General features: G+C 55.9%; 51 protein-coding genes and 2 pseudogenes (1 of these 53 running past the window's edge). 26 read left to right on the top strand and 27 right to left on the bottom strand.

Going from position 1 to position 57,047, the window contains the following annotated elements:
- Positions 1–227: pseudogene (locus ACEWL3_RS14970) on the top strand (transposase); its annotated part reaches 286 nt to the left of the window's first position; the annotation flags it as partial.
- 1,120 nt (positions 228–1,347) lie between these two features.
- Positions 1,348–2,283 carry an autotransporter domain-containing protein gene (locus ACEWL3_RS14965; RefSeq protein WP_435001093.1) on the top strand — a complete coding sequence of 312 codons (936 nt, stop codon included), beginning with the start codon at positions 1,348–1,350 and terminating at the stop codon, positions 2,281–2,283.
- 636 nt (positions 2,284–2,919) lie between these two features.
- On the opposite strand, the gene ACEWL3_RS14960 is transcribed toward ACEWL3_RS14965, so the two are convergent.
- Entirely contained in the window at positions 2,920–4,071 is a 1,152-nt protein-coding gene (locus ACEWL3_RS14960) for a type IV secretory system conjugative DNA transfer family protein (protein ID WP_386184186.1), read from the bottom strand.
- Positions 4,072–4,279: 208 nt separating this feature from the next.
- Here ACEWL3_RS14960 and ACEWL3_RS14955 point away from each other — a divergent pair, with 208 nt between their 5' ends.
- Positions 4,280–4,813 carry a DUF3768 domain-containing protein gene (locus ACEWL3_RS14955; protein ID WP_386184185.1) on the top strand — a complete coding sequence of 178 codons (534 nt, stop codon included), beginning with the start codon at positions 4,280–4,282 and terminating at the stop codon, positions 4,811–4,813.
- 2 nt (positions 4,814–4,815) lie between these two features.
- Entirely contained in the window at positions 4,816–5,157 is a 342-nt protein-coding gene (locus ACEWL3_RS14950; RefSeq protein WP_386184183.1) for a hypothetical protein, read from the top strand.
- A gap of 214 nt (positions 5,158–5,371) precedes the next feature.
- Here ACEWL3_RS14950 and ACEWL3_RS14945 read toward each other — a convergent pair whose 3' ends face one another.
- Positions 5,372–6,943, bottom strand: coding sequence for a recombinase family protein (locus ACEWL3_RS14945; protein WP_386184181.1), 1,572 nt, complete (start codon positions 6,941–6,943; stop codon positions 5,372–5,374).
- Positions 6,944–6,955: 12 nt separating this feature from the next.
- Positions 6,956–7,099, bottom strand: coding sequence for a hypothetical protein (locus ACEWL3_RS14940; RefSeq protein WP_386184179.1), 144 nt, complete (start codon positions 7,097–7,099; stop codon positions 6,956–6,958).
- A gap of 461 nt (positions 7,100–7,560) precedes the next feature.
- Between ACEWL3_RS14940 and ACEWL3_RS14935 the strand changes: the two genes are divergently transcribed.
- The 8 genes from ACEWL3_RS14935 to ACEWL3_RS14900 all read left to right on the top strand — a co-directional run bounded on the left by ACEWL3_RS14935 (position 7,561) and on the right by ACEWL3_RS14900 (position 13,385).
- Positions 7,561–7,911 (top strand): helix-turn-helix transcriptional regulator, encoded by a 351-nt coding sequence (locus tag ACEWL3_RS14935; protein WP_386184177.1) that lies wholly within the window; start codon positions 7,561–7,563, stop codon positions 7,909–7,911.
- A 142-nt stretch (positions 7,912–8,053) separates the two neighbouring features.
- Entirely contained in the window at positions 8,054–8,362 is a 309-nt protein-coding gene (locus tag ACEWL3_RS14930) for a hypothetical protein (RefSeq protein ID WP_386184175.1), read from the top strand.
- 137 nt (positions 8,363–8,499) lie between these two features.
- A complete protein-coding gene (locus ACEWL3_RS14925) occupies positions 8,500–9,486 on the top strand; it encodes an ArdC family protein (RefSeq protein WP_435001092.1) in 987 nt (328 codons plus the stop codon).
- Positions 9,487–9,693: 207 nt separating this feature from the next.
- On the top strand, positions 9,694–10,602 hold the full coding sequence (locus ACEWL3_RS14920) for an endonuclease/exonuclease/phosphatase family protein (RefSeq protein WP_386184169.1): 909 nt from the start codon (positions 9,694–9,696) through the stop codon (positions 10,600–10,602).
- Between the two features lie 500 nt (positions 10,603–11,102).
- Positions 11,103–11,654, top strand: coding sequence for a hypothetical protein (locus ACEWL3_RS14915; RefSeq protein ID WP_386184167.1), 552 nt, complete (start codon positions 11,103–11,105; stop codon positions 11,652–11,654).
- A 184-nt stretch (positions 11,655–11,838) separates the two neighbouring features.
- Entirely contained in the window at positions 11,839–12,198 is a 360-nt protein-coding gene (locus ACEWL3_RS14910) for a hypothetical protein (protein ID WP_386184165.1), read from the top strand.
- Positions 12,198–12,461: a hypothetical protein gene (locus ACEWL3_RS14905; RefSeq protein ID WP_386184163.1), complete on the top strand. Its 264-nt coding sequence runs from the start codon at positions 12,198–12,200 to the stop codon at positions 12,459–12,461. Before ACEWL3_RS14910 ends, ACEWL3_RS14905 begins: the two co-directional genes overlap by 1 nt.
- 33 nt (positions 12,462–12,494) lie before the next feature.
- Complete coding sequence (locus tag ACEWL3_RS14900) at positions 12,495–13,385, top strand: hypothetical protein (RefSeq protein WP_386184161.1); 891 nt, start codon at positions 12,495–12,497, stop codon at positions 13,383–13,385.
- A gap of 22 nt (positions 13,386–13,407) precedes the next feature.
- On the opposite strand, the pseudogene ACEWL3_RS14895 reads toward ACEWL3_RS14900, so the two are convergent.
- From ACEWL3_RS14895 to rfbF, 6 genes and pseudogenes are all read right to left on the bottom strand, one after another.
- Positions 13,408–14,333 (bottom strand): annotated as a pseudogene (locus tag ACEWL3_RS14895) (IS630 family transposase).
- 128 nt (positions 14,334–14,461) lie between these two features.
- Positions 14,462–14,842, bottom strand: coding sequence for a GtrA family protein (locus tag ACEWL3_RS14890; protein WP_386184159.1), 381 nt, complete (start codon positions 14,840–14,842; stop codon positions 14,462–14,464).
- Complete coding sequence (locus ACEWL3_RS14885; RefSeq protein ID WP_386184157.1) at positions 14,839–15,744, bottom strand: NAD-dependent epimerase/dehydratase family protein; 906 nt, start codon at positions 15,742–15,744, stop codon at positions 14,839–14,841. Before ACEWL3_RS14885 ends, ACEWL3_RS14890 begins: the two co-directional genes overlap by 4 nt.
- Entirely contained in the window at positions 15,744–16,985 is a 1,242-nt protein-coding gene (locus tag ACEWL3_RS14880) for a methyltransferase domain-containing protein (protein WP_386184155.1), read from the bottom strand. Before ACEWL3_RS14880 ends, ACEWL3_RS14885 begins: the two co-directional genes overlap by 1 nt.
- Complete coding sequence (gene rfbG, locus ACEWL3_RS14875) at positions 16,982–18,061, bottom strand: CDP-glucose 4,6-dehydratase (protein WP_386184154.1); 1,080 nt, start codon at positions 18,059–18,061, stop codon at positions 16,982–16,984. The genes ACEWL3_RS14880 and rfbG overlap by 4 nt, the downstream gene beginning before the upstream one ends.
- Positions 18,058–18,831 carry a glucose-1-phosphate cytidylyltransferase gene (rfbF, locus tag ACEWL3_RS14870; protein ID WP_386184152.1) on the bottom strand — a complete coding sequence of 258 codons (774 nt, stop codon included), beginning with the start codon at positions 18,829–18,831 and terminating at the stop codon, positions 18,058–18,060. The genes rfbG and rfbF overlap by 4 nt, the downstream gene beginning before the upstream one ends.
- A 678-nt stretch (positions 18,832–19,509) precedes the next feature.
- Between rfbF and ACEWL3_RS14865 the strand changes: the two genes are divergently transcribed.
- Complete coding sequence (locus ACEWL3_RS14865) at positions 19,510–20,991, top strand: NAD(P)/FAD-dependent oxidoreductase (protein WP_386184150.1); 1,482 nt, start codon at positions 19,510–19,512, stop codon at positions 20,989–20,991.
- A gap of 43 nt (positions 20,992–21,034) precedes the next feature.
- Here ACEWL3_RS14865 and ACEWL3_RS14860 read toward each other — a convergent pair whose 3' ends face one another.
- From ACEWL3_RS14860 to ACEWL3_RS14845, 4 genes are read right to left on the bottom strand one after another with little or no spacing between them, the layout of a single operon-like run.
- Positions 21,035–21,937 (bottom strand): sulfotransferase family protein, encoded by a 903-nt coding sequence (locus ACEWL3_RS14860; protein WP_386184147.1) that lies wholly within the window; start codon positions 21,935–21,937, stop codon positions 21,035–21,037.
- Between the two features lie 33 nt (positions 21,938–21,970).
- Positions 21,971–22,996, bottom strand: a complete 1,026-nt coding sequence (locus ACEWL3_RS14855) for a glycosyltransferase family 2 protein (RefSeq protein ID WP_386184144.1) — start codon at positions 22,994–22,996, stop codon at positions 21,971–21,973.
- Positions 22,993–24,507: a hypothetical protein gene (locus ACEWL3_RS14850; RefSeq protein ID WP_386184142.1), complete on the bottom strand. Its 1,515-nt coding sequence runs from the start codon at positions 24,505–24,507 to the stop codon at positions 22,993–22,995. Before ACEWL3_RS14850 ends, ACEWL3_RS14855 begins: the two co-directional genes overlap by 4 nt.
- Entirely contained in the window at positions 24,504–25,526 is a 1,023-nt protein-coding gene (locus ACEWL3_RS14845) for a UDP-glucuronic acid decarboxylase family protein (protein ID WP_386184140.1), read from the bottom strand. The genes ACEWL3_RS14850 and ACEWL3_RS14845 overlap by 4 nt, the downstream gene beginning before the upstream one ends.
- Before the next feature lie 375 nt (positions 25,527–25,901).
- On the opposite strand from ACEWL3_RS14845, the gene ACEWL3_RS14840 reads away from it, so the two are divergent.
- Complete coding sequence (locus tag ACEWL3_RS14840) at positions 25,902–26,606, top strand: rhomboid family intramembrane serine protease (protein ID WP_386184137.1); 705 nt, start codon at positions 25,902–25,904, stop codon at positions 26,604–26,606.
- Between the two features lie 210 nt (positions 26,607–26,816).
- Entirely contained in the window at positions 26,817–27,350 is a 534-nt protein-coding gene (locus ACEWL3_RS14835; protein ID WP_386184135.1) for a VPLPA-CTERM sorting domain-containing protein, read from the top strand.
- Between the two features lie 156 nt (positions 27,351–27,506).
- On the opposite strand, the gene ACEWL3_RS14830 is transcribed toward ACEWL3_RS14835, so the two are convergent.
- The 4 genes from ACEWL3_RS14830 to ACEWL3_RS14815 form a co-directional block, all read right to left on the bottom strand.
- A complete protein-coding gene (locus ACEWL3_RS14830; protein WP_386184132.1) occupies positions 27,507–28,394 on the bottom strand; it encodes a glycosyltransferase family 2 protein in 888 nt (295 codons plus the stop codon).
- On the bottom strand, positions 28,375–29,196 hold the full coding sequence (locus ACEWL3_RS14825) for a CpsD/CapB family tyrosine-protein kinase (protein ID WP_386184130.1): 822 nt from the start codon (positions 29,194–29,196) through the stop codon (positions 28,375–28,377). Before ACEWL3_RS14825 ends, ACEWL3_RS14830 begins: the two co-directional genes overlap by 20 nt.
- 61 nt (positions 29,197–29,257) lie before the next feature.
- Entirely contained in the window at positions 29,258–30,799 is a 1,542-nt protein-coding gene (locus tag ACEWL3_RS14820) for a GumC family protein (protein ID WP_386184128.1), read from the bottom strand.
- Between the two features lies 1 nt (position 30,800).
- On the bottom strand, positions 30,801–31,679 hold the full coding sequence (locus ACEWL3_RS14815) for an ExeA family protein (RefSeq protein WP_386184125.1): 879 nt from the start codon (positions 31,677–31,679) through the stop codon (positions 30,801–30,803).
- A gap of 636 nt (positions 31,680–32,315) precedes the next feature.
- On the opposite strand from ACEWL3_RS14815, the gene ACEWL3_RS14810 reads away from it, so the two are divergent.
- From ACEWL3_RS14810 to xrtD, 5 genes are all read left to right on the top strand, one after another.
- Positions 32,316–32,948 carry a sugar transferase gene (locus ACEWL3_RS14810; protein WP_386184123.1) on the top strand — a complete coding sequence of 211 codons (633 nt, stop codon included), beginning with the start codon at positions 32,316–32,318 and terminating at the stop codon, positions 32,946–32,948.
- 67 nt (positions 32,949–33,015) lie between these two features.
- Complete coding sequence (locus tag ACEWL3_RS14805; protein ID WP_386184121.1) at positions 33,016–35,478, top strand: tetratricopeptide repeat protein; 2,463 nt, start codon at positions 33,016–33,018, stop codon at positions 35,476–35,478.
- Positions 35,479–35,603: 125 nt separating this feature from the next.
- Positions 35,604–36,221 carry a polysaccharide biosynthesis/export family protein gene (locus ACEWL3_RS14800; RefSeq protein ID WP_386184119.1) on the top strand — a complete coding sequence of 206 codons (618 nt, stop codon included), beginning with the start codon at positions 35,604–35,606 and terminating at the stop codon, positions 36,219–36,221.
- 10 nt (positions 36,222–36,231) lie between these two features.
- Entirely contained in the window at positions 36,232–37,659 is a 1,428-nt protein-coding gene (locus tag ACEWL3_RS14795) for a hypothetical protein (RefSeq protein ID WP_386184117.1), read from the top strand.
- Positions 37,660–37,829: 170 nt separating this feature from the next.
- Entirely contained in the window at positions 37,830–39,431 is a 1,602-nt protein-coding gene (gene xrtD, locus ACEWL3_RS14790; protein WP_386184115.1) for a VPLPA-CTERM-specific exosortase XrtD, read from the top strand.
- 131 nt (positions 39,432–39,562) lie between these two features.
- Here xrtD and ACEWL3_RS14785 read toward each other — a convergent pair whose 3' ends face one another.
- Positions 39,563–40,825, bottom strand: a complete 1,263-nt coding sequence (locus ACEWL3_RS14785; RefSeq protein WP_386184112.1) for a glycosyltransferase family 4 protein — start codon at positions 40,823–40,825, stop codon at positions 39,563–39,565.
- The gene (locus ACEWL3_RS14780; protein WP_386184109.1) at positions 40,818–42,080 is read right to left on the bottom strand and encodes a nucleotide sugar dehydrogenase; all 1,263 of its coding nucleotides are present in this window, start codon (positions 42,078–42,080) and stop codon (positions 40,818–40,820) included. The genes ACEWL3_RS14785 and ACEWL3_RS14780 overlap by 8 nt, the downstream gene beginning before the upstream one ends.
- A 410-nt stretch (positions 42,081–42,490) precedes the next feature.
- On the opposite strand from ACEWL3_RS14780, the gene ACEWL3_RS14775 reads away from it, so the two are divergent.
- Positions 42,491–43,933 (top strand): oligosaccharide flippase family protein, encoded by a 1,443-nt coding sequence (locus ACEWL3_RS14775; RefSeq protein ID WP_386184106.1) that lies wholly within the window; start codon positions 42,491–42,493, stop codon positions 43,931–43,933.
- 23 nt (positions 43,934–43,956) lie between these two features.
- On the opposite strand, the gene ACEWL3_RS14770 is transcribed toward ACEWL3_RS14775, so the two are convergent.
- Genes ACEWL3_RS14770 through ACEWL3_RS14760 form a run of 3 tightly spaced genes read right to left on the bottom strand, consistent with a single transcriptional unit; the run spans position 43,957 to position 47,227 of the window.
- Positions 43,957–45,123: a DegT/DnrJ/EryC1/StrS family aminotransferase gene (locus ACEWL3_RS14770; protein ID WP_386184104.1), complete on the bottom strand. Its 1,167-nt coding sequence runs from the start codon at positions 45,121–45,123 to the stop codon at positions 43,957–43,959.
- Positions 45,120–46,103 carry a sulfotransferase gene (locus tag ACEWL3_RS14765; RefSeq protein ID WP_386184101.1) on the bottom strand — a complete coding sequence of 328 codons (984 nt, stop codon included), beginning with the start codon at positions 46,101–46,103 and terminating at the stop codon, positions 45,120–45,122. Before ACEWL3_RS14765 ends, ACEWL3_RS14770 begins: the two co-directional genes overlap by 4 nt.
- A 14-nt stretch (positions 46,104–46,117) precedes the next feature.
- Entirely contained in the window at positions 46,118–47,227 is a 1,110-nt protein-coding gene (locus ACEWL3_RS14760; protein WP_386184099.1) for a lipid II:glycine glycyltransferase FemX, read from the bottom strand.
- A 184-nt stretch (positions 47,228–47,411) separates the two neighbouring features.
- On the opposite strand from ACEWL3_RS14760, the gene ACEWL3_RS14755 reads away from it, so the two are divergent.
- Genes ACEWL3_RS14755 through ACEWL3_RS14740 form a run of 4 tightly spaced genes read left to right on the top strand, consistent with a single transcriptional unit; the run spans position 47,412 to position 51,290 of the window.
- On the top strand, positions 47,412–48,383 hold the full coding sequence (locus ACEWL3_RS14755; RefSeq protein WP_386184097.1) for a glycosyltransferase family 2 protein: 972 nt from the start codon (positions 47,412–47,414) through the stop codon (positions 48,381–48,383).
- Complete coding sequence (locus ACEWL3_RS14750; protein ID WP_386184094.1) at positions 48,380–49,576, top strand: GNAT family N-acetyltransferase; 1,197 nt, start codon at positions 48,380–48,382, stop codon at positions 49,574–49,576. The genes ACEWL3_RS14755 and ACEWL3_RS14750 overlap by 4 nt, the downstream gene beginning before the upstream one ends.
- Positions 49,573–50,610: a lipid II:glycine glycyltransferase FemX gene (locus ACEWL3_RS14745; RefSeq protein ID WP_386184091.1), complete on the top strand. Its 1,038-nt coding sequence runs from the start codon at positions 49,573–49,575 to the stop codon at positions 50,608–50,610. The genes ACEWL3_RS14750 and ACEWL3_RS14745 overlap by 4 nt, the downstream gene beginning before the upstream one ends.
- Entirely contained in the window at positions 50,607–51,290 is a 684-nt protein-coding gene (locus ACEWL3_RS14740; RefSeq protein ID WP_386184089.1) for a polysaccharide deacetylase family protein, read from the top strand. The genes ACEWL3_RS14745 and ACEWL3_RS14740 overlap by 4 nt, the downstream gene beginning before the upstream one ends.
- A 1-nt stretch (position 51,291) precedes the next feature.
- Here ACEWL3_RS14740 and ACEWL3_RS14735 read toward each other — a convergent pair whose 3' ends face one another.
- Entirely contained in the window at positions 51,292–52,680 is a 1,389-nt protein-coding gene (locus ACEWL3_RS14735) for an O-antigen ligase family protein (protein ID WP_386184087.1), read from the bottom strand.
- A 51-nt stretch (positions 52,681–52,731) separates the two neighbouring features.
- A complete protein-coding gene (locus tag ACEWL3_RS14730) occupies positions 52,732–53,451 on the bottom strand; it encodes a sulfotransferase family 2 domain-containing protein (protein WP_386184085.1) in 720 nt (239 codons plus the stop codon).
- A 262-nt stretch (positions 53,452–53,713) separates the two neighbouring features.
- On the opposite strand from ACEWL3_RS14730, the gene ACEWL3_RS14725 reads away from it, so the two are divergent.
- Positions 53,714–54,604, top strand: a complete 891-nt coding sequence (locus ACEWL3_RS14725) for a capsular polysaccharide synthesis protein (protein WP_386184082.1) — start codon at positions 53,714–53,716, stop codon at positions 54,602–54,604.
- Here ACEWL3_RS14725 and ACEWL3_RS14720 read toward each other — a convergent pair.
- The 3 genes from ACEWL3_RS14720 to ACEWL3_RS14710 all read right to left on the bottom strand — a co-directional run.
- Positions 54,573–55,202, bottom strand: coding sequence for a sulfotransferase family 2 domain-containing protein (locus tag ACEWL3_RS14720; RefSeq protein WP_386184079.1), 630 nt, complete (start codon positions 55,200–55,202; stop codon positions 54,573–54,575). The genes ACEWL3_RS14725 and ACEWL3_RS14720 overlap by 32 nt on opposite strands.
- A 138-nt stretch (positions 55,203–55,340) precedes the next feature.
- The gene (locus tag ACEWL3_RS14715) at positions 55,341–56,132 is read right to left on the bottom strand and encodes a sulfotransferase family 2 domain-containing protein (protein ID WP_386184077.1); all 792 of its coding nucleotides are present in this window, start codon (positions 56,130–56,132) and stop codon (positions 55,341–55,343) included.
- Positions 56,133–56,289: 157 nt separating this feature from the next.
- Positions 56,290–57,047, bottom strand: a 758-nt coding sequence (locus ACEWL3_RS14710; RefSeq protein WP_435001086.1) for a hypothetical protein, incomplete at its 5' end; no start/stop codon positions are given.

Below are 57,047 nucleotides of genomic sequence, written 5' to 3'. Positions count from 1 at the left end.
AGGCGATGACGGCAGTGATCCAGGAAGCCTACATTCAGGGCGTTTCTACTCGCTCAGTTGATGATCTGGTAAAAGCGACGGGCATGACCGGCGTCTCCAAGAGCCAAGTCTCGCGCCTGTGCGTCGAGATTGACGAACGTGTTGACGCTTTCCTGAACCGACCGCTGGAGGGCGAATGGCCCTACGTCTGGCTGGACGCCACCTACATCAAGGTCCGCCGCTCGGGTCCCTGAAGCGAAGCGCGCCATCATTAACTTACTGATGGGCACTGACGATTGCTTGTGAACAATGAGTGTTTATTTGCAAGATAGTTTCCCGTTATGAGGGTAAATAAATCACCCCGTAATGGATCATTTTGATGATCAAAAAAAATAGATTCAACTAATACCAGAACCTGTCCCGGTCGGGTTAAAAAGAATTACAGCATCAGCCTAGCTGATCTAAGGCTGCGGCCTGACACCGTCTAATCAGGCAACAGCAGAGTGTTTTAACGAGTATTGGTCGTGCGGGGTTCTCTGCACGGCCATTTTGCAAAACCAAATATTTGCTGTTTGGGTGTAACAATTGGAAGTCAGAATGATAAAGACCAGAACACTGAGTGCAGCCGATTATCGGCAATCACCTGAAGCCCAGTCTTGGAACGGGCCGGCTGAGAGGCTGCTTGCCGAGCGTCTCGAACGGGAGCACTCCTACTTGACCGCAGTCTTTATTGTCGCTTGGGTTGCTCTGATCACACTACCTTAATCTCAATGAATCGATGTAGTATATTTAGTGTTTTCAGTTGTACACTGGAAAGCGGAAGAGAAATAAAAGATGGAATCGAGCATATCAATAAAGCGATTCGCAACTCCCGGTAGTTTTTTTCTTGCTATAGAAAGCATAGTTAGAAATCGGTTGAGTACTTTGTGCGTTTCGGCCGCTTTCATCGCAGGATCAGCCGTCGCAGCTGAGGCGCAGACCACACCTGTTCCTTTAGTTTTTAGCACTGTAAGTGCTGGATCCGGCTCCACAACTCTAACCGGTCTGCCCACAACAACAACCAGCGATGCGACTCTGGTTCTGGATGTTTTTGGAGACCTGCGCGGTGGCGGCAAGTATTTGGATATTATCTTAGATAATCAGCCAGCAATCAGAATTAATCCCCAGAGATCGTGTACCGGGGCCAATCCAATAATTAACAGATCAATAACCGTACCCCAAGCAACCCTTGCGTCAATTATTGCGGATGGAAAAATTGTTGTTAAGTATCAGGCAGGGCCCAGAGTAACAAATCGTTGCCCCACCCTTCTTGGCGCACCGGGCGGGACTTCTTTTGGCGCAAGCGGTAGCCTGACGTATACCGGCGGTGTGGTTGTTGTTCCGCCCGCTGCAGGCGCGGCGAGCGCCAGCGTGTCCCGGTTCCTGGGGTCCCGCGCGCGGTCCTTGGTGCAGAACCAGCCCGATGTCGTCCGCTTTGTGGATGGACGCACTGCCGGGAATTTCAACGCCCAGGTCACCCGTGGCAATGGCAACCTTGATTTTCTGACCGGCGCGAATGGTCCATTCTGGGCCTCCCTTCAAGGCAGTTGGTCAGACGACACTGCTGGCGATCAATCATATGTTCTGGGCAGTTTCGGCGGGCATACACACATTGGCAGCAATGCCATTGTGGGTGCGATGTTGCAGATTGACTATGCCGAACGGTCCGAGGCGGGCGTTGCAGACACCGAAGGGACCGGCTGGCTGGTGGGGCCCTATTTCGCGGCCCAACTTGGCAATCATCCGCTCTATCTGGATGGTCGGCTGCTGTACGGCACCACCGACAACGCGATTACGCCTTCCGGTGCAGCGAAAGATAAATTCGATGGCGAACGCTGGCTTGCGACACTGGGACTTGAGGGCAAGATCCAGGCCAACAACCTCGCGATTTTTCCGGGGATCGATGTCAGCTATGTCAAGGATGGTCAGGACGCCTATGTGGACAGCACGTCGGCCCTGATCGCTGCGCAGAACGTCGAACAGACCGAAGTTGCCTTTGGCCTCGATTTTGAAACGCCGATGTCAGGCACTGCCGGAGATATGGTGCTGACCTGGGGCGCGTCCGGCATCTGGTCCGAAACCAATGGCAGCGGACCATCTGCCGCAATCGTTCAGTTCGACGATGGCTGGCGTGGACGTCTGGATCTTGGGTTCCGCTATGAAGGCAGCATGGGCCTGCGTTCAGACGCCAATGCGTTTGTTGACGGGCTGGGGAATGGCGAAGAAAGCTACGGGCTGAGCTTCACCGTCGGCTTCACATTCTGAACTCACGCTGCGTGTAAGAACTCTGTGGGTGTCACATTGCCAGTGATACGCTTCAGGCCAGAAGGTAGGGGCAACTTTGGTGCAGGACCTCTTGTCTTGGCCGGCGCATGTTTAGGACGTGACCCGGACCGACTAATATCGGGAAAATCTCTATACGGACATCGGATAAGATAAAAAGGCAGGGAAACCACAGTTTATCTGCAGCCCTCTTTAAGCAAATTCTCAAACGTCCTACGACGCTTCAAGAACGGTCCTGAAGGTCCGCAGTGCGGGCCTATGAAGACAACAAATTGCAGCTTACGTCAGTGTCCGAATTTCGGGGGGTAGCTCAGTCTACGCCCTGCACAGCCATGCTACAATACCGCCAAGTGGGACATTTCTACTTTGCGGAACGACGGACATTTCGACTTGGTTGCAACATTCTGAACAAATCGCACCCGGGTACTTGTCGCAGGTTTTCGCAATCAGGGCTAGCATTGTCGTGTCACCCTATCCAATTCCGCGATGACCAATACGTCCCCTTCCCTCAAAGCATATACTGCTCGCTCCAACTGAAGTCGGCCTTCGAACCATCGAGAAGCTAAAATGCATTCCATCAAATGGTGGCGCTGTGCGATCCGGGCTGCACAACCCTTCTCACGCACCCCACGCGGTAAACGCCTTCGACCGTTCTCCGTTGACCATCAACCGCACCATCATTCTGTAGTTTGGCATCGCGATAAGGTCGCGCGGCTCGACTCCATCAAAGTGCCGGGTGAGGCGTGGCGCATCCATCGGGCTGGTGCGAAACGCAATCACCGTGCCGACATTACCGAGGATCGAGTCCAAAACGTCGCCTTCGATCTGCCCAAAATACTGATTAGCCAGCGTGAGCGACAGGCCGTATTTGCGGAGCTCAGACAGCATTTCGACCATGGCGTCGGTGGTGAACGAATGGAACTCATCCACATAGAGGAAAAACGGGCGGCGCTCTGGCTCCGGGATTTGATGTCGGCTGTAAGCGGCATGTGCCAAACCGGATGTTATCATCCCGCCCAGCACGTTGGAGGTGTCACTGCCAAGCTGGCCCTTGGCAAGATTGACGATCAGGATTTGCCCCTCATCCATGATCTTGCGCAGCCGCAATGGTGTTTCGGGCTCACATAAAGCGCGACGCACCACAGGATGGGCCAGAAATGCCCCAAGCTTGTTGGCAATTGGGGCTACGCCATCGGCGGCATTCTTATAATTCATCGCCGGGAATTCCTTCTGCCAGAAGAGGCGAACCTGTTCGTCGGTAACTTGCTTCAGAATCTCATTGCGAAACCCATCATCTAGAAACATCCGCATGATGTCGCGGACATCGGTCCTTGGCTGATCAAGCAGCGCCAAGATTGAATAGCGCAAAAGGTGCTCCATCCGGGCTCCCCAAGCATCGGCCCATTGCTTTTTCAGTGTATCAATCAAGCCAGATGCGATCAGGGGTCGGAACTTCTCCGACGCCCGTGTCATCGGGTTGTAGCCATAGGGGCAGTCGGGATCGGCAATGTTCCAGATGATGGCATCGGGAGGTGAAATTTGCGCAATCTGGAGTGCCAGATCGCCATGCGGATCAACAAGGCAAAACCCGTGGCCCTGGCGTAGGTCCTGGCGCATCAGGTTGCCCAACAGGGTGGATTTACCGGTCCCGGTCTGGCCCAGGATATAGATATGCTGAAGTCGGTCCGCGAGGCGGATGCCAAAGGACCTGTTCCCATAGCGACTGTAGGCGGTCCCGATTGTGGTGACGCTGTCTCGGTTCCAAGTCATGCCTCAAGTGTGAGGTACGCCCGCGAAGCACACTACACTGCCTCCCGTTTCAATCCGGCGGTTGTCGTATCTGCACCTGAGGGGGACTTTGTGGATGTCGGGCCTTTGATATCCTGAGGTCAGATCAGATCTTTGGTTCCGCACATCTCCTCTCGAGGGGTGCGCCTGAAATGGTTTCGGGCGGCCACCCTACGAGAAGGAGATGATCATGGGACAAATTGCTGAAACAGCAATCGAGGGTTTTGTCGGGGTTTACCCGGTCTGCAGTGATTGTGGTCAAACCCATATCGTCCGCGACGCTGAGACGTGTTGGAGCCTGCTAACCCGCACATGGAGCCTCAAAACGATCTGTGACACTTACGTCTGCGATGACTGCGGGTCTGAAGCCGCACCTGTCTGGAAGCTCGACAAGGAGTTCCGCCTGAAACGCATCGTGCGGCTCAATGATGCCGTCAGGCAAGGTCACGGGGAGTATGTGACCGTCGTGGTGACAGCAGGCCTCAAAAACAGAGGTGAAGAGTATCTGATCAAAGCCAGACGAGCCGTCGCTGATTTTGACCAGTTCAACGGGGAAAACGACCCGCATGGCGAGCATGATTTTGGCGCACTCATCCTCAATGGCGAAAAGCTATTTTGGAAGATTGATTATTTCGATCTCACCCTGAGCGCACATTCGCCGGACAAGGCCAACCCTGACATCACCCATCGAGTGCTGACCATCATGCTGGCGAGCGAGTATTGACGGTGCCCGAACAACGTCCACTTTCGCAAGCCGATAAGGAAGAGGTATTCCGTATTGCCACACGCGCCCTGCCCAAATGGTATGCGGACGAGGTTGCCAAAGGGATGACGGACGCAGCGCTGACATCCGCCCTCGAACAGGTCCTCGGGATCTTCGGTGGCAGTTGTGGGCCGGGCCGTCTGGACGTCGCACATCAGGCGGCGGGCCTGAAGATTTGGGGCGGGTGGCACTTTGTGAATTACCATACGGAGAAACCGCTCTTTTCGGGCACAAAAACCCTCGCCATGGCGCGGCACATCTATGGGATCCGCGACCCAGATGAGGAGCAGATGGCGTTGTTTTGAGTGACTGGCCTGTCCCAATGGGGACAGGCTTTTTCTTTCATTACTGGAAACCTACGCCGTGCATACCGATTTGATATACTCACCTCGCTCTCAGGCGTTCTAGTCGCTTAACGTCCCTTCCGATTTTCCGAACTCTGCACCGCTTGGTGAGTGCCGCACACACAACTCACGGGGTGTGAGACGGGATCCAGCTAGAAGGCATAATATTGTCATCTCACTTCGCGGCCCCATTGTGCCGGCCCATAATATCACTCAACTGGACCACCAACTCCTTGACGGTTGGTTCACGCAGCGTTTCAACCAAAGTATCAAGTTGTCGTAACAGTGTGTCAGGGTAGGTTCGAGAAGTGGGTCGATATGGTGCACCAACGGGGTCAGCTAAGATAGATTGGGCTGCCCCAAGCCAATTTGATGGCTCAAAACATGCTGACTTTGAGACGACTGTGCGGTTCGAGGTTGCCAAACTGACGAACAGGCGTTTTTCCTGCCGGTTTGCGATCTGGTAAAGCGGGGCAAGGTTTTTTACCAGTTCGAGGAATTTCTCGAGATAGATGTGCTCAGCCTCTATTCCGGCACTGTCTTTTTGGCTTTCCTTGATGCGCCGAATATCGAAGTTGAGGCCTGCCTTCTTTCTGGAATAGGCCTCTTTGTCGATCAAACCTTCGATCAGCGCGTCCATCAAGTTATCTAGACGCGCCTCAAGTTTGCCAAGCTGCATCTTGAGCGACGCAGCTTCGTCGTGCTGATCTTGCCGACCAACTTTCCAAGCCTCCAGTACATCAACCAACTCGGCAAAGGGTTTTGGGCGAATGGTGCTTCTTTCAAACTCAGCAAGGGCGGCCTGTTCGATCGTTTCTTCACGGATGCCCTTGGTCGGACAGTCCGGCGTGTGGCAACGATAGTACACATGCCCTTTCTGACGTTCGGCGATCATCGCCAACGAACACAGCCCACATTTAAACAAGCCCCGATAAGTGTGCATGTGACGGGTGGTCTTCTTTCCACATTTTCCGGCCTTCATCTCCTGAACCCGCTGGAACAGCGATATGGATATCAGCGGCTCATGGATGCCGTCATAGGTATCTCCGGTCACCTTGATCCGGATTATGCCGGTGTAGAAGGGGTTTGAGAGAATGGTTTCAATCCCATGGCGGGATAATACGCCACCACTGTGGTTTCTGAGCCCACGCGCGCTCATCTCAGCATGTAGAGAACGAATACCGTGATTGCCAGTTCTGTAGAGGTCGAACATCTCCTGGATCAGCGGCGCTTTCTCAGGGTCCGGGATCTTGGCTTTGCCTCGCCCCTGATCGAGATAACCGATTGGTGCCCGAAACGGGTAAAGCCCTTGCTTCAAACGGCCGCGCAGCCCCTTCTTCGCCTCTTCTCGGAGGTTACGGATATAATCTGATGCAATCACCGCCTGGATGTCCGCTGTGAGCCTGCCGCCGCGAGACTGGAAATCCAGGCTCTCCGTGACGAAATGGATGGCAACGCCCTGGTCTGATAATTCCCCGATTTTAGCCCAGTCGCGAAAGTTGCGCGCAGACCGGTCAATCTTGTGGACGATCAGTCCATCGGCCTTGTGATTATTGAGATCGCGCATGATGGCATTGAAGACCGGTCGCCCGGATTTGGCGGCGGTCTCTTTTTCTTCAAACCAGCGCGATATCGTCAGTCCGTGTTTTTCAGCATAGCGGGTAATTTCTTCCTTCTGAACTTCCAAGGAAACCCCTTCGCCTTGTTTGGCGGTGGATACGCGGGTGTATCCAAAACATGTGGTCATATGTGGTTTTGTTTAATCACGGGTAATAGTGCCGCCTTCTCTGGGCAGCTTTTTGATCTCATCCTCCGGCCAGGGCCACGACCCTTCGCGCTCCATGCGCTCGAAGATGCGTTTGCACAGCTCGATAAATTGTTCAAAGCGTTGTTCTTCAGTCATCTGCCAAGAATACTGCTCATGAAGGCGTCGAAAACACCGGCTTAGGTGCGAGGACGGCAGCTCGGAGCGTGGACATAGACGAGGAAGATGTGAAGCTGTTTAGGTGGCCAGCTCGCCGTTTGGCTTCATTGCACATTGTACCGAGTCTTTGGCAAAGAGTCATCTTTGCTGGGTGGCAAGTCTTGTGCCGCTTGCCGCCCATGGGCCGCAAGACCTGTAGCATTTGCCCTGCAACCGGCTAAGATTTTTCCTGAAAACCTTAATGCTCCAGAACCACTGCCTGCTCTGATGCCTGGCGTTCGGAATGGTTTCACCATTCCGATACCAAACCGAACGCTATGGGAGATCGGAGTAGGCAAGACAAATTGGTATGGTTGCCGTTTTTGAATCCGGACAGGGCTTTGCGATTTTCCGGCTTGCTGTAAACTGGGGATATACCAGCTTCACATAAGTTCATTTTTATGATCCAGGAATTCACCCTCGACTTGAGGGCTGCCCGACGAAATTCGGGGCTCAGACAGGTCGACTGCGCTCATCTCATGGGCGTCAACAAAACCAAAATCTCAAACCTTGAGAATGGCCGCCAGCGTCCAAGCGTGCGTGACATCTGCACCTTGTCGATGATCTATGGCCGCAGCTTTGAAAGTCTCTTTGCCGGGATATTTGATGAGGTTAAAGCAGATGTTTATTGTCACCTCACTGACCTTCCGGAACCACAGGCGCACTATGGGCTCGCCAACAACCGGAACCGGACATTGGACGGTCTGAGAGCACGTTTGGAAGAAAATCACAGCGCGGTCTATGACGACTAAACGAAAACGCATTCTCAGTGTCGCCGTTGCCTCCGGCAAAGTGGCTTACATATTTCTGATCGATGGCAGGTTGAAGGACTGGCAGTGCTCACGGGCGGCAAGCCTGTCAGCACCCAAGGGCCGATCCCTGTTGCGCAGAGCTGTGGCCCGTTTTGAGCCAGATCTTGTGGTGACCGAAGATCCGTTCAAGCCAACGCGCAAATCCGGGAGCTCACTAGAGATTCTGAATGCCCTGGTGCAGGAATTGACCGACAGCGCTACCCCGCATCATCTGGTTCGCCGCAACCAGCAGTTCGCCAACAAATATGATGAAGCTAAAGCTCTGGCGAAACGCTTTCCTGCCATCACGCCCTGGCTGCCGAAAACGCCCAAAATCTGGGAAGCGGAACCCGTGAATGCAATTTACTTCGAGGCTCTCTCAATGGCGGTTCAAATCGAAGACGACGGCTAAGTCGTATGGCCCAGCCAGTCTCACCGTGATGCGCGCGGCATGTTATTGGCTGCAATCGCAATAAATCATCGCCATTTGTTAGCTGTGGTCGGCATTTCTGGGACATCGGCCCAACCGGAGGCTCAAAGATTATAGGGATGAAGCCGGCCATCCTATATTCTTTTTACCTATTAACTACAATTTGTTGCTTCATTTTTAGGCCGCTTGGCGGAATGGCGCGATTCTCACCGAAATGGTATCATATGTGCAGTTGTTCCCCACAAAAATCGGAGACTGCAATGGCACGCGATATATACGCGGAAGTCACCAATGCGTTGGTGGCTTCCATCGAGGCTGATCCTGGGAAGCCAATCATGCCCTGGAACCGAACTGGCACAAATACGGTGCCAAGTAACATCGCTTCTGGCAGTGAATACAGCGGTGTAAACATCATCAATCTCTGGATCACGGCACAGGTGCGCGGGTGCGCAACCGGCACTTGGGGCACATATAGGCAGTGGCGCGAAAAAGGCGCGTCGGTACAAAAGGGTCAGAAATCGACCCCTGTCATCTTCTACAAACAAGTCACGAGAGAGAGCGCCGATGGTGAAGCTGAATCCTACCGCGTGTTGAAGTATTTCAATGTCTTCAATGTCGATCAGGTAGACGGGTACGACCTGCCTCCGCCATCGGATTCTGCCGAGCCGGTTGAACGTATCGCGGCGATTGATGCTGTGATCGCAAAGACCGGCGTGGATATTCGGGAGGCTGGTGCACAAGCATATTACAGCCCCACCGACGACCAGATCACCATGCCTGAGGGTAGCAGGTTCTTTGATACCGTCTCTGGCACGCGCAGCGAAAACTACTATGCAGTATTGCTGCATGAACTGACGCATTGGACGGGACATCCGTCCCGATGTGATCGGGATTTGCGCAACAGGTTCGGAGATGCGGCCTATGCAATGGAAGAACTGGTGGCGGAGATCGGCTCTGCGTTCTTCTGCGCCAGGCTCGGTATCTCCTCATCTCCTCGCGAAGATCATGCGCAATGGGAATGGAAACGGCCCTTACAAGGTCCGCTATCCATCGCGAACCAGTCATCCGACAAAAATCGTCAGATGACCGCTCCGAGCCCAGAGTGACACTCACCCTTGCACTTACTTTCGAGCGCGTGAACGTCACGGTTGGCTCTTCGGTACGACCCACGCGCCGCCAATTGATATCGAGATTTTGTTCAGCTAAGTACGGCAATTAGGGGCGTGACGGCAGAGTTGGTCTGGGGCCAGATTTCTGACGCGCAAATTTTGAGCTGCAGCAAACCGAGAATAGTGTAGTGCAAGGCGGGCGGAATGACTGGCAGAACGATCATTCGGCTCCTGATGTTTGGCAGTGTAATCGTCCTGATCGGGCTGGTTTTGCTTGGATTTACTGGGCGTTACTTCGCGCCGGGCGATTCCGTGGCGATCATCAAACCGCAAGCAGGCACATTACTGATTCCTCTGGCAATGGTTTTATGGTTCCTAAAGGCACGGCGTACCGCTCTTATCTCGATGACGCTGTCTGTTTTTGCACTCGGTTCGATTGTGCCAGGTTTCTTTGCGACAGAGACGGACTGCAGCCGGGAATGCCTGACGCTTTACCAAAAGAACCTGATGTCCAAGGCTTGGCCGCGGTATTCATTGGCCGATGATATCATTGCATCCGGTGCTCAGATTGTAACGCTCCAAGAGGTTTCCGACCACAATCGCAAGTTTATGGCCAATATGTTCGACCATTTCCCAGTTGCCGTTATTTGCGAGTTTCGACGCGCGCGGGACGTCGCCGTCCTAACATCATTGCCAACCATTGATGGTACCGAATTTTGCGAGGCCAAAGTCGGACTGGCAGGTGTCCAGCTACGTGCGCCAAATGGTCAGTCGATCTGGATCGTATCCGTTCACTTGGAATGGCCCTTTCCATATGGTCAGTTCCGCCAGACCCAAATCATCGAAAAGCGCATCGCAGAGCTGGAAGGGCCGGTCCTGATCGCCGGAGATTTCAACATGGTTCCTTGGGGGGAGAGCGTGCAGAGGATCAGGCGGGCTGTTGGAAACCATTATTTGGGTGCCTTTCGAAATACCCATGATTTGGGCGGCTTGTTTTTGCCTTTGCCGATAGACACGGTACTGGTTCCAAAAGGAGCAACCGGGACAGTCGAACTGCGCGGCTTCATGGGATCGGATCACCGAGGCGTTCTAGCACGCATCGCCCTGCGCTGATGTTTGGAGCGGTTTCGGACAGGCCGGTCCGAAACATGAGCTCCAGGTACAAAATGTCCCGCAAATCGGTCATAGCGATGAATTCTACGAACGTCTGGTGCTGGTAGAAGCTGCCGTTGAAATTGTGACCCGTTTATAGGTCCAGAGCATAAGACAAAAACAATAACCTCGGTCATCTTAGGTGCCGACCGAACACGCGCTTCATCAACCGCTGACGGTCGGCAGCCCGGTAATGATACCACCAAAACATCCATCCCATCCGCGCCCGCCTCAGGAACGCCTTGCTAAAATCTGAAACGAGATGTGCGACCTCCACCGCATGAATTTAGCAGCACTGATTATCTCAGAGCGTTTTCGCGGCCTCCGAGCAATATGCTCAGAACCGACAATTACATTGACACGTTTTGGCTGTACGCCGCAGGGTGTCCGAATTGGTTATCAAAGGAATTTTCAATGCGTTCTTACGAAGTAGCCAGATCACTTTTTAGCTTTCTGGCATTATGGCATGGTCGGTGGTTGTCGTCGGAGTGATGGTGGCACTGATTGGTGCTGCGGGGGCCTCTCAATATGGTGGCAGTGGCGCAGGCCTGCTAGCGATGGTTCCAGGCATCTATATTGGCATAACAGGACTTATTCTTGTCGCCTTTGTGCAAATGGGCCGGGCAACCGTGGATACAGCAGAGTACACTCAGCAGATGCTAAGTATTTCGCGTGATCAGCTGGAAGTATCAAAGCAAGTCCTGAAACAGCAAAACGCAGTGCCACAGACTTTTGCGGCAGCGGTGCAGACAGACAGCGCACCGGAACCCAAGAGCTCGTTCGGCAACCAAGCTGACAAAACGTCACCTCAAGAACGAATGGTCAAGGATCTTGAGCCGGCGCAGTTGGAAGACCGGAGTACCATTTACAAGGGCAAGACAATTAGAGACGTAAAAGGCAAGCTACTGTACAAAGGTATTTCATTCGACACGTTACTTTCCGCCAAAGAACACATCGATGCGTTGGCGGCACAGCCTGTAAGAAAGCTCCCTGCAGCTTCCAAGGAAACCTGAGCTGGGATCCCCATAGAACACCCCCAACCTCTATGGGGATCGCGTATGGGGGATCACCGCTGAATATTTGGGAACATACCTTCGCATGAACTACCGTTTTGAAGCCATGACTTCATCTGCTTTTGCGGATGGTATTTCTGTCGTCTTCTCCGAAGACGCCGAAACCCTTCGAGACTGAAGTCACATGCGTGTTTCCATCTCCCATGAGGTCACTCGAAAGGGTTTCATCTTCAAGACGACCTATCACGAGGTGCATTTGATGGTCGCTTTTACTCATGAGGAAAAACAGATCATCAAACAACGTGGGTTGCTAAAAACCAAACTGGTGGATCGTCGACCTGCGGATGCCAAAAACGATGCCCGCGATGAAAAGTTCGAGCTGCGGGTCGAACATCTGATGGATGGGCGGATTGATCGTTTCCTCTGCGCCACGCCCTCAAAATCCAAAATCTATGAAGAAAACCTTTTGGCGGTGATGGCGCAAATGAAAACCTGGCTGGATGACAATGCCGAAACCGGCACGCGCACCGTCGTGGAAATCTGATGGCAGGATCAAACTCGGATGACTTCGGCGGGTTAATCCTGTCCTTGTTTATAATCTCCGGCATCCTTGCCCTGGCGGCTATCCTTACGCCGGCTCTGCTGGTCGGTATCCCGGCCTATGCTTTCTATCGGCTCTACAAAGAAAGCCCGCGCCGCTTGGAACGTCTGGCCCGCGAGGAAACCGAAATTCTCTACAACCACGCGCTGAGCGGGCAGGTGCGCCTGAGCGACGCTGAGATCGATGCCGCCCTGTCGCACCATTGACCGCCAGACACGCCGGAGGCCCTCAAGATCCAATTGCTGGAGATCGGGCGCGCCTTGCTCAATGGCGAAGGTCTGAGCCCCGACATCCCACCAATGCCTGCGCTCTGCAACACCGTTGAGGGCGCGCGGTATCGCGACATGCTGGCGCGGTCCGGGCAGGCCCGCAGCGACCGTGTCATGGTGTTCACCGCCTTGGATGTCATCTCGGACAGTCTGTGTACCATTGCTCGGGCAGTGCCGCCCATTGAGGGCGACGTGCTGGTCGATGTGACCCAGTTTGTGCACCCTCTGGGGCAGGCCGTACAGAATGTCATCGCACCATTTTTTGCTGACACTGACTACAACCACTTCAAGCGCTTGCGAGACCGGATTGACGCAAATCTCAGTCGGACCAATCGCACCCAGCCAATCTTCCCGAGCGATTACAAGGGTGATGATGTTGTGGATACCTATCTGGCAGGCACTCATTTAAAAGAATTGTTCCGACTCAGAACCCCATTTGAGATCCCGGAAACCAGCCGGTTTGAACACATGCACATTGTGGCCGGATCGGGCCACGGCAAAACCCAGACCCTGCAATACTTCCTGGCGAACGATCTGGAAGATGTGGTGCGGGGTGACAAATCGGTCGTGGTGATCGACAGCCAGGGAGATCTGATCAACACAATCCTGAAGGCAAAAACCCTGCCACCGGAACGGATTGTTCTGATTGATCCAGAAGACATCGCCTTCCCGGTCAGCCTCAACCTGTTCTCCGTTGGCCAAGGTCGCCTTGAAAACTACAACGCCCTCGAACGCGAGCGGCTGACCAATTCCATCATTGAGCTTTATGACTTTGTTCTGGGATCGCTGCTGTCAGCAGGCATGACAGCCAAGCAAAACCTCACAGCATCAAACCGCCGCGCAAAAGACATACCGTCTTAATGTATATTAAAGCGTTTCGGCTTTAACCTGATGCATATCCGGCCGCCTTGAAGTAGTTCCAGCACTCGGTTGGTCTGTATAGGTTACAAATCGATCCGATTGCCTAGAAGACCTCGGGGAAGGTTCTCGCCCCGATCCGCCGGAGGTGGGCTTTCAGCTTCGAGAACGCTTGTTCGATGGGGTTCAGGTCGGGTGAATATGGCGGCAGATAGCAGATAGAGGAACCAGCAGCCGTGGTCGTGCAAGGCTTCGGCAGCTTCCCTGTTTTGATGCGTGGCCAGGTTGTCGAGGATGACGACGGTTCCTGGTGCGATCTCCTTGATGAGTACTTCACGGATGTAGGCGGCAAAGGCCGGGCCGTCCATCGCGCCCTTGATGACCCACGGCGCGACCAGCGCGTCTTGCGTCAGGCTCGCGATCAACGTTTGTGTTCCCCAGCTTCCAAAATGGTGCGGCCATCGTTAAACGGTGACCCAGCTTGGCCCTACCACGCAAGCGTGTCAGGTTCGTCTTCACCGCCGTTTCATCAATGAACACAACGCGATCCGGCAGCGCGGCAATAGCGGGCATGCGATGTTTGAACCAATCGGTGCGCTTCTGCCTTACCTTGGCGCGGCGGCGCTCGGTTGCAACCAGCGACTTTTTTTGTGCGTGAACCCAAGCCGGGACGATAGGTTTGCGATGGACGAGTGATGCACCTGCACGCCCTCTGCGTCGGCCAGCGCATCGCGCAGTTCGAAGAGCGTGATGTCGGGGTCCTGCGCGATCAATTCCTCAAAGAACGCCTGGTGCGCAGCAAGCTTTCCCCGGCCGTGCGGTGGCCCCTGGCGTGCGGGTTCAACATTGCCCTTGCTCCGAACCAGACGCGCCCACCGCGCGGCCGCTTAACCCTTCCTCAATCAATCGCTGAAATCGCGTTCGAAGTGCCAATGGCAAAGGTGCTGACATGATCCATCCTCCCAAACAGGATGAATCACAAATTTGCTACTTTGGGAATCCCCAACGATTCAGGTTCAAACCGAAAAGCTTTAAAGTCTTAGTATCCGATGTGTGGTGTAGTTTAGACGCATACCGCTTTAGCGATCAGTCAAAACCCGACCAATTACGACATAAGCCAGTAATGCGACGGGTAACACCAGTACTCCTTGCGCGATGATCGGGGCCAACCCGGCTTTTAACAACAGCTGAAGACCCAGCGCATTCACTCCGTAAAGGCACAGATACGCTAATATATAGGCTGGCAGCTTCTTCACGCCACGTGTGCCAAAAACCAGCCGCGCATGGGTAAAGTAGTTCCAGGCAACCCCACCGGCAAAGGCCATTGCCAGGGCCGGTTGCGGGCGCAGCCCGACGTATAACAGCAGGGCAAACAGCAGATACCCAAAGGCCGTGTTCACCACCCCGACGACCAGGAACCGCACGAAGGCCCATTTCGGATCAAAAAGCAGCGCTTTCATACCGCCCCTTCTGCGGCCAATACCGCGGCCACGCCTGAGGCAATATCATGATGTGGCCTGAACCCGGCCTCTTGCCGCAGGCGCGTGACATCCGCTGCCAGCCGTGCCGGATCGTTTGCGGCGCGTGGCACGGCACCCAGCCGGATCAGATCAGGCCTGCCCATTTGTGTGGCGACCTCGTTGATCAGATCGCGCACCGGGGTGACGATGCCGCTGGCGATGTTGACCGCGCCAGTGGCATCAGAGCCCAGCACCTGCACCATTGCGCGCGCCAGATCATCAACATGCAGGAAATCGCGCTCCTGCAGGCCATCGGTGCACGCAACGGGTTTGCCCGCCATAAGATTGCGGATCAGATCCCCCAAAAGCCGGCCCTGCGGCTCACCCGGGCCATAGACAAAAAAGATGCGCGCCCAGCCAATCGAAAGCCCAAGCGCGGGACCCGCCTGACCCAACGCCAATCCGGTGCCTGCCTTTGCCGCACCATAAAGTGTGCGGGGCCGCAGCGGGGTTGTTTCAGGCATCCCGGTCCGGGTCAGTTCCGTCTCTGACCAGTCGTATTCGGCGCAGCTTCCCGCGCAGATGGCCCGTGTCCCACCGGCGCGGGCGAACTCCTGCATCAGATGCAGGGTGGCGGCCATCCAGTTCAGGTTGGCGGCGGATATCCAGCGGTCTTTGGCACCGTCATGCCAGGCCAGATGCATCAGATGCGTGGCCTTGGCCTTGCGGACGATGGCCGAGACCTGTTCAGGGACCAGCACATCACAGGCGACACTATGCGTGGCCCCGGTTGCCTGACCGCTTCGGCTTATCGCCGTCACCTCATGCCCGGCGTCTATCAATGCTTTTGTTGTGGCGCGCCCGATCAATCCGGTCGCGCCGGTCAGCAGGATATGCGCCATCACCCCACCTTGATATCCGGTACCGCCGTGACACAGCGCGTGCCCTGCGCCCTGATATCCGACAATTGGCCGATCACCTCTTTGCGGATATTCCAGGGCAGGATCAGAACGTAATCCGGCGGATCGACCCGCAGCGCATCAACCGGGTACACCGGGATATGGCTGCCGGGCAAAAGCGTGTTTTGCTTGGCCGGGTTACGATCCACGCAATAGGCGATCAGATCGGGGCCGATCCCGGCATAGTTCAACAGCGTGTTGCCCTTGGCCGCAGCACCATAGGCGGCGACAGTTTTGCCTTCGGCCTTTGCGGTCCGCAAAAACGCAAGCAAGCCGTCGCGCAACTGCTCAACCTTGGTGGTGAAATTCAGATAGCCCTCGGGCTGGTCGAGCTGGGCTGCGGCCTCATCCGCCCGGACCTTGGCCAGACCCGGCCCTTCGGCATGGCTGGCCCCCTTGAGACAGGCAAAGACCCGCAGCGATCCGCCATGGGTTGGCAGTTCTTCCACATCAAACACCCGCAGGCCGGCCTTGGCGAAAATGGTCTCAACGGCCAGCAGCGACAGATACGAATAATGCTCGTGATAGATGGTGTCGAACTGCACGTCTTTGATGAGGTTCAGCAGATGCGGAAATTCGACGGTATAGACCGCATCATCTGACAAAAGCGTGGCCACCCCGGCGACGAAATCATTGATGTCAGGCACATGCGCCAGCACATTCGCCGAGGCGATCAGATCGGGCCGGCGGCCTTCGGATGCCAGCCGCTGCGCCAGGGTCTCACCGAAAAACTCGACCAGGGTCGGCACGCCTTTTTCCTCGGCGATCTTGGCGGTGTTGCCCGACGGCTCGATTCCCAGAACCGGGATGTCGCGCTCAACAAAGTATTGCAAAAGATAGCCGTCATTCGAGGCTATCTCGACCACCAGACTATCCGGCCCCAAGCCGAACCGACGGGTCATATCGGCAACATATGCCTTGCAATGGGCAAGCCAGCTGTCTGAAAACGAAGAGAAATATGCGTATTCCGCTGAAAAGATATCCTCGGGCGGGACCGCATCATCGACCTGCACCAGCCAACAATCGGTACAGACGCGCGCATGCAGCGGATAGGCCGGATCGGTGCTGTCCCGGGTGTCGGGCGGCACATAGGAATTGGCCAGCGGTGACAGCCCAAGATCGACCAGTGTAAGTTCCAGAGAGGCACCGCAATGGCGGCAGTGGGGGTGTGAAGTTTTGGTCATAGCTGCCCTTTGGTCATGGCCTCGTAGGTTGCGATTTGTGTGCGGCACAGGTCTGTGGCGGATTGGCCTTTGGCCCAGCCTGCATACCAATCCGCTGTCAGGCGCAGGGTTTCATTGAATGTCATGATCGGCCGCCACGCCAGTTCTGTGCGCGCGCGCGAAACATCGAGCCGCAACATCTTGGCCTCATGCAGCGCCTCGGCGTCAGGGGCAAGCTCGATCCGGCCCTGACCCAAAGCCGCCACCAGCGCATTTGCAACATCAATAACCGGGCGTTCATCATCGCGGTCGGGGCCGAAATTCCAGCCACGGGCGAAATCTTCGCTCCTGTCCAGCGCCTGCGCCAGCATCATATACCCCCTGAGCGGCTCCAGCACATGTTGCCAGGGACGGATGGCATTGGGTTGGCGCAGATGGACACACCCATCATCGCCCAGACAGCCCCGCACGATATCGGGCACCAGTCTGTCTTCGGCCCAATCGCCCCCGCCAATCACATTGCCCGCACGGGCGCTGGCCACGGATGCCGGATGCCGGTCAACTGCCCCCTGCGCATAATAGCTGCGGCGCATGGCGGCGGTTGCAATCTCGGTGGCCCCTTTCGAGGCCGAGTAGGGATCATGCCCGCCCATCGGGTCGGTTTCGCGGTAGCCCCAGACCTGTTCAACATTCTCATAGGCTTTGTCCGATGTGGCCACGACCACCGCGCGCAGGCTTGGGGCCGCCCGCAGCGCATCAAGCAACTGAACGGTGCCGATGACATTGGTGGTAAAGGTCTCGACCGGCGTCCGGTAGGACCGGCGCACCAGTGACTGCGCCGCCAGATGGAACACAAACTCGGGGTCGGTTCTGGCAATCAGCGCATCAAGCGCTGCCCGATCATTCAGATCCCCTGTCACCGACTGCACATCCGTCAGATCAAGCAGGGACCACAGGTTTGGCTCGGTGTCCGGCGCATGGGCGTATCCGGTCACCTTTGCGCCCGCACCCGACAGCCATGCCGCCAGCCACGCGCCCTTGAAACCGGTATGCCCCGTCACAAGCACCCGTCGGCCTGCAAATGCAGCAGCCGTCATTCCCAGATCTTCCACGGGGCCTGCCCGCTGGCCCAATGCTCTTCAAGCTGCTGGCGCTCGCGGATCGTATCCATCGGCTGCCAGAACCCTTTATGTTCAAACGCCATCAATTGATTGTCCCGGGTCAGATCCATCAGCGGTTTGCTTTCCCAGATGCTCTCGTCTCCGCCGAGGTAATCTTCAACCTTGGGCGACAGGACAAAGAAACCGCCATTGATCAGCCCGCCATCGCCAATCGGTTTTTCCGAGAAGTTATGCACCCTGTTACCGTCAAGCTCCAATTGACCGAACCGGCGCGGCGGCGGCACAGCGGTGACCGTGGCCAGCTTGCCATGGGCGCGGTGAAATTCGATACCGGCGCGGATATCTATATCCCCGACGCCGTCCCCGTAGGTCAGGCAGAACGCGGTCTCGTCGCGCAGATAGGGCATCACCCGTTTCAGGCGCCCGCCCGTCATACTGTTAGCCCCGGTTTCGATCAGATGCACCCGCCACGGTTCGGTCTGAGAGCGCTTGATCTCCATTTCTCCGGTTGCCAGATCAAAACTGACATCAGAATTATGCATATGATAATTCGAGAAATATTCCTTGATCCGGTAGCCACGATAGCCAAGGCAGATGATAAATTCATTCACCCCGTGGGCAGAATATATCTTCATGATGTGCCATAAGATCGGCATGCCGCCGATCTCGACCAGAGGTTTGGGAATCCGGTCTGTTTCTTCGCTTAACCGCGTGCCGAGACCACCGGCAAGAATAACGCATTTCATAAAATCGCTCCGCTGGTAAAACCGGGTTCTGGATTAATGTATCGACTGCCTGCGCAGATCAGGCTCTTTGGTGTTCCGTATAATCATCGGGGGCAGTAGGACGCCAGCGCCGTCCCCTGTCAAGATTCGCACCGTCACAGGCCATGGCAGGGTAATTTCCATCCCTCACCAGTCTGAAATCCCGAACAATCCAAGAAATTTGCAGGCATTGTTAACGGTTTAGCAAAGCCGCCGCTTTTACCGGACGGACGCGTATATGGCCGTTAGGCCGACAATCATGCCAGATCGCCTGCCAGGGCAGAATACCTTCTGGCTTTTATGAATATCGCAGTGGATCGGGCATGTTTGCAGGCTGTCGTCAGCATGGTGGTTTGAAAGTTAACAGCCATATATCAATGCACTAGACACTGATATATCTGCCAGATCTGTCGCTTTGCCTGCCTGAGATCCTTTGACAGGGCGATGCCGCGGACGCCGCCGCGATGACACTCAGTTTTCGGGATTTTCCGGGGCCGTTTTGGGGCCTATCTTTTGCCCACTAATTTCTGATATCCTGAAAATACAGGTGGCCGCATTATCAAATCTTTGTCATCTGTTTTGTCGTTAGTCATTAAATTGCTGTAATTAAGCAGTACGCTCCTGTAACATGTTCAGGTATTTGATATGGATAAAAGTCATTTGAGTAAAAATAATGTTTCAGTTGCTGTTATTGGCGGTGGACCGGCTGGCCTGACAGCTGCCTATGAGCTTCAAAAGCTAAGCGACACACATATTCCGCAAGTTTATGAAGCTTCGGACATGGTTGGTGGTATTTCACGAACCGAGACCTTTAAAGGGTATCGTTTTGACATTGGCGGGCACCGGTTTTTCACCAAGGTGCGCGAAGTCGAAGACATGTGGCAGGAGGTGCTTAAGGATGATTTCATCACTGTGCAGCGTCTCAGCCGGATCTTCTATCGCGGCCAGTTCTATGATTACCCGCTGCGGATCTTCAATGCGCTCAGCAACATCGGGCCATATGAGACCTATAAGATCGTCGGCAGCTACATCAAATGGAAGCTGCGCCCGAAAAAGCAGGAAGACACATTCGAGGAATGGGTCATCAATCGCTTTGGCGGACGGCTCTATATGCATTTCTTTCACAGCTACACCAAGAAGGTCTGGGGCATTCCGCCATCAGAAATTCGGGCTGACTGGGCCGCGCAGCGGATCAAGAACCTGTCTTTGCCCAAAGCGGTGTGGAATGCCATTTCAGGCTCGAATGACACGGCCAGCCTGATCGAGGAATTTCAGTATCCGCGCCTTGGCCCCGGCATGATGTGGGAAAAGACCCGCGATCTGGTTCGGGAAAGGGGCGGCTCTGTCGAGATGCGCTCCGAGGTTGTGAAGGTGAACCGCGATGGCAATCGCGTCACGTCAATTGACGTGCGCAAATGGGATGAAGAAAATGGCGCAAGCGACACGGTTGAACGTGTCGAGGCCGAGCATTTCATCAACTCGATGGCCGTACGTGAACTGATCCACGCGTTTGACCCGCCGCCCCCACCAGAGGTGCTTGAGGCCGCAGACCGTTTGAAATATCGCGACTTCCTGATCGTGACCCTGATGCTGGATCATGCCGATCCGTTCCCGGACAACTGGATCTATATCCACAGCCCACAGGTCAAAGTTGGCCGGATCCAGAATTTCCGCGCCTGGTCCAAAGAGATGCTGCCAGATCAGAGTACCTCGTCGATCGGGATGGAATATTTCTGCCAGACGGGTGACGGGCTCTGGTCGTCTTCGGATGAAGACCTGCGGCAACTTGCCAGTGAAGAGCTGGAACAGCTCGGTCTGGCCAAGGCAAGCGATGTGATTGATTCTGCTGTTATCCGCCAGCCCAAGGCCTATCCGGTCTATGATGGCGAATATAAAGAATCCCTCGACACCGTCAGCGATTGGCTCAAGACGCTTGAAAACTTCCAGACTGTCGGGCGGAATGGCCTGCACCGCTACAACAATCAGGATCATTCCATGCTGTCGGCCATGTATGCGGCCCGCAACATCATGGGCGAAAACCATGACATCTGGGACGTCAATGTTGAGCGATCCTACCATGAAGAATTCGAATCCAAGCCTAAGAAAAAGGACCTTCTTAAGATGGGCTCGGCAAAAGCATAGCGCTCTGATAACTAGGCAGAGCGTCAAGTTTGAGAGTGGCCCTTCAGGCGCGCCAGGCGCTGAGGTCACGGTCAAGCAAGTGTTCAAGCGCCTCAATTTCGGGCAGCAGTTTTTCACGCAGGATTGCCCGGGCGCGGGGCGGCATTTCGATCCCGCGTCTGAGATTGAGTTGTGACAGGCGATCCCGGATTTTCCAACGCGCCTCTTGTGGTAGAACCCGTGCAATCAGGCCCGTCACGGGGTTGGGCTTCATCAGGAAATCCTGGAACAAGCGGTTGCGGGGCACCCCCCCTGCATTCGGTTGGGACGACATGGTTGGGTGGAACCCGGTATCTGCGCCGATAAATTTCGTGATGTCCGAGATCAGCCCCTGCGGGTCATTCTGGAAATCTTCGTAAGGGCGGATCAGAAACTGGTTGCGATCAAACAGATTAAAATAGCGCGACAATTGCTCGGCATAGCGCGGAAAGCGCGAATAGCCAAACATTGGTTGCCATCCCGCCGCAAGCCGGTCGTCCTCAGCCTCAAGCGCGGCGGCAAAATCCTCCAGAGGTTCGATCCGCTGTTTTACCGCATAAAGATAGTGAGATAGCGCCTGATCAATCGGATTGCGCAGAACGACCACCATGCGCACCTGCGGAATATGGTGGTATATACGCTCAGGTGCCCTTTCGGAAAACAGATAAAGCGGGGATGCCTCGCCGCGGATACTGCCCGGTGTGGCATCAGAAAATAGGGCCGTATATTTTTCAATATTCGTCACGGAGTTGTTGACGTAATCCGCCCCCGGCCCTTTGTAATTTAGGGCCTCGCCTTCGAAGGAAAAGAAGTTTGGTTCTTTGGCTGCAGGCATGAAGATGCTTGGGTTCTGCCGCAGGTAGCTGTGCAATGCGGTCGTCCCGGCACGCGCGGCACCGATGATCAGAAACTCTGGCAGATCGGCCATCAGAGCGCCCCATTTCTGTGTTGCTGCAAGGCGCTAATTCCGCTTGACACTAAGTTTCTCTTTCTGGCCCAGAACATGATATTCGAACAGGCACCAAACATAAATACTGGCCGAATAGACATAGTAAAACTGGTGATACAGAACGCATTTGAACGCAAACCACAGGCCACCATGCCCGGTCATGGCGCGTGCCAGATCAAGATTGGCCAAAAACGCCAGCACCAAAAGTAAAATTGCCCAGGGCCACAGCCCCGGCCAGATTGGCAGGGCCAGCACCGACAACAGCAGCAGCCCTGCCAGACCTGCGCGCATCCGCTCGGTGCTGGAGGTGTTCAGATCGTCGGTCAGACCTTCACGCGAAATCATCAACCGCGCCCAGGGCAGCGCGCGACAGAAGATGTCCGTGCTCAGGCTGTTGCGGATCGTCCAGACTTTCAGGTGTTTGCCTTGCAGGCGAGGCTCAACCACGATGCGGCGTCCGGTCGCGGCGATCCGGTAGCCCAGTTCGATGTCTTCAATCGACGGCACCTCATAGGTTTTTACATCAAACCCGCCAACCTCGCGGAACACGTCGGCACGGATAGCCCCGCAGCCCGCCCAAAAGGTCCGCGCATCGCGCTTGGCGCGCTGATGGTGATAGCGGTGCAGCAGGTTCTTGTAGCGTGAAAACCACGCCTGCCCGTCGGGCGTATCGTCATAAGAACCAAACACCGCCGCAACATTATCTTCGGACATCGCCCGGCGCACATGGGTCGGCCCGTCGGAGTGGGCAATAACATCCGAGTCGACGAACCACAGAATGTCGCCCGTGGCGTGTTCTGCCGCCAGATTGCGTGCCGCCCCCGGCCCGCCATTCACTGGCGTGGTCAGAACCGTGGCCCCCATCTTGCGCGCCAGATCCGCCGTGCCGTCGGGGGATTGGTCGTCAACCACCAGAACCTGCTGGACCTCGCCGGCCTCCAGCATCGTGATCAGGGGCGTCAGCACCCGTGGCAGCAGATGCTCGGCCTTATAGGCGGGCATTACCACGCTGATTGAAAGCGCATGGTTCTGGGTCATGAACGGGCTCCGGGATCAAACCACGTTTTGTGGCGCGGCAAAGTAAGAATAAGAAACGCAGCCGTGAACGGCAAAAGCCACATCACCCGCGCGCCGTAGCGGGCGGCCGGTTGCGAAACCCCGCCGCAGACCAATGCATTCAGCGCAATCCCGATCAGCACAAACACCGCAAAGACCTTAAGCGGTGGGGCAACCTTGCCAGGCCAAAGCAACAACGCGGTGATGAGCACGAAAGACGCCAGATAAATGGCGGGATGGATAATGTCGGCGATCCTAAGCCACATCTGCGACCGCGTCAGCACACCGCCATCCAGAACGCCAAGCTGCGCCTCGGGCAGGCCCGACATTGATTTTGCATTGCGCTTAACCGATGCGCTGGGAATGGTCATCTTCACGCTGTTCATCCGCAGTTGCGTTGCCGCATTCCGAGCCAGAGCATGGGCAATGCCAAACGGTCGATCGGCCAGAACCTGAAAGAAAAACGCGCGCTGCTCATTCGCCACCGCTTTTTGATCTTCGGGTGTCATCAGCCGAAAGGACCCAAGTGCGGGGGTGCGTTCGAAAATAATATGCGACACGGTCATCCGGTAAGGATCGTCAGACCACGTCAGGGCCTCATGCAGGGCGCAGGTTGCCAGATCTGCGCGCGGGCAGTGGTCATCCAGATAGGCCAGACCGGGGCCATCCACGATCAGCCGCGCGGTGATATGCGGCGTGTAAGTCACCTCTTTGCGGGTGACATTCTTTACCGCAATCTCAAAGGCCTTACGTTCGCCAATCGCGATCAGAACAAGACATGCGACAAAGCCCGCAGCAACCCACCGGCCCCACCCTTGGCCCGAACCCAGCCGCAGCAGCGCCGCCAGTATGACAAAGGGCAGCATCAAAACCGCGATCCCCAGATGCGATGGATGCAAAACCACCGCCAGCGCCACCAGTGCAAAGGCCACCACCCATTCCGCCGGACGCATCTGATGCCCCATGGCCACCACGGTGGCGATCAGGATCAACATGATTGGTGCGAAAATATCCGGCATGACATAGGCGATATAAAACGGCAGCGATGTTGTTGCCGCTACCAGAACAGGCAGGGTTATCATCGGCATGGTGCCGTATCCCGACGGGATAACACGCCCCGTTACCCGTACCGCCAACCAGACGGCCAGCAGCAGATTTGCCAGATGAAACAGCGCAACCCCGCCCAGCATATCCGCCCGCCAAAACCCCGCGACAATCAGCGCATAGACCATCGAGCGTGATCCGTCAGTCGTGGTATCGGCCTTTTCACCTGTGGCAGCCCCCTGCCCCACTGCGTCAGAACCGGCCCCAGCTTCAGGCAGGATCAGGGACAGCGCCGTATTGCCCTGTTTGAAATAGCTGCCCGTATCAAAATAATAAAGCGGGCCACGGTTGATCATCAGCACCATCAAACAGATGGCCACGGTAACGCCCAGCAACACCGCCGGGCCAAGCCACCGCGCCGCGCCGTCCGATGTGCTTTGCAGCCTCATTTGCGATCCGCAGCGCCCTTTGTCGCTGCGACGATCTTTCTGAAGTAGGCAATCGTTGTCTCAAGCCCTTCTTCAAGTTGCACCTGAGGCACCCAGCCCAATTGATCACGCGCCCGGGTGATGTTGGGCTGGCGCTGGATCGGATCATCCTGTGGCAGGGGTTTGAACACCAGTTCCGAAGTTGATGCGGTCATGCGGATCACCGTTTCGGCCAATTGCCTGATGCTCAACTCAACCGGATTGCCCAGATTGATCGGGCCCGTTACATCGGGGCCGGATTCCATCAGCCGGATCAGCCCATCAATCAGATCCGACACAAAACAGAACGACCGGGTCTGGTTGCCCTCGCCGTAGATCGTGATCGGCTCACCGGCCAGCGCCTGCATGATAAAGTTGGACACCACCCGCCCGTCATCAGGGTGCATATTGGGCCCGTAGGTGTTGAATATCCGCGCCACTTTGATCCGCAGCTTGTGCTGACGGTAGTAATCAAAAAACAGCGTCTCGGCACAGCGCTTGCCCTCGTCATAGCAAGAGCGGAACCCGATCGGGTTCACATTGCCCCAATATTCCTCGGTTTGCGGATGCACTGTCGGATCGCCGTATACCTCCGAGGTGGATGCCTGCAGGATTTTGGCATTGATCCGTTTGGCCAGTCCCAGCATGTTGATCGCGCCGTGCACCGAGGTCTTGGTGGTTTGCACTGGATCATGCTGATAGTGAAACGGCGAGGCCGGACAGGCGAGATTGTAAATCTCGTCGACCTCGACATAGAGCGGAAAGGTCACATCATGGCGCATCACCTCAAACCGGGGATTGCTCAGCAGGTGGCGCACATTGGCACGCCGGCCGGTAAAGAAGTTGTCGGCGCATAAAACCTCATGCCCCTGTTTCAGCAGCGCCGCACAGAGATGCGAGCCCAGAAACCCGGCACCGCCTGTGATCAGAATGCGCTTGGCACTCAGGTGCAGCAGGTCTTCTTGGTCAAAATCATCTTTTGGAAAATCAGGTGAAGTCATCAGCGGTCTCGGTGGCCTCCGTGCGCTCGGACATGAGGGAAAAGTCGTTTCATATTTTTAAATGCCCGGACATATCGTCAAAGTTAAAAATCAATTGCCGGGCGTATATTGAAACAGGTATGTGGCCATGCATCCCAAGCGTCACCCTGCCTGTTAATCTACACACAATCGGTGCAAACCAGAAGAATAAACATGGGCTTAATGGCTTTTATGTCTGTTTCAGAGCCCGATGGCCCCCGTTTGATAAATATGCACAACTGCACGTGCCATTTTCGTGAACAATGCTTTGGATATTTCGGAATCGTCCATCCATCAGACAGCAATTGAACACGGGTTCAAACGCCCGCCAAACCTCATAGGCCCCGCATCTTCGATATGACGTCACCCCAACTGCACAGAACCCGCCCCGGCCTGAAGCAAACGGGCCATTCCCGATCTGGCCCTCGATCTGGCCCCCGATCTGGCCGATGGGTTTTATGGGCTCTGGCCCTCCTGCCCTGCCTGATCGAAGCCGCGCTTCAGGCTTCTGATGCCGGGCTGTTTGGGGGTCTGCACTGGCGGTCATGGGCCTATCAGAACGGGGCATTCTGGACCGGATTTCTGACCGGCTGGCAGCCCGGGTATGCCGCCCAGCCTGTCACCATGTTCTTAAGCTATGCGGTGCTTCATGCCGGGCTGGCCCATCTGGCCGGAAACATGCTGATGCTCGCCTTGCTTGGGGATCGGCTTTTGCAAAGGCTTCCGCCGGTTCTGGCACCTTGGCTTTTTATCCTGCTCTATCTGGGGTCCGCGATTGGCGGCGGGGCTGGGTTTGCCCTGCTGGCCCCGGCCTCTTTGCCCATGGTCGGGGCTTCGGGGGCTGTGTTCGGGCTGGTGGGCGCGCTGCTGTGTCACGATACCATCCGATACGCCCGCGCGGGCCTGCCGCGCGCCCCGGTTCTGATCAGGATCGCCGGGCTTGTGGGGCTTAACCTGCTGTTTTGGTTTGCAGAAGACGGGTTGCTGGCCTGGCAGGCCCATCTGGGGGGTTTCATCACCGGCTGGATAGTGATGTGGCTGATCACGCAGTTCGATTCTTAACAAACCGCCCTGCCATTGTTCGCGAATCCAAGACAATCCATAATATGTGGCAAAATTATGTTTGAATTCAGGCTAATCTGTCCCAGAAAAGCCATTTTTTACCAAACGATATTTTGCATATTTTCCCGGAATAGGTTAATAGAGTTAATAGTGAACCTGCTTGTCTGGTGGGGATCGCGGTGAAGTGTTCAAGAGATAGGTAGGATTCTGATGTTTAGAACGTTGAAGATAGTGGCAGCAGCACTCGCCACAGCCGTCGTAATGAGTGGATCAGCAAGCGCCCTGACATCCGTATCAGCCAACGGCTCATATGACATTACATCTGACAATCTGTTTATCGGGACGGTTAACTCTTTTGGCGGCAGCGGCAGCCATTCGGTCAACTTCACATCGCCGGTTAACCCGCTTAACGCTCAGGCAAATGCCTCAGTGACGGTCAATGTTCTGGGCACCTTCACGGGCCTGACCATCAGCTGGATCGATGTGGCAACCAACTCGGTTCTGAATTCAACCTCGATTCTGGCGGGTATCACAACGCTCAAGACCCTGTTCAACAACAACGCGCAAGGTCAGAACCTGGTGTTCAACTGGCAAAACTCGACACCGACAAAGAACGGTGGGCCTGTAACATTCGACTTTGATGTATCGGCTGTGCCACTGCCAGCGGGTGGCCTTTTGCTTCTGACCGCTCTTGGTGGTCTGGGCCTTGCACGCCGCCGTCGCAAGACGGCTGTGGCTGCCTGATACCGGCACCACGTTTAAAAACCTAGCTTATGTTTTCAGGGGCCGTTCGCGGCCCCTTTTGCTTGGCCAGATTTGCCGAACTGATCCTTAAAGCACTTTCGGAAAAAACCTGGACCCACCCAACGCTGACCAAACACCGCGTTACGTGCTGTCGCTTCAGATCGGGCCACCAAAGGCCTGCTGCAACATCCAGATCATGCGCTGACATCTCAGCCGGATCAGGGTCGCAATCGCACGCGCACTCTCGCCCGGTGAGGCCAGCTTGTCACTGGCCAGAACCTTGGGAATATGCACCACCGCACTGGCCGGCATCATCAATGCCCGGATGGCCCACCGCAAACGTGGCACCAGACCGGCACCGTTCAACTGATAGGCTTCACGCGTTGTCCGGCACCACTTGGCCTTAAGGGCCGGCCAGTCCTGCCGCGATGGATGGCTGACCTGCAACCGGTCCTCATAGATCAGGCTATAGCCATGCGCGACCGCGCGCATGGTCCATTCGCGGTCTTCCGACACGCCATTGATAAACCCCCCGATCGCATCGAAAATATCGCGCCGGGTCAGCAGATTGCCCGAACCGGAAAACCCCTGAACCTCGATATACTTGCGGAAGTTGAAGGCAAATACCGCCTCGAACGCCTCGGACCCGCTACGCGGTGCCGGGGTTTCGTCAAACACATCAACCCGCCCACCAATCAAATCGGCCCGCCCGGAAATTTCGCGCCCGACAGTCAGCCAATCATGGGCCGGGATGCAATCGGCATCTATGAAAAACAGCCGCTGGGCTGTGGTTTCGGCCACGCCCCGGTTGCGCGCCACGGCGGCCCCTTTTTCACTTTCGACGATGAACCGCACCTTTGGATATGCCGCACGCACCCCATCAAGCGAGACCGGAGAGTTGTTATCGACAACAACGATCTCGGTCTGCGCGATATCGTTTTGCATCAACGCCTGAAGGCACCGCTCCAGCCGGGGGATGTCGTTGTAATGCGGGATGATGACAGCATCAACCGGGGCCGTCGGCTTAATAGGTGCCGTACTCATGGCCAAAAGCCTCGCTGATATAACGACATTTGTTCAGCACGATCCCCATCACATTGGTAAGATCCGCCAATTGCCGCTCGGCCAAGTCGATATGGTCGATGTTGGTCTTTTCTGCCGCCGCCAAAAGCAGCGCACAATCGACGTTCTTGAGAAACCCGTGGCTGTCATCACTGGCCATCAAAGGTGGGGTATCAAACAGAACGACATCGGGCTTATACACCTCTTCGATCTGGTCAAGCAGTGCCAGTGTCAGAGGGCTTTGCAGAATTTCCGACGGGTTGCGCGTGGGCGCAAAATTCAATCCGAAAATCACATTCTCGCCATGGCGGCGGGCATGCTCATGGAAGGGCACCTTGCCCTGGATGACATCTGACATGCTATGTGTGCCGGTCTGGTTCAGAATCTCGGCCAGCCCCATACGTCGCAGATCAAAATCAAGCACCACAATGCGCAGTTCTGTCTGCCGGCTCAGGCTGAATGCCAGATTGGCAATCGCCGTGCTTTTGCCGCAACCGCTATAGGGCGAAGTCAGCGCAACGCGGCACCATCCGTTGGCCCGGATCTGCTGCAACATCTTGGTGCGCAGCATATCATAGGGGGCTGCATCGGGTCCGCCGTCATAAGACATCAACCGGTTGCGCACCCGGATTTTTTTGCTGATCTCGATTTCTGGCAGCATCGTCCAGGCATCGTCAATCTGCTCAGGCTCAAACCGCTGTTCTTCGCTCAGGTGCAATGGCTCAGGTTTGCGGTTTGCGCGCTCAGAGCGGGCCTTTTGAATGGCTTGCTGAAGACGGTCCATTACACGCCCACCAACAAAATACACAAGGCCACAACATTCGGTTCCAAAACAACATTCCTCATTAATAGATCCGCAACTTGTCCATCACCCTTTCGGCGATCAGATCAAGTGGCTGATAAAATGTATGCACCGCCCAGACCCCAACGGGTATTCCGATCAGGATGATCAGAACCACCGTCGTCCAGCCGGCCCGTTTGGCCATCGCTTCGCCGCGCGATTGCACGTAAGGGATCGTCGCAATCGGCCAAACCTCAAGCTTTCTGATCAGATCTTCCGGACGCCGCGCGGTTTTATTCAAAAGCTCCATCAGCAGAACAAGACCCGCCCCCAATGCGATGCCAAAGAGCGCCCCGCCACCGGCAATCATGAGGCGATCTGGTTTGGCAGGCGCGCTTGGGACTGTAGGATACTCAATCACCGAGATGCGCTGACCTTGTGAGGATTCCTCAATACGCTCGCCGGTCGAGGCCTGCGCCAGACGGCCTACGGCAGCGTTATACTGCATCTGAATATTATCATGATCCCGCTGCAACTCAGCCAGAATGATCCCGTTGGCGGGAGTCTGTTCGATCGTGGCTGTCAGCTTGGCAAGCCGCTTTGCGATCACGATCTTCTGGTCTGTCAGCGATTCAATCTGACTGTCGATCTGAGCAAGTTGTAGATTGAGGCTCGAATTACCTGTCTGGGCAGCAGTTTGGCCTGTAGCACTTGTAACCTGCTCAGCCGCGACCACTTCTTGAAGCTGCTCAATTCTTGCCCGCAGCAAGGTGATGCGTGGGTTGCTTTCAGAATAGACCGCCCGGTCATTGCTGAGTTGGCGCTGAAGCTGATCCAGCTGTTGCTGAGACGGGGTCTGATTCTGCTGCGCCACACCGACAACCTGCCCGGTTGAATTATAGATCGCCATCAGCTTCTCGCGCTGGCTCTGGAGCGAAAATATCTGCTGGTCCATCTGTTCAAGATTGGTCTGCAACGCGCCCTGCTGCGCCTGCCGAAACTGGAGACTCTCCGGCAACGCGCCAGCATTTTTTTTCTTAAATTCCAGAATGCCACCGCTGCGCTGGTCCAGCTCGTTGCTCAACCGCTCCACTTCCTGTTCGAAAAATTCAAGCGTCCCCGAGGCACGTTCCTTGCGGTAACTCACATCCAGCTTCTGGATCTCGGTCAGATATTCGTTCAGCACTCCGCCTGCCGATGCCCCAGTGGGTGCCTCAAATGAGATTGTCATCAAAGTGGCCTGACCACGGCCACCACTGATACGAATCCACGTTTGGGCGCGCAGGGCCTCCACAATCCGGTCAGGACTGGCCTCGGCCTGGTCCTTCATCACCTCGTATTTTCTGGAGATATCCAACAGCACCGGCCGCGTCAGCAGGCGTTGCTCGACAATTTGAAGCTGCTCCTGCGCGGGGGTGGTGACCGTGCTTGTGGCCATCGCGGTCGGAATTTGCGGCTCTTCAACAATCAGCCGCATCTGCGACACATAGGTGGGCGGCAATGTCATCGCGACAATGATCGACACGGCCGACACAACTGTCGCCACGATCAGAAAATACGGCAACCGCCTGATAAAAACAGAGCTATAATAACGAATTGGGCCCATCTTAGATTGTCAGCTCCTTTTCCAGAGAATTGCCGCCAAAAAACACACCGTCTTCAATGACCAGATCAACAATGTGTTCGTCCACCTTATGGGTCTCATTTGTCCAAGCGTAAAGCAGTGCAAAGTCGCAGAACTGATTGACCAGACGCGGCACACCGCGGGTTTGCTCGTACACCCGCTTGCACGCCGCTTTATCGAATTCCTGGCCGGTACCACCCGCCGTTTTCAGCCGGTGTCTGATATAGTTTTCCACCGTTTCCGCATCCATCCGTGCCAGATGAAAACTGGCCGCGACCCTCTGGGTCAGCTGCCGCATCTTGGGATCCAGGATCAGATCGCGCAATTCGGGCTGGCCCACCAGAATAAGCTGGATCAGTTCATCTGTATTGGAATTGATATTGGTCAGCATCCTGACTTCTTCAAGACCTTCAACCGTCAGGTTCTGGGCCTCGTCAAAGATCAAAACCACCCGGCGCCCCTTGGCATATTCAGCCACCAGAAAATCCTGCAATGTCTGGAACATCTTCACATAGCCTGCACCGTCTTCGACCGGCACGCCCAAAGCGTTCAGCACCCATTGCAGCAACTCGCCGCGCCCCCCCTGAGCATTTGAAATCAGACCAACGGTGATCGTGGATTCCAGCTCACTCAGAAGATGTTGGATCAAGGTGGTTTTCCCTGCCCCGATTTCTCCGCTCAGAACCGTGATCGGCGCACAGGTCATGATGCCAAACTGCAAGACGGAATAGCCGCGCTTGTGCAGCGGTGACCAATACATGAACCCCGGATCTGGAAGAAGCGTAAACGGTCGCCGATTGAAGCCAAAAAACTCCAGATAAAACCCATCACTAGAGGTCATGCCAGCGTAAGAACCTTCCATCGTCTCAAATCCATTTTTGGGCTGCTGGGGGCTGACGTGAAATGAAGCCAAAATTTCCAGCGAATCCTTTAATATTCCATATCATAGCGCAACCTGAAGGTAACACAGCAAACCAATCGCCCATAAGGTCAAGCGGGGGGTATTATTAGGGGCTAGGGCAGGAATATTGATCACTCCAGGGCACCAATCGCAACAATTCTCAAAGATTGTTTCTCATAACTCCGTCCAATGATCCGAAGACCTGACACCCTGAACCGGTGCATGCTCCCAAACGCAAGTCTCCTAAAGCCGGTTGTGGGTTTTCGATTGTAAAGCAGGCCTATCCGCTACATTGTCTTTATTGAGGGTAAAATTATGTCCCAATTGCGGCGCTTCAAATTACAACTATAGGTATAATTTATTTTATTTAAAATGATTTAAAAGAATTCCAGCGTCCTCATGCCCCGATTAGTATTTTGCGAATCGCTGGGTATTCGTTAATATTCATTCACTTACCGAGCACAATATTGTGTTTGGAAAATATATTGCTCTAAGTCGTTAAATTTATTTTTGTGCTTTGTATCTAGGGGGTTAACTGTGACAATCCATTCAAAGGAGGTTGTCAACGCCAGGGTTGGCTTCTCAGCCAAACCAAAAATGACATCCTCCTCACATTATCCAAGACTTTACAGGGACTTTGGCAAGCGCGTCTTCGACATTTTGCTGGTGGTCTTATCTGCGCCCATCGTGCTGACGTTTACAGTCCTTTTTGCACTTTTTCTGGCATGTCAGGGCGTGAAGCCCTTTTATCTTCAGCCACGGGTTGGCCGGAACGGTAAGGTTTTCAATCTTATCAAACTGCGCACCATGGTGCATGATGCCGACAGCGTTCTGGAACTGCATCTGTCGGACAACCCCGACGCCCGCGACGAGTGGGAGCGCAATCAAAAGCTGCGGCTTGATCCGCGCATCATCAAGGGTGGACTGCTTTTGCGCAAATCCTCAATGGATGAGCTGCCCCAGTTCTGGAATGTTCTGGTGGGCGACATGTCCCTTGTCGGGCCACGTCCAATGATGGTCTGCCAGCAAAAGCTTTACCCCAGCGACACCCATTATTACAGCATGCGTCCGGGCCTTTCCGGCACCTGGCAGGTCTCCAAGCGCAACAACTCCTCATTCGTGGACCGGGCCCTGCATGACAATGCGTACTGGAAAGACATGTCGTTCTCGACTGACCTGTCCATTCTGGCGCGCACCGTCTCTGTTGTGCTGCGCGGAACCGGCTGTTGACGCACCCCGTTCTACACCTATAAATCACCTGAAACGTCGCTGCATTTAATATTGCGGAAAGATAGCAATGACCCAGATTAGCTTTCTCCGCGCTGCGCGCTTTGTGATCACTCTATGTGTTGCGATGACGCTTCTAAGCGCCTGCGACTCCGCCGAAGAACGGGCAGAGGCGCATTTCCAATCCGGGCTGGCCTTGCTGGCAGAGGGCGATGTTGATCGTGCCCTGATTGAGCTTCGCAATGTCTTCAAACTGAACGGCCAGCACAAAGAGGCCCGGCTGACCTATGCCAGGATTGAACGGGAACGGGGTAATATTTCCGGCTCTTACGGCCAATATCTGCGGCTGATTGAACAGGACCCGGACAATCTGGAAGGCCGTCGCGCCCTGGCCGAAATGGCGATAGAGACCGGCAATTGGGAAGAGGTTGGGCGCCACGGCGCTGCGGCGGCCGCACTGAGCCCGGATGACCTTGGCATTCAATCCATCAACAACACATTTGCCTATTCTCAGGCCACTCAGAACGGCGACGCCGATGGCATAGACTACACCGTACATCTTGCCCGCACGCTGGTTGAAGCCGATCCCAGCCTGATGACCGCGCGGCGCGTCGTGATCGACAATCTTGTGCGCAATCAGGACTGGTATGATGTGCTTGCTGAAACTGGCACCGCCCTGACCCTCGACCCGGATATGGGCAGTCTCTATACGATCCGGCTGTCTGCCTTGCAGGCATTGGAAAAATCTGCCGAGATCGCAGAATTGCTCAAGCGGATGGCCAATCAGTTCCCCAAGGACGAGGGCATCAAGCAGATGCTCATTCAGCACTATATCGACCACCAGAATCTGGATGTTGCCGAACAGTTCCTGCGCGCGGATATGGACCCGATGTCTGACGATCATCTCGCAGTTCAGCGGCTAATTGCCTTTTTGGATCAATTCCGCGAGCCTCAGGCCGCCATCGCCGAAATGAACCGCATTATTGCGCTGGACGGACCCAATAAAGCCCGGTTCAAGGCGATGCGCGCAGTTCTGAAATTCAGGACCGGAGACACACAAACCGCAATTACCGAAATGGAAGCCCTGCTTGATAGCGCGGATCGCAGCAACCAGACCCGTGAGATCGAAGTGGAATTTGCCCGACTGCTGTTCCAGGCCAAAAATCCGGTGGACGCGCGCGAATTGATTGAAAAGGTGCTCGCCGAGGATCCAACCCAGGTTGAAGCCCTGAAATTCAAAGCCGCCTGGCTGATCGAAGAGGATGAAACCGGTGAGGCCATCGTGCAGTTGCGCGAAGCCCTTGGCCAGTCCCCGCGTGATGCCCAGTTGATGACACTGATGGCCCGCGCCCACGAGCGCAACGGCGACCGGGCGCTGATGGGTAAGATGCTGGCGCTGGCGGTTGAATCCTCGCTGAACGCACCACAGGAATCGCTGCGCTATGCCCAGTATCTGGCAGCCGAGAATGATCTCACCATTGCCGAAAGCGTGCTGCTCAACGCCCTGCGCCGGTCACCCACGCATTCAGAACTGCTCGCCGTTCTGGGTCATCTCTATCTTGAGATGGAAGACTGGAGCCGGCTGGAAACCGTGGTGCGCATCATGGACGATCTTGGCGACATCCGCACCAAGGGCATGTCCGCACAGCTGAAGGTGACAATGCTTGCCGCGCAGCAACGAACCGGGGATCTTACGGCATTTCTCAGCGATCTGACGAATGATCCCGACTTTGGGCTGTCCGCTGAAATTGCCCTGATCCGGTCGAAGCAGGCGCAGGGCGACACCACCGGCGCGTTTGCGCGGCTGGACCAGCTGTTAAAAGACAACCCCGGCTCGCTGCCGCTGCGGTTCATGAAGGCCTATGGGCTTGTTAGCGACGGCAAGTTCGACGCGGCAGAGGTGGTTTATCGCGCAATTGTCAAAGACCATCCCAACACCGTCGGTGTGTGGATCGCGTTGCACGCGTTGCAAATGGTCCGCGGGGACCTGCCAAAGGCGCAAGCCGTATTGGACGACGCATTGGCCGCCCTGCCTGACGATCCAAACCTGCTGATGCAACAGGCGGCGGCCCATGAACGCAGCAGACAGATGGATAAGGCGATCGAAGTCTATGAGAAACTCTACGCGCTCAACAGCCGATCTCAGGTTGTCGCCAACAACCTTTCAAGCCTGCTGACAACCCATCGCACCGATGACGAAAGCCTGCAGCGCGCCTTTACCCTGGCCCGCCGTCTGCGCGGCACAAGGGTTCCGGCGTTTCAGGATACCTATGGCTGGATCGCCTATCGGATGGGCAATTACGAAGAGGCCCTGCATTATCTTGAACCTGCGGCAGTAGAACTGCCCAATGAACCGCTGGTCCTTTACCATCTGGCCCAAACCTATGCGGCGCTTGATCGCGAAGACGATGCCCTGCGCACCTATCAGGCGGCATTCGCAGTGATGGAAGATCTGGAAACCCCGCCAAGCTTCACCCCCACGCTGGAAGCCGAGATTGCACGGCTCACAGCGGAGCTTGCCGCGGGACAGTGACAAATTAAGGGGTTTAGGCGAAATTTCCGCTGCAATTATGCCGCATTTTACGGCAATCTGAGACTCAGTAGATTGTTTCGCAAAACGGAAGAAGGCATAAGAAATGAAAACGAAAGAGTTGAAAAATGCATAGCGTCATAAAATCATTTATCGTTCTTGTTGTCGCGCTCGTCGCAGCGACCGGTGCTTTTGCGCAGAGTGCTTATAAGATCAAGCCGGGCGATGCCCTTCAGGTCGAGGTCCTCGAAGACCCCAGTCTCAACCGGACCACGCTGGTTTTGCCCGATGGGTCCATCACCTTTCCTCTTGTCGGATCAATCCCGGCAAGCGGGCGTTCAATTGATGCCGTAAAATCGTCTCTGGTGTCTGCTCTGGCCTCAAACTTCAACAAGCAACCAACCGTGTTCATCTCAATCGCAGCCCTCGCACCCCCGCCCGTTGCAATGGCCGACGGACCAGTGGCTCCCCCAACGATCGATATTTTCGTGATGGGTGAGGTTGGCAACCCAGGCAAGCTTTTGGCGACACCGGGTGTAACAATCCTTCAGGCGTTGGCCGAAGCAGGCGGATTAACCGCATTCGCAGCTCAGAAGCGCATCCAATTGCGCCGGGCAGATCCTAATACAGGCGTGATGACGAAATATCTCTACAATTATAAAGGGACGAGCAATAGCATCAAAGGCAGCACTGTTCTTATCCCTGGAGATGTTATCGTGGTACCAGAGCGCCGCTTGTTCGAATAGAGAATAACAGATGGACAAAACCAGAAACAGGCTGTCCTTCATACTGGTGGGCGGGGCGGCCTGTATCACGGCATTCGCACCCGCGATCGGACAACAGACCCCCGCTGCGCGTGGTGCGACCGGGACAGGCAGTGGTCTGAGCGTTACGCTCGACTACCTCACAACACTCAGATATGACGATAACCTTGCCCTGAGAAATTCCTCCATTGGGTCAACATCACGCTGGGAAAACCAGCTTGGCCTCGGGGTGGTGAGCCAGACTCCTGATTCCCTGCTGACCTTCAATCTGTCCGGGCTGCACCGGTCCTCGGACCGTCCGGTTATTGGGACTGCCTCAGAATTCAACGGCCCGACCGTGCGCCTGACATATGCCCGCAACAGCGCCAACAGCCAGATCGCCGGGCAGGCCGAATACCGCGAAACCGATCTGGCCTTCAATCAGACCCTGACCGACATCAATCAGGACGGCGTCATTGATGCCGCCGACATCATCATAGATAACGGTACCCGCATTACAACGCGCGCCGGTGTGACCTGGCAGGTCGGCATCAATGATCCTCTGGGTTTTGTTCTGAGCTACAACCGCAGCGAACGTGAATTTAGGGGCACCACCGACCCGAACCTCTTTGACAATCGCTCCGACAGATATTCACTGGCCACCCTGCTTCGGATCTCTCCTGTCCTGCAGGGGAATGTCACGCTCAGTCATGTTGATTTTTCTGCCAACGATGCCACTCTGACTGACCGGCAAACAACAACCTTGTCTACCGGGGTCACCTATAACGTCTCTCCGGTGACCACAATTGATGCCAGTATCGGTATGTCACGGGTGGATGAGACCCTCAGGGCCATCCCATCCAATACCGTTGATGACGGTTTTGTTGCGTCCCTTGCCTGGACAAAAACCTTGCCCAACGGCGCGGCGAATTTCCGTGTCGACCGGACCTTTGGTACCAATGGTGACCGCACAGATGTGCAGGCCGGCCGATCCTATGTGCTGCCAAGAGGTGCATTTGATTTCAGTTTTGGGGTCACCCAGGGGCCCTTTGGTAACACCACCCCGATCGGCAGCCTCAACTATACCCATACACTGCCTTCATCTCAGTTTACCGCCGCGCTCCAGCGCCGTGTCAGCACCAGCACCCAAAGCGTGGAAACCCAGCAGACACAGGCCAGCCTCGGGTATAATTATTTCATCAACTCAGTGTCCAGCGCGTCCTTGGGGATCAATTATCTAGAACAGGCCAACGACGGTACAGGCCCCGCTAACCGCCGTCAGCGGGCCAATCTCAACGCCTCCTATACCCATGCCCTCACCAAAGACTGGGATATGACTGTCGGCTATCAACACCGGTTTGCCAATGATCCCGCGCCAGGGTCCGCCAGCGGGAATTCCATCTTCGTTTCTCTCGGACGGCAGTTCGTTCTCAAGCCATAAGCAGGACAGGCCACACTGTTTATCCTACGTAAACAATGCCGCCTTAAAGCGCCCATTTTGCACGTTTTGGCCTATTACATTCAGGAACGTGACCGACCTGCCCTTAAGGCTTTGCCAGGAATAAGGCACGATGCGCGCTCATACTTTGTCTCGATTCGAAGGGCCTGACTATGCCGAATGGCAGCAACACCCTTGATCCAACCCGGCCCATCCTGCCCGCGCTGAACGCGCCGGGGCTGGCGTGGTTCACGCTTCTTCTGGCGGGATCAGTGCCGATTTTCTGGATTGGCTTCGTGTCTCTGGGGGTCGCCTGGAGCTCAGCTGAATACAGCCATGGGCCGCTTATTCCGCTGATATCGCTTTATCTGTTCCTGCGCGAACTCAGACGCGCGCCCCTGCCCCAGCCTGATATCCGTGATCGCTGGCCCGGTGTTGCGGTGATTGCACTGGCACTGATTGTTGCGGTCCTTGGCAATCTGGCGCGTATCCCGGATATCGTCACCTATGCGATGATCATCTGGGTCGGCGGCGTGGTGCTGACGGTGTTCGGCTGGAACCGGGGCCGGCATCACCAGTTGGCGGTGGTGCATCTGGTCTTCATGCTGCCGTTGCCGCAGTTCATCTACTGGAAGCTCACGATATTGCTGCAAGGGATCTCATCGGTCATCGGGGTCTGGTTTATCCAGCTTGCCGGGGTCCCGGTGTTCATCGAAGGCAATATCATTGATCTGGGCGTCTATAAACTTCAGGTGGCCGAGGCCTGTTCCGGCCTCAGATACCTGTTTCCGATCCTGTCATTCTCGTATCTCTTTGCAATCCTCTATCGCGGCCCGATGTGGCACAAGGTGGTGCTGCTGGTCTCGGCCGCGCCTCTGACGGTGCTGATGAATTCCTTTCGGATCGGCGTGATCGGCGTGCTGGTGAACAGCTACGGGATTGAGCAGGCCGAAGGGTTCCTGCATTTCTTTGAAGGCTGGATCATCTTTCTGCTCTGCATAACCGTTCTGTTTATGATGGCCATCGGACTGCAGCGGCTGACCCGCAACCCCCTGCCCCTGTCCGAGGCGATTGATCTGGATGTTGAGGGTTTCAAACCCATCGCGGGCCGCATCCTTGGCATTCGTCCGTCCCCGGCGTTGGCCGCGGCGGCGCTTCTGACACTGGCGGTCTCGCTTGCCTGGGCGCTGAAACCCGCGACCGACAACCGCCCGATTGATCGCGATCCATTCGCAATTTTCCCGCACCAGATCGGTGACTGGTCCGGCACCACCAGCCGCCTTGACCCGCGGGTCGAACGGACGCTGGGGGCCAGTGATTATCTGAACGCCAGCTATATCCACACCGGAACAGGCGATTTCGCGAATATTTTCGTGGCCTTCTACAACAAACAAACCGACGGCAACGGCATCCATTCCCCCGAGATTTGCCTGCCAGTCGGTGGCTGGGAAATCTTCAGTATTGAACCCTATACGCTCACCCCCGGCGAGACGCCCTACGGCACCTTCACCGTCAACCGGGCTGTCATTCAAAAAGATATGTCACGGCAGCTTGTCTATTACTGGTTCGAACAGCGCGGCAAGCGCATCGTCAATGATTTTCAGGCCAAGATCAGCGTGATCAAGGACGGCTTTACCATGGGGCGCACCGACGGGGCACTGGTGCGCTTTGTCACCCCCATTTTCCCCGGTGAAACCGACGCCGATGCCGATGCGCGGCTGCAAAAGTTCATGGATCAAAGCCTCGACCGGCTGCCGCGCTTTGTGCCCGAATGATGTGAGCCGCCAGATATGAATGAAATCCTTGAATATATGGCTGCGGCACAAGGTCAGCGACCTGGCCCGTCAGAAAGTCCGCTAGACGGGGCGCAGCTTATGGTCTGTCCAAACGCGGACGGGCACCGGTCTTACCCTTTCCAGATCTGCTGATAGGCCGCGATCAGGGCGGGCACCTGATGCGGCCAGGCCATCTCGGCTTCGACACGGGCACGGCCATAGCGGCCCATTTCAGCGCGCCGCGCATCATCCTCCAAAAGCTCAACAAGCTTGTCCGCCATATCCACCGGATCATTGGCACGGGCATAAAGCGATGCGTCCTGCGCCGAATGGCGGCCTTCGGTCACATCGAACTGCACGATCGGCTTTTCGAACGCCATATATTCAAGGATCTTATTCATGGTGGATTTATCGTTCATCTCGTTCACCCGGTCCGGGTTCACACAAACATCTGCCGTCGACAGAACCTCAAAAAGCGCGGTGTCAGGGGCCCGGCCCGTGAAGGTCACGAAATCTGACAGCCCCAATGCATCCGACTGTTGCTGCAGCTTCTCAAGGCTCGGTCCTCCCCCCACAAGACAGAACTGGATATCGTCGCGGCCCTGCTTTTTGACCAGATGCGCGACCGTTTCCAAAAGCAGATCAATCCCCTCCTGATCACCCATGACGCCAACATAGCCGACCATATATTTGCGCCCGTTGCGCCAGACCGGATTTTCAGGCTGACGTTCCAGCCGCGACAGATCTGGGCCAGAGCGGACGATAAAGACATCCTCGGGGGCCATACCACCACGTTCGATCGCAATTTTCCGGTAGCTTTCATTGGTCGCAATCGACACCCGCGCCGCCGCAAAGGTCAGCCGCTCAAACACGCACATCAGCTTCCAGAAAAATCCGCGCTTGCCAAATTTGGCCTCGTAAAGCTCGGGATTGATGTCGTGGTGGTCAAACAGATACCGCACGCCCAGCAGTTTGAAGGGCAGCGCCACTAGAAAGATCAGATCGGGCGGGTTGCAGCCGTGGATGACGTGAAAGCCGCGGGTAAATTTGATCCGCAGCGCCAGCCATGTTTCCCAGAACAGCGCGGCACCGTATTCCAGCAGATACCCCAGCGCCCCGCTGGCATCGAGCGGCAGCGGATGGCGGTAGACCTGAATGCCGTCTTCTTCCCACTGGCGTTCCTCATGGCCTTTGCCGGTGGGGCAGATCACGGACACCCGCGCCCCCGCCGCCGCCAGCGTGCGGGCCTCCATCCAGACGCGCCGGTCAAACGGCACCGGAAGATTTTCAACGACGATCAACACCTTAAGCCCTTTGAGGGGCAGTGTCTGGCGTAATTCTTCCAAGGTAATTGGCAAGACGGCTGAGGCCTGAACCGGGGGTGTGCTAGTCATATTCATAGGTACGCATTATTTCTGCTGTGCCCAGATCAAGCCCCTCTATGATCCGGTTCGACGCGACAACCAGATCCCAGGGGCCGGCCTCAGCCGTTGCTTTATCAACCAGCAGGGTACCGACAGTGGGCAGATGGGTGAACGCATAGCCAAGGTTCTGGCCGCGCAAATCCGCAGGCTCAATCTCGGGGTCATAGACCGACAACTGATAGCCGCCCTGCAAAAGCCGCCGCGCGATATCGACATTGGGGCTTTCGCGCAGATCATCGGTTTCGGCCTTGAACGCCAACCCCACCATCAGCACCCGACCGTCCGCGGGCAGCCTGGCCATGATGTCCTGGGCCTGGCTGGTCTTATGCGCCTCATTGGTGCGCAACAGGCTGTCGATCAGATGGGTATGGGCGCCGATCTCGCTCGAGATATGCTGAAGCGCGCGCACGTCCTTGGGCAGGCACGAGCCACCAAATGCCCCGCCGGGGCGGGTATAATAGGGCGAGATATTGAGCTTGGTATCCGACACGAAGATCTCATGCACCTTTTTGGCCGACACGTCCATTTTATGACAGACCCGGCCGATTTCATTGGCAAAGGCCACCTTCACCGCATGCCAGGTATTGTCGACAAACTTGGTGATCTCGGCCTCTTCATAGGCGGTGTAGAACACCGGCGCATCCAGACCTTCATGCATCAGATCCATCACCTGTGACAGTTTGCCATCCCTGGTACCGACAACGATCTTGGGCGGGGCGAAAAAGTCCTGCACCGCCGTGGCCTCGCGCAGGAATTCAGGGTTATAGACGACCTCGACGGCCGCCTCGAACCTGTCCCCCAGGGCGCTGCGGAAAATCGGCGCAACCAGTTGATTGACGGTGCCGGGCCGGAACGTCGACCGATAGGCCACCGTCAACGGGCGCGCCCGGTCAGGGGACACGGCTTCAGCAATCTGGCGCGTCACCTCGGCCACATAGCTCATGTTGTGCGACCCATCGGTCGAGCTGGGCGTGCCAACGCACACAATCGCCAGATCAACGTCCGAGAGATCGGAAATCTCGGACACCGCCCGGATCAGGCCCTTGCCAAGCGCCTCGGTCAACAGCTCGCCAACCTGCGGTTCCTTGATCGGAGGGTGGCCGGCATTGATCTCGGACACCTTGTCGGCGTTGACATCAATGCCGATCACCTCATGCCCATCATGGGCCAGACAGCACGCCGCTGTGAACCCTACATACCCCAACCCAAAAATCGCTATTTTCATTCCGTCACACTACTTTTTAATTCAACGCTCAACACGCCATTGTTGCCGCAGCGCATACAACCACCTGAATAAGCACCATCTTTGCACATTTAGAGACCAATTTGTGACACTGGCCTGCATTATCCATTAGATTTTGGGGCAATATTCTGACACTGAGCTAAAATCATGCAACCTTCGCAGAAAAAGGTAAGATGCGCTTCTGTTTGGATTATCAGTGGTTTCGTCGGATTGCCAGAATGTCGGTCAGATGCCTATTAGAATATCCGTTGGGCAAACAGAAAATGAAATAGTAAAATTTTATATGGTTCTTTGTTTTTAATGAGAGAAAATACTTGAAGAAGCCTAGCAAACTCACTCCGAGCCCGAGCTTGCTTAGCCGTAGTTCGTCCCTAGTTTTGGGAGCGGCTACAATGCTTGTGTCTGGCATATTCCGGCAGGGCCTCGGGTTCTTTACACTCGCGGTGACAGCCAGACTTCTCAAGCCCGAAGATTTTGGCATCATCGCCTATTTCATGATTGCCGCAGCCCTTTTGGAAATGATGCAGCGCCAGATCGCGATGGTCCTGATCAGGCTTGACGATGTCACTCATGAACACCTCTACACCGTGTTCACGCTTCAGATTTGCTTCGGGCTGATCGCGGCCGGGCTGTTCTGGGTGGCGGATCCCTTTATTTTGGCTGTCTTTGGTATTCCGGAATTGGTAGATATTCTTCCGGCCATTTCAGCCCTATCGATCCTGATCGCGCTTCGCAGCCCCAAGTTTTTGCTCTATGAACGCCAATTACGGTTCTCGCTGGCGGCGGCCGAAGAAACATTGAGCCGCTTTGCCTATTGCGGCGCGGCCATAACGCTGGCCTGGCTTTGGCAGGATTTCTGGGCCGTCATCTTCGCCGTTTTGATAGGGCTGGTGGCCCGCAGCATATTCACCTTCGCCGCTGCACCAATGTTTCCCAAACCATCCCTGTCGCAATGGCGGGAAAGTTTGTCATTTTCCTCGTGGTCAATGGGCGCGCAACTTTCCCAGTTTTTTGCCAATAACATGCCACTGCTGATCATCGGCAACGCGCTGGGGCTTGCAGATGCCGGTATCTACCGGGTTGGTAATCGCATCACCAACGCCGTGACAACGCAGTTTTTCGCACCGCTCCAGCGAGTCCTCTATCCCGGCCTCGCGGATGTCTCGCGCTCCTCCGGAAGCGAAAAAGAGGCCTTCATCCGTATCAATATGATTTTGTTGGCCATCGTTCTGCCTATCAGTGTCGGAAGCGCTCTGATCGCCGTAGACATGATCTGGTTCGGGCTGGGGTATAAATGGATCGCTGCGGCACAGGTTGTCTGGGTGTTGGCCCCGCTCAAGGCCATGGAGACCTTACAGGCAAATGTACGGGCTGCCAGCTATGTTGCAGGATCAACAAAATCCCTGTTCTTTCGGAATACCCTGCTTTTGATTCTAGTCGTCCTGTATATGAGGATCGGCACACAATTTGATTTCCGTGGCGCACTTTTTGCTGCCGGACTGTCAAGCTTCACCGCCCTCATAATCACTCTTGTTATGGCCAAGCGCTTTGGGAATGGGGGACTTTTCGAACCACTCACTGTTGCATGGCGCAGCTTCGTGGCCTGCGCGGTGATGGTGATCGCCGTGATCGCCACCGATCTGGCGATCCGGTCTGGAGCGGATGGGCCCCGCATTCTTGTCATCGTTCTAGCCAAGGTCGGGGTCGGTGCCGCCGTCTATACGACCGTACATATCGCTTTGTGGAGTATGACCGGCCGGCCCAAGGGGTTGGAAACGCTGGTGTTCTCTCTGCCGTCTCGCCTACGCGGCCGGTTCGGGCGCTCGCGCGTCTAACCAAAGCAGTATAGCCTTTCGCGTCAGGCCGACGACAGGACCTGGCGCAACTGACCGACGATGTGATGCAGATGCGCGGTACCAAGGAACTGGTGCAGCGGCAGTGACAGCACACCATCCTTCAGCGCTATGGCCCCGGTCTGCCCATGCCAGTCCAGATTGCGGTTGAAGCCCGCCCACCACGGGGTCACGCTGATGCCGCGCGCCTGAAGTGCGCGCGCCACGCGGTCGCGGCCGGCCACCATGACCGGCATGTTCAGCGGGCAGGTCTCAGGCGTAAGGTCGGGCATCAGCAGCCGCACATCGGCCATGCCGTCCAGAAGATCGCGATACTCCTGCCAGTTAGCGCGGCGGGCCGCAATCGCCCCCTGGACCGAAAAGGCCTGCAATGGCCGCGCGGCGAAGGCGCTGATCCGCGTGCCCCGAAGCGCCGGGTCGAAATAATAGTGCCCCGGCATATCCTCCAGTTGGTCCGTATCGGCGGGATCCGGCGCATCCGCAGGCTGGGGCCGTCGCAGGGCGCGCATTATCCCCTGCGCCCGCGCCGGCCCCAGCACATTTGCCAGACCCGCGCGGACAAGCGTCTTGGCGACGGTCTTGCGCGGGGCCGGCTGGCTGAACGGAGTATACGCCGCCAAATCTGGCGCATTGACCACAAGCGCCCCGCCTTGCAAAACCGGCACAAATTTGTAGAAACAGAAGACCGCGACATCGCCGGTCCGGCCCTCTGCCGGATTCGCACCGCTCAGCAGGCTCAGCGCGCAATCCTCGATCAGGCGCAGCCCGCGTCTGTCGCAGAGCACCCTGAGAGCGGCCAGTTCGGGCTGGATCATTCCGAAATAATGGGTGACGTAGATCGCGCGTGTGCGGCTGGTGATGAGCGGCTCGATCCCCGCCGGATCGGCGCGCAGATCCTTCTCCACCGGGTAAAGGCGCACCGCCAGACCGGCATTGATCAGCGGATCGACTTCGGATCCGCAATTATAGGCCGGGGCCAGAACTTCGTCGCCCGCTTGCAGCCCTAACAGATCACAGGCCGCGCGGATCGCGACGCGGGTGTTGAAGCTCCAGAACACGCGCCGATCCGCGAAGAGCGCGGGAAATCCGCCCTCGGGGTCGCGCTGGACCAGCCGCGCGGCCGTCATCGGCGGGTCACCGCAATAGGGCACGGGTATCTGCTCTTCCGTCATTGGAGCTTCTCCCCGTGGGTTGTCGTGCCATCGGACATCTCATCCAGACAGGCCCGGATGCGTGCGCGCGTGTCGTCCTCGGGCTGCCGGCGACAGACGATTTTCGGCACCGCCCCCACCCCGGGCTTGCGCGTCACCGCGATGGCATTACGCGTCCAAAACGTCTCAATCTCCTCCAGCACGGTGTCGGGCTGCGCGCAAAGCTGCTCGTAATCGACCTTCATGACCCGGTCGTCGCGGCCAGCCTTGTCGAGATGCGCGACGATGTCCATGTGGCTGAGCATGACCTGCGCACAGGATTGTGTCACCGGATCGGCACCAGCATAAACCTTCCAGCCGGGCGGCCGCAGTGACCACCATCCGGTTCCGTCCATCGACACCTTGTCCTCGCGTGCCTTGACCAGAGACCGTGCATTATCCGCCCAGTTCCTCTCGACATAGAGAAATACCGCGTTTGGGAAGGTTTCGATCAGAAACAGAAAATCTGTTTGCAGGATCATGTTCTTCACCACCATCGGCTGCCCCGCAATCCCGCAGATCGCGGCCATCTTGCGCCGTATCCGCGCGGGCGTCAGTCCCGGCTGGTCCAGATTATAGGGTGCGGCATAGGGCATCCAGTGGCTCCAGATGCGCCCGGCCTCGTTTGGTGCGGCATTGCCGCCGAGCTCGCCATAGACACTGTCGAACGACCCTCTGCGGCGGCGCATCGCGGTCCGGCAGAGCCATGTCGCGGCCACGGGAACCCGGAACAGACGCTTGGCCAGATTGGTGAAATATCCGCACTGGAACCGGGTCGTCACCAGCTCATAAAGCAGCGTCGTACCCGATCTTGGCGGGCCGATGATGAAACAGATGGCACTGTCATCGGGGCGCGCCCAGCGTTCCAGAATAAATTCCAGAGGTGCCAGCACACCTGAAACCAACAGGTTCAGATATCTGGCGCGTGCGCTGCTGTAGGAGACAAGCGGTTCGTGATCCATTCCTGTCTACTCCCTTATCGCCGCGCAGACCAAAGTCGTTTCGGGTTGAGCCGCCTTATCTGCGGAAACAGCCGCTTGACCGTGCTCCGGGCGCGTGCCGGCAACATGGCAATCCCATTGGCAAGCGGGTTCAGAACCAGCGTATGTTCGGCAATGCGCCGCACATGGGTTGGCTTGAACTCGCGTTTATATTCATACACGTTGAAATTAGGATGGCTCTTATCTTCCACCGGCAAGAACCCTTCGACATCAAAATGCGTACAGCCCTGACGCTTAGCCCAGAACAACCCCTCCAGCCACAGGGCTGGAGCCACCCGCAGGTTACCAATCGCCTGCGCTGCCCCCGGATCCGCCACATATCGGCGCGCATGAGCGGTCGTTCTACTGCGATAAAGCAGCAGTCCACCCAAAAAGACGTCTTCGTGATAGGCACCAAAAATTACGCCAATAGAGGGGTCACTATAAATATGTCTGAATCCAGATTCATATTCGGCACGTGACACCGGCGTCAGATTATGTCGAGCTATCACTAGGTTGTTCAGATGCTCAAAGAATGTTTCGGCGTCTGCCTGTGTCTCGATCCGGCGTATTTCAATATCGGACTTTTCGACCAGGCGCACCTTGCGCCGGGCACTGCGCGAAAAGGACGCCATCAACTCATCTTCGGTCAACGTCAGATTAATCATCCCGGTGTCGCGATGCGGCTCGGGGTCTGAGATCGCGAACCCCGCCGCTGACAGTTTGCCGGCCAGCCCGGTGGCATTATCGTCCAGCCAGTACGGGGTGATGCGCAGCGCATCCACCTTTGCAAAACCTACATGCCCCGCAAGCGCCTGCATAAACGCCACCATCGTGTCGTCATCATCACAAACCGGACCGCTTAATGCCGAAGCCACAGCAATGCGGCCGGGCATCAGTCGGCTAGGCTGCAGCGTGAATAACCCTATCGCGCAGATTTCACCGTCTCTCCGACCAGCGGCATACAACACGTCCTGACCGGTTGCGCGCTCGACCTCGGCAAAACGAGGGTCCTGCCGCGGGTGCTGATGCTGCGCTTGCGCTAGAAACGCACACCACTCTGAATCCTGGGTTTCCGTTAGGCTATCCAGGCACTCAATATCCATTTAATGTCACTTTCCATACGCCCAACAGAACTTTAACCTAATACCCGATCCGGACGCCACCGCTATGCGACCATGCAGCAATATGCCGAATAATATTTGCCGCCCCTATGGTTTCAAACCCAAAATCGTGATTCACTCCACCTTTAAACGTAAATTTTCCTTTGTATTCAGGACTTAAGCTGCCATGAATCCACAATGTGATCCTGTGCACGCAAAATGGGCCGTATCAATTGTCATCGTAAACTGGAATACGCGGAATATTTTGCGTGATTGTCTCGATTCCATCGCCAATCAAACCACTCTGCCGCATGAAGTTATCGTGGTGGACAATGCCTCAACCGACGGCTCTACCGAAATGGTACGGCAAGAATTCCCGGATGTGGAACTGATTGCAAACACCGAAAACCGGGGGTTTGCTGCCGCCAACAATCAGGGGCTTAAGATCGCCACCGGGGATAGGCTTTTGCTGCTCAACCCTGACACGATCATTCTTGATAACGCCATTGATGTGATGTGCGCCTGGCTTGATGCCCACCCGGATGTAGGCTGCGTCGGCTGCCAGGTGTTTGAGGACGCAGATACGATCCAGCGCACCAGCTTTGCTGATCCCGGGCCGCTGAACTTGGCGCTGATTGAATTTGGCCTATACCGGATGGCACCGCGCAACCGCCTGCTAGGCCGGCCCGAATATGGTGACTGGGACCGTAACAGCGAACGGGATGTGGATGTGGTGTCGGGCATGTTCATGCTGGTACCGCGGCCGGTGTTCGAAGTGGTCGGATTGCTGGACGAGGCGTTCTTTGTCTATTCCGAAGAGGCCGACTGGTGCCGCCGGATCCGCGATGCAGGCTGGCGCTGTGTGTTTGCACCCAAGGCCCGCATCCTGCATCTCGAAGGCGGATCAAAAAGCACCGCCCAGATCAAATCGCGCATGTATGTACAAAAGCAGAAGAGCAAAACGATCTACGTTCGCAAGCATTACGGTCTGACAGGTGAAATGGCTACGCGTGCGATCTTTGTCAGCAGCGCCCTGCTGCGCGGGCTGGTATTTGGTGTACTGGGATTGTGGCGCTCGACACCGGACCGCACAGCACGGCTGCGACTGGCCGGAGCCGTCATTCAATATCACCTGCTTGGGCGGGAGCCCACGACATGAAACATGCAAAGACAGACAGCTCACCACTCTCCCTGGAATGCCATGAGGCCCCTGCGCATCAGCTGACCACCTGTCAGGACTGGGATGCCCATATCACCGGAACCGGGGCCGAGATCTATTTCCTCATCGGCTGGCAAGAGGCCTGGTGGGCACATTACGGCCAAAGCTTTGCCGCCAGCCGCAGACCCATCAGTTTCATCTTGCGGGACGGAGCGCAGATCGTGGCCACACTCCCCATCTGTATTGAGACAATATGGGCTGGACCTGCTCCCATTAAAACCGCTCGTTTGGCTGGAATAGACCCTAATTTTGCGATCATAACCCTGCCCATTGCGCCGGGTTATGAGGCAGCTGTTCTGCAGCGGGTCTTTGATCACCTGACACACGACATGCGCTGCGCGGTGTTCAGTCTATCACCCGTCTCGGACCGCTCACCGCAACTGGACGCTATCCGATCCATGGCCCCACTCCGGGACCGTAATGACCGCGGTCATACGCTGATGGCCCTGCCCGATAGCCCCGATGGTTTCATGGCAGCCTTGTCCAAAAGCCGGCGCCGCGAGGTCCGCCGCGATATTAAACGCCTGACCGAAGACGAACCCTTGCGTAATATCAGCTCGGACGCCAACACGCTGGACGAGATGATGGACCGGTTCATTGATCTGCACACAAAGCAGTGGCAGGCGGCCGGAAAAGGCGGACATTTTTCTGACTGGCGCGTTGCCTCCGCGTTCTACCGCGTCCTGCTGCACCGACTGGCTCCGGACGGCCATGCCGCCATTGATGAGCAGTGGCTGGGCGATACCATCCTATCAAGCCAATTGCGCTATACTCTGGGCGACAAAGCCTATTGGTGGCTGAATGCCCGCTCCATCGACCCCAAATTCGAAAAAATTGGGCTCGGACGGGTCGGCCTTGTGGAACGCGTGAGCGCGCTGATCACTGCAGGCACCCAACTGGTCGAGGCCGGAGCCGGTGAATATGAATACAAGCTCAGCTATGGCGGTGAACTGGTGCCAGTGCATACCATCGTCTTTGCCAACCCTGCAAAGCGGCTGCGGGCACAGATGCTTTTGCTCTGGGCCGATGCGGTTCATCTCCTCTATTACCGCATCTGGTTTCTGAAACTCCGGCCTCGGCTGGGCACCCGCCCCCGGGCGCTCTGGACCCGCTGGATACGGACACGGCTATGAGTTCCGCGCCCCTGACCCTGCAAACTATAGCCCCCGAAGACTGGCCTGGGATCAGCGCCGGGTTTCGCGATCTAACCTATGAGCAAAGCCTGACCTACAGCCAGGCCGCAGCCAGCAGAATAGGTGCCGAAGCACAGTTCATCCTGTTGGTCGACCCCGATGGATGCCCAATTGCCGCCGCCTGCCTGCGCCTTAAACGGGTGCCAGGACTAGGACGCGGCATCGTCTGGATCGCCGCAGGCCCGCTGATGCAGCACCAGCTACAATCCGACCCGGGTCCAGAGACAATACGCACCGTTCTGGCGGCCCTGCGCAACTATGCACAAGGTGCCGGTCATATCCTTCGGATGCGCCTGCCGGTTGCCGCGCAGCACGACATCGCAGCCCTCGATCAGCTGGCCGCTGAAGAAGGTTTCCAGCTGACCGACCGCTCTCCAGCCTACCGGACCGTGCTTATCGATTGTGATCAGGATGAAGAAGTGCTGATGCGCGCCTTACATGGCAAATGGCGCAACCCTCTGCGTAACGCCCTGAAAGCGGGGATTGAGCTGGACCATGCCCCGATTGCGGAACGCGCCGACCGGTTCGATATGCTTTATCGCGAGGTGCAGGCAACCAAAGGCTTCAGCCCCGATATTCCACCAGAGTTCTATTATCCCCTTAAAGGCCCGGATTTCATCCATGAGGCTCTGATCGCCCGTAAGGGCGGGGCCGATATTGCCGGTATGACAATTGGACGCGCGGGGCGAAATGCCGTCTATCTGTTCGGTGCGACAACCGAGACCGGGCGACGGCTCAATGCCGGACATTACCTGATGTGGCAGGCCAGCCTGCGCTGCCGTGAACTGGGCATGAAATACTTTGATTTGGGTGGAATAGATCCAGATACAAACCCCAGCGTCACCCGATTTAAACAACGCACTGGCGGCACGGATATCTCCGCACCTGGCCCGTATGAATTCCGGCCCTCCGGCCTGACCTCAACCCTGATCGGGGCCGCAGAATTCCTGCATACCCGCTTAAAGGCAAGATGATGACATATGCGATTGGCCTTAATTTCCATGGGATCGGTAAGCCCAAACGCGTGCTGGAACCCGGCGAGGCTCCCTATTGGGTTTCTTTGGGGAAATTCGAATATATGCTTGATCAGGTTGCGGCAGCCCCGGATCCGTCCCGCTTTGTCATCACCTTTGATGACGGTAATCTTTCGGATCACGATATTGCCCTGCCAGCCCTGACCGCCCGGGGGCTGCAGGCGCATTTTTTCGTGCTTACCAGTCGGATTGGCCAGCATGGTGCACTGGATGCGGGACATATACGGGCATTACGGGATGCCGGTATGACAATCGGCAGCCACGGAATTGATCATGTGGCCTGGCCTACACTGAATGATACGGCACTTGAGCGAGAGCTGCGCGATTCCCGCGTGCGCCTTGAAGATATCTGCGGGCAACAGGTGACCGAAGCGGGCATTCCCTTTGGCCGCTACGACGCGCGCGTGCTGAAAGCCTTACGCGCAGCAAATTACGCGACAGCCTGGTCCAGCGACAGCGGCAAGTTTCGTACACACGCTTTTCTGCGGCCTCGGACATCCCTGCGTGGGGACATGTCCGAGAGCATGACAACCCTTATCCTCTCAGGCCAGATGTCACCCCTGCGCCGCCTTCGCCGCGCACTTGGCATGACCCAGCGCCGCTGGATGGTTACTGGTTGAATTATGTGATTTCTGTTGCCCCCGACGCACCTGATGATTTCTGCGAAAAGCGTGTGTAACGGATTGTTCTTTTGCCAGATGCGGTTTTTCCGCCTGTTTGCCCTACATCAGCCGCCTGATCCGTATCAACAAACCACATTCCACACCCCAAAAGGAACATGAGAAAACAATATGCAGCGTCCCACAAATGTACGGTAAAGGCCGCCATGCTCAAACTTGCAAACGCTATCAGATATCCGGTACGCGCCCGCGCATACAATCCAGTCAACGGTGTCCGGCCAACCCGCCAACACGTCATGATGGCGGCCAAGCCAAGCATAATAAAAGCCGGTATACCGTAACGCAAAGCCACAAGTAGCCAGAAATTATCAACGCTGGACTTCATCCAGCTCGGCCTGGTCCATTCCTTAAGCCCAATCCCAAAAAACGGATTGCCGAAAATATCATCAATCGAGTTGTTGAAAATATGAATTCTGTTCCAAGCCGATCCGGACGAAAACGTCAATTCTGACGCGATAATCTGGAACGCATTGCGATTGGAAGCCAGTTCCAGAATAATATAAAGAATGCTGAAGATGATCGCAAAAATCTTCCATCGATTCTTTATGGACTTGAGTATCTCGTCCCAGGCAGTGAGAAACGCCTGCAGTATGATCGCCAAGAACGCCCCCGACGACAGCGAACTAAACACTGCCGTGCCCACCAAGAAAGGCCGAATGATGCGTTTGAATATCCCTTTTTCATGGCTCAGCACATACCACGACAGCGCAAAGGCCGATGCACAGAACGCTCCAAAAAGGATGGAATGCGGAAATGAGACCTGAGCGCGGAACAGTCCCATCCGCGGCTCCTGGTTCACCTTGTAATAGACCTGGAACACAGGGCGGAACAGATCCAGCAGAACGGATTTCCCAGTCAGGTTCTCGAAAAGCGCGAAGGGCAGCAACAGCAGAACGATCGTGAAATACCACCAGACGAAAGTACGAAAACTTGCGTAATCACGGATCAGAACGCGCGCGGTCAGATAGGGAACGACGGTTTCAACCACCAGCATGCCGGAAAATTCCCACTGAGCGGCGATGCCGTGGTTGATAAACAGCGCGGCCGCCATCCACAAGGCCGCGGCGATCACCAGAATGTCAGCGCTGCGGATCGGGCCGGCGTTCCCCTTCATCCACCCGATCACGACAGGAAAGGCCGCCACCAGCAGGTAAAGGCGATACGCACTCAGCTTCAGCCCGCCGATGGAAAAGAAGAATGGCATCACGAAAGACAGCAGCATGATCGCGATCAGCATACCATGCTTCGACGACGCCCGGTCGGCCTTGGTGACCATCTGTGCACCTATTCTTCCGCCGGTTTGCCGGCCCGAATGCGTCACAAGCGTCATTTGCCCCTGTCTTCCCTCTCACGGTTTGCGCAGCACCCCGGTTCGCAGCCATCAGGCCGCAAGCATCTCCTGCGCCGCCCCGATATCATACATATCTCCGAGCAGCACGTAATCCGGCTCGGTGATCTGCAATAATCTGTCGATCTGTCGGGCTGTCAACCTGTCCTCCCGCAGATTTACAACCGATCTGTTCTCGTGCCGCATTGGGAAGGGGCGCCTCAGCCGCTCCGACAGAAATTTGGTCATCTCACCGATCTCTTCGATTTTGAAGACGCGATCAAAGAACACGATATCCTCTCCCAGATGCCACGAATAGGGCGTGGTGTGGACGCGGACGGGGCGGCTGACCGCGCGGTAGTCGTAAAAATGGTCAATGAATTCGCCGAAATCCGGATTCATCGGCAGTCCTTCGTTCTCGATATCCATCTCTTCGCCGCGCCATCGGAACTGGTTGCCATGTATCTTGTCGCGCCAGGCAGATTTGATCCGGGCGGCCGGATCGCGGGTCAGTGTGAACGAGGCATACCCGTCCGGCACCTCGGTTAGGCCGAATTTCTGGGTTCGGTATCCATCCTGTTCATGAATATTGCGCGGCGCGGCCAGCTTGGCCCGGGCCAGCCGCCAGCGCAGATTATTCCCGATGCGCACGATTCCTCGGCCCTTGAAGGGTGTACCATGATCAAGCTCCCAAAGGGTTTCCTTCAGGGTGCTGCTTCCGACCTTGGTGATGTCGAAATAGACTAAATTCAAAGCCTGCGAGACAACCGCCATCGCACCTACCTTTTTGGCCCCAGACTTCCTGCGGCATTCGGAAAATCATAGCCATCTGCCCGGTAATTACAACAGACCCGGCGAGAGAAGGGGGCAGATTGCCAGTGCTTGGCCACAATGGGAGGTACACAGCGTGATTGTTGCCGCAGCGCCGGTCATCTTTGTGATGATCCGCAAAAATTGGGAAAACTCGAATGCAATGCTGGTCCAATCCTTATTGGGGAGTTAAAGATTTGCATAAGACAACAAAAAAGAGGCTACTGTGCGCGCTCCAAAACTCTGGATATGGTTGTTTACCCTGATCGTAGGGGCGCGGATGCTTCCCGTAGTATGGCGCCGCGCCATTAAGAAGGCCCGCGGCAAGCCCAATTATCTGCACAAATCTGCGCCACGCCAGATTCCGAAAACTATCTGGATCTACTGGGACCGCGGCGAAGCAGATGCGCCGGACCTTGTTCGGCACTGCATCGCCTCATGGCGCGACCGCAATCCCGGCTGGGAGGTGCATGTGCTGGATGTGGCCTCTGTATCGGATGTTGTGCAGATGCCTTCGCATTTCAACGCTCTGCCCATTCAGGCCTACAGCGATCTCCTGCGCTTCAGGCTCCTCAGAGAGCATGGCGGCATATGGGTGGATGCAACAACCTATTGTCTACAGCCGCTGGACCACTGGCTTCCTTTCGTGGCATATCGGGGTTTTTTTGCATTTACTTGGACGCCCACCGAAAGATGGTTCATTTGGCCCGGAATGTATCGGGATCTCGGAACTTGGTTTCTTGCATCTGAACCGGGCGGGACAGTAATTTCACTTTGGGAACGTTACAGCTTCGATTACTGGCGGAGGCGCCAAAAGCCACTCATATACTATTGGGCCCACGCTATCGTGGACGTGCTACGGCTTACAAATGGGTCGTTCCGGCAAAGCTATAATTCGATGCCGAAAATCGGGTGCTACGGCCCTCATCTGGTGCATGATTGCGTGACGCATGGCCATGATCCTCAAAAGATCGCGGCATTGCTCGAAACTGGAGCCGCGCCAGTTCAGAAGCTGCGCTGGAACTGGAGCGAGGACCGCATCACACTGGCAAAGCAGATGCTCGGGATCGAAGAACCGGTTGCAATCACGCGTCAGGATCGTAACCAAGCCTCGTGAAATCCTCGGCATAGCGGTCACGGATCGCCTTGCGATTCCACGCACTCAGCTGATGCCGGGTTAGCCGCCTGTGGCTGTTGGTCGACTCGTTCCGCTTCGGCAGGGTTCGCGGATCGCCGAAAATGCGCTGGAAGATCTCCGGCATCCTGTCCTTCAACTCTTCGAACTTGACGATCTCATCGACAAGGCAAGTGCCATTTTCGTCAAACAGATACCTGCTCTGTAGCACGGCATGCCGCGCGATATCGTAATAGTCGTCACGATACTGCTTTCTGAGAAACCAGAAAAGCGGCCCGGTCTTGCGAAACCTGCGATACCGGAACTCCGACAGGATCCGGTCATAGGGGTTACGGACCACCGCGAACTTGAAATAGGCGTTCCAGAGATCCCGGTCGATATGACCGTTCCGCACATATTCATCCGCATAAAGGTGTGCCAACCTTTGTGGGCCGAACGCCGGGTCGCTATTATACCGCAGGTTCAGAATTCCGCGGTCGTCCCATGACAGCCCCAGATCATCGACAAATACCTGCTCGATGCTCTGCCCTGCCGTTTTCGGAACGTGGACGAAGATGGTTTTGTGCCGATGCGAAATCATCCGTCTGCTCTGTCTGCCATCAGTCTCACACGTTCGCTCCTACCGGCACACGCTCCTATCCGTCCAGCCTTCATTTCGCAATGGCTTTTGCATAGCAAGCGATTTTGAAAAATCCAGCCTTGCAGAGCATAAAGAGGGTCACATTGTTATATCCGCCGATACGCTCCGATAGAGTGCGATATCGGCGGCATAATAACTATTGATGAACGCCAGCACAGTGGCGTCCTCGAACGCCGGAAGCGGCGCAGCAGTGCCTGGCTTCATCAGTTTTCGCCGCGCATGTACGCGCAGCGCCTCGTGGACCGCACCCGGCAGCACCCACCGAGCCGCGGCGCTGCCACTACGCAACAGATTTTTCAGCTGGGGGTGGCGGAACACCGTGGTTTTGTTGGCATGGCCAATCTGCAACGCGTCCGTGCCGAAATGCCGGCCAAGTGCGGCACCGAGAAGATCGAGCCGTTCCATAGGATAAAGGTGCCGGACCAATTGTACACCATTGATCCCCACATAGTCCGATTGCCGCGAAAAATGGATAAACTCGGGCGCGATCACGCGCGGTTCGGATTGCAGATAGTCGACGACCAGGTCGATCTCAGCGTGGATATCGGCCTGGTCAAGCTGGGCGAACTCCTTGCCGAGATACATCTTAGTCCGCTGCGCCAGGGCCGAGCGGAACCGCTGGAACGGATCACGCAGAAGGGCAAAGCTGTCATAGGTCTTCAGCTTTTCGAAGGCATCTGGATCGATATCCCGCAGCAATGCAAGCGGCAGATGTCGAAAATCGATCTCGCCCAGTTCCGGATGCAGCTCGACGGCCTTCAGGAACCTGCTATCAGCGTCATGATACGGCAATACCGCCGCGCGCACCGACGTTCCCGCACATTTAGGCACATGAATAAACACAAAACGGTAGCGATCTGATAAAATCATAACTTGGAACTCTTTGTCCCACATGTCTCATATGGCGAAAAAAATGGATTTAGCAATGTCTTAGAACAGAAACGTCACCAGCAGGTAGCAGAAAAACTGCCCCCGCCGATGTTCTCATACTGCCATATATGGTCCGGTTACGCTTGAAACTTTTCCATCAGCCAAACAAATCTTCTGCTTGCGCCGCTTGAATATCAATGAACTGCACGTCGTCGTCGATCGCAAAGGCACTGATTTCTCCGTCAACGAAACGGTTGTTGGCTGTTCCAAGAGTCCATTCCCATTCTTCACCACCATTGGCATCGATAAAATCAAAGTCAGTATTGGTTTCATCAATCACCACAGCGCCGTCGACCACAACCTGCAAGTGGTCCGACACTTGGTCGACCATCAGGGTAATTTGGTGCGCATCAGTGTCATTGAGGCCAATATTGTCTGCTCGGAACCCCTTGGTAAATTTGCCGTCGTTATTCGCGACATAGGCAATCAGGCCATCCCTCGACACTGCCAGTCCAAAATTGCCTTTATTCCAGACCAGCCGCTGTGAGCTGCCATCCGCCTCGTCCCTAGTGAATTCAACTGTGAAGGCAATCTGTTCGGAATCTTCAAATTCTGCCAAGCGACCAAGTTTAACCATGTCACGATTGCCATCAAATTGTATGGCTGAGCCTGAAGCAGTATTCACGATGGCAGCATCACCGATGAGTGATGTTTGCTCGTTGTTCGACAAAGTAGCAATATCCAGCACATAATCATCAAACACCATCTGGGGCTGCGAGCCGCCTGTGCCGGAGGTATCCGTACTGCCGCTTGTACCGGAGGTATCCGTACTGCCGCCTGTACCGGAGGTATCCGTACTGCCGCTTGTACCGGAGGTATCCGTACTGCCGCTTGTACCGGAGGTATCCGTACTGC

Source organism: Sulfitobacter sediminivivens, from assembly GCF_042611115.2.
In the GTDB taxonomy this organism is placed as follows: domain Bacteria; phylum Pseudomonadota; class Alphaproteobacteria; order Rhodobacterales; family Rhodobacteraceae; genus Sulfitobacter; species Sulfitobacter sediminivivens.
This window is presented reverse-complemented; position numbering and strand designations above follow the sequence as displayed.

What these genes read in the sequence shown, in the direction of transcription:
- ACEWL3_RS14760 (WP_386184099.1), bottom strand. Translation starts at nt 47,227, where the DNA reads ATGGATATTGAGTGCCTGGATAGCCTAACGGAAACCCAGGATTCAGAG.
- ACEWL3_RS14835 (WP_386184135.1), top strand. Translation starts at nt 26,817, where the DNA reads ATGTTTAGAACGTTGAAGATAGTGGCAGCAGCACTCGCCACAGCCGTC.
- ACEWL3_RS14740 (WP_386184089.1), top strand. Translation starts at nt 50,607, where the DNA reads ATGATGACATATGCGATTGGCCTTAATTTCCATGGGATCGGTAAGCCC.
- ACEWL3_RS14885 (WP_386184157.1), bottom strand. Translation starts at nt 15,744, where the DNA reads ATGGCGCATATCCTGCTGACCGGCGCGACCGGATTGATCGGGCGCGCC.
- ACEWL3_RS14840 (WP_386184137.1), top strand. Translation starts at nt 25,902, where the DNA reads ATGACGTCACCCCAACTGCACAGAACCCGCCCCGGCCTGAAGCAAACG.
- ACEWL3_RS14945 (WP_386184181.1), bottom strand. Translation starts at nt 6,943, where the DNA reads ATGACCACATGTTTTGGATACACCCGCGTATCCACCGCCAAACAAGGC.
- ACEWL3_RS14845 (WP_386184140.1), bottom strand. Translation starts at nt 25,526, where the DNA reads ATGACTTCACCTGATTTTCCAAAAGATGATTTTGACCAAGAAGACCTG.
- ACEWL3_RS14755 (WP_386184097.1), top strand. Translation starts at nt 47,412, where the DNA reads ATGAATCCACAATGTGATCCTGTGCACGCAAAATGGGCCGTATCAATT.
- ACEWL3_RS14805 (WP_386184121.1), top strand. Translation starts at nt 33,016, where the DNA reads ATGACCCAGATTAGCTTTCTCCGCGCTGCGCGCTTTGTGATCACTCTA.
- ACEWL3_RS14715 (WP_386184077.1), bottom strand. Translation starts at nt 56,132, where the DNA reads ATGATTTTATCAGATCGCTACCGTTTTGTGTTTATTCATGTGCCTAAA.
- ACEWL3_RS14905 (WP_386184163.1), top strand. Translation starts at nt 12,198, where the DNA reads ATGGCAGGATCAAACTCGGATGACTTCGGCGGGTTAATCCTGTCCTTG.
- ACEWL3_RS14785 (WP_386184112.1), bottom strand. Translation starts at nt 40,825, where the DNA reads ATGACTAGCACACCCCCGGTTCAGGCCTCAGCCGTCTTGCCAATTACC.
- xrtD (WP_386184115.1), top strand. Translation starts at nt 37,830, where the DNA reads ATGCCGAATGGCAGCAACACCCTTGATCCAACCCGGCCCATCCTGCCC.
- rfbG (WP_386184154.1), bottom strand. Translation starts at nt 18,061, where the DNA reads ATGACGGCTGCTGCATTTGCAGGCCGACGGGTGCTTGTGACGGGGCAT.
- ACEWL3_RS14825 (WP_386184130.1), bottom strand. Translation starts at nt 29,196, where the DNA reads ATGGACCGTCTTCAGCAAGCCATTCAAAAGGCCCGCTCTGAGCGCGCA.
- ACEWL3_RS14925 (WP_435001092.1), top strand. Translation starts at nt 8,500, where the DNA reads ATGAAGCCGGCCATCCTATATTCTTTTTACCTATTAACTACAATTTGT.
- ACEWL3_RS14750 (WP_386184094.1), top strand. Translation starts at nt 48,380, where the DNA reads ATGAAACATGCAAAGACAGACAGCTCACCACTCTCCCTGGAATGCCAT.
- ACEWL3_RS14730 (WP_386184085.1), bottom strand. Translation starts at nt 53,451, where the DNA reads ATGGCGGTTGTCTCGCAGGCTTTGAATTTAGTCTATTTCGACATCACC.
- ACEWL3_RS14850 (WP_386184142.1), bottom strand. Translation starts at nt 24,507, where the DNA reads ATGAGGCTGCAAAGCACATCGGACGGCGCGGCGCGGTGGCTTGGCCCG.
- ACEWL3_RS14935 (WP_386184177.1), top strand. Translation starts at nt 7,561, where the DNA reads ATGATCCAGGAATTCACCCTCGACTTGAGGGCTGCCCGACGAAATTCG.
- ACEWL3_RS14780 (WP_386184109.1), bottom strand. Translation starts at nt 42,080, where the DNA reads ATGAAAATAGCGATTTTTGGGTTGGGGTATGTAGGGTTCACAGCGGCG.
- ACEWL3_RS14955 (WP_386184185.1), top strand. Translation starts at nt 4,280, where the DNA reads ATGGGACAAATTGCTGAAACAGCAATCGAGGGTTTTGTCGGGGTTTAC.
- ACEWL3_RS14770 (WP_386184104.1), bottom strand. Translation starts at nt 45,123, where the DNA reads ATGACGGAAGAGCAGATACCCGTGCCCTATTGCGGTGACCCGCCGATG.
- ACEWL3_RS14795 (WP_386184117.1), top strand. Translation starts at nt 36,232, where the DNA reads ATGGACAAAACCAGAAACAGGCTGTCCTTCATACTGGTGGGCGGGGCG.
- ACEWL3_RS14855 (WP_386184144.1), bottom strand. Translation starts at nt 22,996, where the DNA reads ATGACCCAGAACCATGCGCTTTCAATCAGCGTGGTAATGCCCGCCTAT.
- ACEWL3_RS14775 (WP_386184106.1), top strand. Translation starts at nt 42,491, where the DNA reads ATGCTTGTGTCTGGCATATTCCGGCAGGGCCTCGGGTTCTTTACACTC.
- ACEWL3_RS14915 (WP_386184167.1), top strand. Translation starts at nt 11,103, where the DNA reads ATGGCATGGTCGGTGGTTGTCGTCGGAGTGATGGTGGCACTGATTGGT.
- ACEWL3_RS14960 (WP_386184186.1), bottom strand. Translation starts at nt 4,071, where the DNA reads ATGACTTGGAACCGAGACAGCGTCACCACAATCGGGACCGCCTACAGT.
- ACEWL3_RS14890 (WP_386184159.1), bottom strand. Translation starts at nt 14,842, where the DNA reads ATGAAAGCGCTGCTTTTTGATCCGAAATGGGCCTTCGTGCGGTTCCTG.
- ACEWL3_RS14920 (WP_386184169.1), top strand. Translation starts at nt 9,694, where the DNA reads ATGACTGGCAGAACGATCATTCGGCTCCTGATGTTTGGCAGTGTAATC.
- ACEWL3_RS14765 (WP_386184101.1), bottom strand. Translation starts at nt 46,103, where the DNA reads ATGGATCACGAACCGCTTGTCTCCTACAGCAGCGCACGCGCCAGATAT.
- ACEWL3_RS14820 (WP_386184128.1), bottom strand. Translation starts at nt 30,799, where the DNA reads ATGGGCCCAATTCGTTATTATAGCTCTGTTTTTATCAGGCGGTTGCCG.
- ACEWL3_RS14830 (WP_386184132.1), bottom strand. Translation starts at nt 28,394, where the DNA reads ATGAGTACGGCACCTATTAAGCCGACGGCCCCGGTTGATGCTGTCATC.
- rfbF (WP_386184152.1), bottom strand. Translation starts at nt 18,831, where the DNA reads ATGAAATGCGTTATTCTTGCCGGTGGTCTCGGCACGCGGTTAAGCGAA.
- ACEWL3_RS14735 (WP_386184087.1), bottom strand. Translation starts at nt 52,680, where the DNA reads ATGACGCTTGTGACGCATTCGGGCCGGCAAACCGGCGGAAGAATAGGT.
- ACEWL3_RS14880 (WP_386184155.1), bottom strand. Translation starts at nt 16,985, where the DNA reads ATGACCAAAACTTCACACCCCCACTGCCGCCATTGCGGTGCCTCTCTG.
- ACEWL3_RS14810 (WP_386184123.1), top strand. Translation starts at nt 32,316, where the DNA reads ATGACATCCTCCTCACATTATCCAAGACTTTACAGGGACTTTGGCAAG.
- ACEWL3_RS14745 (WP_386184091.1), top strand. Translation starts at nt 49,573, where the DNA reads ATGAGTTCCGCGCCCCTGACCCTGCAAACTATAGCCCCCGAAGACTGG.
- ACEWL3_RS14940 (WP_386184179.1), bottom strand. Translation starts at nt 7,099, where the DNA reads ATGACTGAAGAACAACGCTTTGAACAATTTATCGAGCTGTGCAAACGC.
- ACEWL3_RS14910 (WP_386184165.1), top strand. Translation starts at nt 11,839, where the DNA reads ATGCGTGTTTCCATCTCCCATGAGGTCACTCGAAAGGGTTTCATCTTC.
- ACEWL3_RS14815 (WP_386184125.1), bottom strand. Translation starts at nt 31,679, where the DNA reads ATGGAAGGTTCTTACGCTGGCATGACCTCTAGTGATGGGTTTTATCTG.
- ACEWL3_RS14860 (WP_386184147.1), bottom strand. Translation starts at nt 21,937, where the DNA reads ATGGCCGATCTGCCAGAGTTTCTGATCATCGGTGCCGCGCGTGCCGGG.
- ACEWL3_RS14800 (WP_386184119.1), top strand. Translation starts at nt 35,604, where the DNA reads ATGCATAGCGTCATAAAATCATTTATCGTTCTTGTTGTCGCGCTCGTC.
- ACEWL3_RS14720 (WP_386184079.1), bottom strand. Translation starts at nt 55,202, where the DNA reads ATGATTTCGCATCGGCACAAAACCATCTTCGTCCACGTTCCGAAAACG.